Genomic DNA, 56456 nt, shown 5'->3' on the forward strand with positions numbered 1-56456 from the left:
GCCGGGCGCCCCCCCCCCCCGCCCCCGCCCCCCCCGGCGCGCCCGCAACCGCGCCGGTCGGGCGGGCGGGCGGCGGGCGGCCCGCGGCCGGACCGGGTGCGACGGTCCGGCCGGCCGGGTTGCGCATCCGCTGGCTGCTGGCCGGCATCGCCGCGGTGCTGGTGGCGCTGGTGGCCGGCGTCTCGCTCGGCCCGGTCAGCCTGCCACCGGGCAGCGTCGCCGCCGAACTGCTCAACCTGCTGCCCGGGGTACACCTGGACAGCGGGCTGACCGAGCGGGAGATCGCCATCGTCACCGAGCTGCGCCTGCCCCGGGTCGTGCTCGGCCTGCTCGTCGGCGGGCTGCTCGCCCTGGCCGGCGGCTGCTACCAGGGCGTCTTCCGCAACCCCCTCGCCGACCCGTACCTGCTGGGGGTGGCGGCCGGCGCCGGGCTCGCGGTGACCGCGGTCATCACGCTGGGCGCCGGCGCGGGCGGGGCGATCACCGGGATGCCGGTCACCATCCCGCTCGCCGCGTTCGTCGGGTCGCTCGGCGCGGTCGCCATGACGTACGGGCTCGGCGCGGCGGGCGGCCGGTCCCGGTCACCGGCCACGCTGATCCTGGCCGGGGTGGCGGTCTCGGCGTTCCTTTCCGCCGGGCAGACGTACCTGCTGCAACGGCACTCCGACAGCATCCAGCAGGTCTACTCCTGGCTGCTCGGCCGGCTCGCCACCGCCGGCTGGCACGACGTCCTGCTGGTCCTGCCCTACTTCGTGCTCACCGCCGTGGTGGTGCTGCTGCACCGGCGTGAGCTGGACGTGCTCTCCGTCGGCGACGACGAGGCCACCAGCCTCGGCCTGCACCCGCAGCGCTCCCGCTACCTGCTGATCGCCGCCGCCTCGCTGGGCACCGCCGCCGCGGTCTCCGCCTCCGGCCTGATCGGCTTCGTGGGCATCATCGTGCCGCACACCGTGCGGCTGCTCGCCGGGTCGAGCTACCGGGTGATCCTGCCGCTGTCGATGCTCTTCGGCGGGGCGTTCCTGGCGCTGACCGACGTGGTCGCCCGGACCGCCGCCGCCCCCGCCGAGATCCCGATCGGCGTGGTCACCGCCCTGCTCGGCGGGCCGTTCTTCGTGCTCGTCCTGCGCACCGCCCGCCGGGTGCTGACATGAGCGCGCCCGCGGTCGAGCTGCGCGGCCTCCGGGTCGAGCTGGGCGGCACGCCCATCCTGGCCGGCGTCGACCTCGCCGTCGCGGTGGGCGAGTGGGTCACCGTGATCGGCCCGAACGGCGCCGGCAAGTCGACCCTGCTGCGCGCCGTCGGCGGCCTGCTGCCCGCGCCGGGCGCGGTCTCCCTCTTCGGTACGCCGATCAACTCCCTCCGCCGCCGCGACCGGGCCCGGGTGGTGGCCACCGTGGCGCAGTCCCCGGTGGTGCCGGCCGGCATGTCGGTCCTCGACTACGTGCTGCTGGGCCGCACCCCGTACATCCCGGCGCTGGGTCGGGAGTCCGCCGCCGACCTGGCCGCCGTGCACGAGGTGCTGGACCGGCTCGACCTGGGCGCGTTCGGTCGGCGCGAGCTGGCCACCCTCTCCGGCGGCGAGCGGCAGCGCGTCTTCCTGGCCCGGGCGCTGGCCCAGGGCGCCACCCTGCTGCTGCTGGACGAGCCGACGAGCGCGCTGGACATCGGGCACCAGCAGGAGGTGCTGGAGCTGGTCGACCAGCTCCGCCGGGAGCACGACCTGACCGTGCTCGCCACCATGCACGACCTCTCCATCGCCGGCGAGTACGCCGACCGCCTGGTCCTGCTCGCCGAGGGCCGGGTCGCCGCCGCCGGCCCGCCGCAGGAGGTCCTCACCGAAGCCCTGCTGGCCCGCCACTACCGCGCCAACGTGCGCGTCATCCCCGGCGACCACGGTCCCCTGGTGGTCCCCGTCCGCCCCCGCTGACCGGGCTGCTCAGCGGAGGGCGGTGACGGAGAAGAGCGCGCCCTGGGGGTCGCGGAGCGCGGCGCTGCGGCCGGCCGGGTTGTCCCGGGGCGGGACGAGGATTGTGCCGCCCAGCTCGGCGGCCCGGGCCGCCGTGGCGTCCGCGTCCTCGACCGCGAAGTAGACCGTCCAGTAGGCCGGCAGGTCCTCGGGCAGCGGCTCCAACTGCGGCATCATGCCGGCGACGATCCGGGCGCCGCACCGCCAGCCCGTGTAGGTGACCGGGCCGGACGCCTGCTCCTCGGGATGCCAGCCGAAGACCAGCGCGTAGAAGTCCTTCGCCCGTTCGGGGTCGGGCGTGACCAGCTCGTTCCAGCACATCGCGCCGGGGGCGTTGAACAACTCCGCCCCGCGCATCGCCATCGGCTGCCAGACGCTGAACACCGCGCCGGCCGGGTCGGCGAGGACCGTCATCCGGCCCTGCTCGAAGACGTCGAACGGGGAGACCACCACCTGGCCCCCGGCCGCCTCCACCCGGGTGGCGACCAGGTCCGCGTCGTCGGTGGCCACGTACGTCGACCAGACCGGCACCTGGTCCGGTGCGGCGGGCGGCCCGGCCCCGGCGACGGCCCGGCCGTCCTTGAGGAACGTGGTGTAACCGCCCGCACCCGGCTCCGCGGACACCCGGCCGGTCCAGCCGAACAGCTCCGGGTAGAACCGCTTCGCGTCGTCCAGGCCGGGCGTGGCCAGGTCGGCCCAGCAGGGCGTGCCGGGCTCCACGCCGTCCACGCTGACCCCTCTCGCCGGGAGCGGCCCCGATGGCACGCCCTGCCGGCATCGTGGCACCGTCCCGCCGGCCACCGGGCCGGATTCGGACAAAAGGTCAGGTGAAGCGGCGTCCCTCGTCCCGCCGGTACGCCCACCCGGCGACCCCCGCGAGCACCACCACCCAGACGACCAGCATCACCAGGGCCCGGGGGTCGGGCCGCCAGTCGGTGACGGCCGCCCACATCAGCTCGACCGCGCCCCGGGTCGGCAGGTAGGGGGCGATCGCCTGGATGAAGCCGGGCGCGTCGTCCGGGCCGGAGAGCAGGCCGCCGCCGAAGGCCAGCGGGAAGAACACCACCTGGGCCACCACGATGGCCGCCTTGCTCGGCAGCGAGTAGCCGATGGCCATGCCCAGCAGGGTGAACGGCACCGAGATCACCGCCACGCCGGCGAGGCCGAGCAGGAACTGCGCCGGCGTCACCCGCGCCGCGGTGGCGACCGCGGCGATCACCACCACCGGGATCATCGAGAAGTAGGTCAGCACCAGCCCGGCCAGGATCCGCCCGGCCAGGCGCGGCCCGGGACCGGCCGGGAGGGTGCGCGTGTACGGGTTCCAGGGCTGGTCGCGGTCCTCGGCCACGCCGATGCCGTACTGGAAGATGTTGGCGCTCATCACCGCGAAGGTGACCATGGCGGCGGTGGCGTACGTGGCGCCGGCGGCGTCGTCACCGGCGAACGGCACCACGAAGAAGAGCATGGCGGCGGCCGGGAAGAAGGCGCTGCCGACCACCGCGACCGGGATCCGGATGGTCTCCAGGAGCTGGTAGCGGGCGTGGACCAGGGCGAGCGGCACGGAGATCTCCTAGGCGAGGGTGGGTGCGGGCCGGTCGTCGGCGGTCAGGGTGAGGAACGCCTCCTCCAGCGAGGTGGGCCGGACCTCCAGGTCGCGGAACGCCACGCCGGCGGTGACCAGGTCCCGGACGAGCTGGTCGGCGTCGGTGGTGAGCAGGTGGGTGCGTCCCTCGGCGTGCTCGGTGGCCACCACGCCGGGCAGTGACGGCAGGTCGTCGGCGACCAGGCTGACCCTGCGTACGCCGACGATGCCGCGGATCGCCGCCACCGAGTCGTCGGCGAGGACGCGGCCGTGGCCGATCACCACCACCCGCTCCGCCAGCGCCTCCACCTCCTCCAGGTAGTGGCTGCTCAGCAGGACCGTGCCGCCCTCGGCGTGGAAGGCCCGGACGGCCTCCCACAGGGTGCGCCGGGCCTCCACGTCCAGCCCGGTGGTGGGCTCGTCGAGGACCACGAGGCGGGGCCGGCCGACGAAGGCGAGCGCCACGGCCAGCCGGCGGCGCTGCCCGCCGGAAAGGCCGCCGGTCTGCCGGCGCACCTGGTCGGTGAGGCCGAACCGGTCGAGCAGCTCGGCCCGGGGCACCGGGTCGGGGAAGTGCGCGGAGACGAAGTCGACCACCTCGCCGACCCGCAGCGTGCCGGGCAGGCCGGTCTCCTGCGGGGTCACCCCGAGCTGCCGCCGGCTCGCCGGGTCACGCGGGTCGCCGCCGAGCAGCTCGACCCGGCCGGCGGTGGGGCGGCGCAGCCCGACCAGCAGGTTGAGCAGGGTGCTCTTGCCGGCGCCGTTCGGGCCGAGCAGGCCGACCAGCTCCCCGGCGCGGACGGTCAGGTCGACCCGGTCCAGTGCCAGCACCTCGCCGTAGCGGCGGCTGACCTGGTCGGCGCGGGCCAGGATCATCTTCAGGCTCCTCAGGGGGTTGCGGTCCCGGGCGGGCGTGCCCTGATCTGTGTACCGTGCCGGCGCGAATTCCACCGCCCCGCGCGGAGGGGTGCCGATCGCCTACTGTGGTAATCCCGTTGTCCGGCCACGCCGGGAGCGGGTGACCGCCGGCTGGACACTGGGGAGGGTCCGCGTGACGAGTCCGAGCAGGAACCTGGAGGTCCAGCCGGAAGCGCTGACCGCCTTCGCCGCCGCGTCCCGGGAACGGGCCGGCCGCTTCCGCGAGCTGCGCCGGGTCTTCCACGACGGGCACGTGCCCCGGCACTCCTTCGGCATCATGCCGGCGTCGTTCAGCCTCGCCGCCGCGTACGCCGAGCAGTTCGAGGCGTGCCTGCAGGGGCTGGAGGACGGCGCCGAGGTGATGGCCGACATCGCCGAGGGGATCAGCGACACGGCCGGCGCCTACACGGGGACCGACGTGGCGATCACCGACATGTTCACGCCGGGCGGCTGAGGGGGCCTGATGAGCACCGAGGCGTTGCAGCGCAACAAGACCTACTTCGAGCAGATCGTGTCGGGCACGCCCGACCCGTTCAAGCCGCTCTCCAACGCAGTGCTCTGGCCGTTCGAGCAGCTGCTGGAGCTGGTCGCCGGCGAGCCCGACGACCTCATGCAGGCGGCCCAGCTCGCCCTGAGCACCGGTGAGGCGGTACGCCAGATCGCGGGTGACCAGATCGCCGACCGGGCCCGGCTGCGCGGCGCCTGGGACGGCGACGCGGCGGAGAAGTTCCACGCCTCGATGGAATCGGTCGAGGAGGCGATCGAGGAGCTGGCCAAGGGGCTGGACGGCACCAAGGAGGTGCTGGTCGACGCCGCGAACGCGGCGGTCGACGCGTTCAACCTGCTGGTCGAGCTGATCCTGGAGTTCCTGCTCTGGTTCCTGACCGAGGTGATCATCGCCGCGGTGGCCGCCGTGCTCAGCGCGGGCGTGACGCTGGCCGCCACGGTCGTCCGGGTGCTCGCCCGGCTGGCCACCACTGTCGGCCGCATGGTCAAGATCGTGGCCCGGTTCGCGGAGATCCTCACGAAGCTGGTCGCCAAGCTGGAGCGGGTCGCCGAACTGCTCATGGAGTACCGCCGAGTGGTGCTGGAGCTGAAGAAGGCCAAGAAGGCGTACCGGCTCTGGAACAAGTCCGGTTACAGCCGGGAGGGGCTCTCGTTCATGGCGAAGCGGACGGCCATCCTCTTCCCCGGCAAGTTCGCGATCAACCAGGCCTCGCCGGTGAACGTGAACGGCATCGGCGGCGCCCTGCTCGACACGGGGGTCGGCCTGCACGACATCTCCGACGGGCACAAGGACCGCAACTACCTGGTGGACGGCACCTACTCGGAGGACCTGGGGCCGTACACCAAGGGCGTGCAGAACGTCTTCGACTCGATCGTGAACTGAGAGGCAGCCATGACCTTCCCAGCCCTGGACCGGATCGAGGCGCTGGCCCGCAACCTGGACGGGTGGCAGCGCGAACTCGGCGCGCGGATGGCCGAGCTGGAGCAGAGCAGCGCCGAGGGGGTGAGCGACTCCGGCCTGGTCACCGTCACGGCGGCCGCGGACGGCAGGATCCTCTCCACCGAGATCAACGCGCGGGCCATGCGCTTCGACTCCTACACCCTCGCCGAGGAGATCACCGCCGCGGCGAACCGGGCCCAGGAGGCCGCGGCCACCCGGGTTCGGGAGATCGTCGGCGAGGTGATGGGCGCCGCGCCGGCCGCCGAGCGCCCCAGCGACGACGGCCACGGCCACGACCGGTACTGAACCGATGGACCAGACCGCATACCGGGACCGGATCGGCCAGCTCGTCGAGCCGGGCGAGCGGGTGCTGGCGTACGCGGAGGCCGAGGCGGCGAACGGCGCGTCTCCACCTCCGCCAGCCGAGGCGGCGAAGCCGGAGGCGCCCGCCGGCCCCGTGAGCATCGGGGCCGTGCTGCTCAACGTGATCTCGCCGCTGGTCAGTTGGGCCTGGGGCGATCGGGTGGTGGACCGGGTGGTCTGGGGGATCGCGGGGCGCGGCGCCCCCGGTTCGGCGGCCTCCCGCCTGCGCCACGCGCTGCAACCGCCCGGTCCGGACCTGGCGGTGCGGGACACCCTGCTGGTGGCCACCGACCGGCGGCTGCTGGTCTGCGTGAGCGGGCCGAGAAAGTTGCTGTCCAGCCGGGCGGACGACGAGCGGTCCGTGGCGGAGACCGGGATCGCCTGGTCGGCTTCGCGGGCGGAGGTGGCGTCGGCCCGGGTGGGCTGGCACCGGCTGAACCCGAAGCGGCTGCGCCTCGACTTCGCCGACGGCTCCTGGCTCGCCTTCACCGTGCCGATCGCCGAGTCCGGCCGCCCCCTGCGGGACGTCGCCGCCGCCCTCGCCGGCTGAGCCCCCGGCGGCCGGGGCCGGTCAGCCGGCCAGCGGGGCGGGCAGCGGTTCGCGGTGCAGCACGGCCAGCCGGGAGACCGCCCGGGTCAGCACCACGTAGAGGCGGTGCAGGCCGCGCGGCTCGGCGGCCACGATCGCGGCCGGCTCGACGACCACCACGTGGTCGTACTCCAGGCCCTTGACCAGGGTCGCCGGGACGACGGTGACCCGCGCCGCGGCCTCCACGTCGTCGGCGGTCGCGGTCTCGACGCCCGCGTCGGCGAGGGCCGCGCGGAGCCGGTCCACCGTGTCGTCGGCGGCGATCACGCCGACCGAGCCGTCGTGCGCCAGCGCCGCCCGCACCTCGGCCACCGCCGCGGCAGTCAGATCCTCGACGGTACGCACGTCGAGCGTCCCGTCGCGGCGCAGCGACTGCGCCGGGGGCACATCGACGGCGAGCGCCGGCAGCAGCCGGTTGGCGAAGGCGACCACCGCGGCCGGCACCCGGAAGCCGATGCTCAGCGGCACCACCGCCGCGTCCGGCTTGCCCAGGTGGGCCAGGGACTCCCGCCAGTCGGTGGCCGCCCAGGGCGCGGTGCCCTGGGCCAGGTCGCCGAGGAGGGTGACGGAGCCGTGCTCGCTGCGCCGGGCGATGGCCCGGCACTGCATCGGGGAGAGGTCCTGCGCCTCGTCGACCACCACGTGCCCGAAGCCGGCGGGCCGTTCCAGCAGCCCGGCGGCCTCGTCGATGAGCACCGCGTCGGCGGCGGTCCACCGGGTCGCCTTCGGGGTGCGCCCGACCGGGCCCGACCGGAACAGTTCCTGCTCCTCGGCCGTGAGCAGGCCGTCGGCGGCGGCCGCGAGCGCGTCGGGGCCGGTCCGCAGCCGGTGCAGCAGCCCGTCGGGGGTGAGCGCCGGCCAGACCGCGTCGAGGAACTCGGTGACCGGCTTCGCCTTGCTCATCCGGCGCAACCAGGCGTCGCTGGGCGACTCCGCCCGGCGGGCCTCGGACTGGCGTTGCAGCAGCCCCACCACGCGGGCGCGCACCCGGTCCCGGCCGGTGGCGTACGGCAGGTCCTCGCGGCGGGTCTCCTCGACCAGCCGGTGCAGCGGGTCGAGGCCGATCCGCCAGCGGTACGAGCCGTCCGAGACCATGATCGGCTCGGTGGGCGTGCCGATGTGCGCGTAGACCGCGCGGCGCAGCACCTCGGCCATCCGGACGTCGTGCTTGAGGGTGGCCACGGCGGGATCGTCGACCGCGCGGACCGGCAGCCGGACGACCAGGTCCTCGACCGTGGCCTGCTCGACCTCGACCTCGCCGAGCGCCGGCAGCACCGCCGCGATGTAGGACAGGAACGCCCGGTTCGGTCCGACGATCAGCACACCCGACCGGCGCAGCCGCTCGCGGTGCAGATAGAGCAGGTACGCGGCGCGGTGCAGCCCGACCGCCGTCTTTCCGGTGCCCGGCGCGCCCTGGACGCAGATCGAGTCGGCGAGGTCGGCCCGGACCAGCTCGTCCTGCTCGGGCTGGATGGTGGCGACGATGTCGCGCATCGGGCCGACGCGGGGGCGCTCGATCTCGGCGGTGAGGATGCGGCTGGCGGTGCCCAGCTCCTCGCCGCGGTCGAGGCGCTCGTCCTCGAAGCTGGTCAGCACGCCGGAGCTGAACCCGAACCGGCGCCGGACCGCGACGCCCTGCGGGTCCCGGGCGCTGGCCCGGTAGAACGACCGGGAGACCGGTGCCCGCCAGTCCAGCACGAGCGGCTCGCCCAGCTCGTCGCTCACGTGCCGGCGCCCGACGTGGTAGTCGCGTCCGGCATGGTCCGGATCGCTGTCGCCGAAGTCGAGCCGGCCGAAGAAGAGCGGGGTGTTCGGGTCGTCGGCGAGTTCCTTCACCCGCCGGGCCATGTGCCGGCCGAGCTGCTCGGCGGTGTACGCGTCCCCGGCCACCTTGTCGCCGGTGGCGAAGAGGGACTCGGCGCGCTCGCGCATCTGCCGCAGCGCCGCGCGGGAGGTGTCCAGGTGGGCGCGCTCGGCGACGAGCTCGGCGTCGAGGGTCTGTTCTTGGGCGTGCAGGGTCATCCACGTACTCCTCGTCACGGGGAACAACGCTGCCGCTCGCGTTTCCGACCTCGGGTCGGCGCGGGACGTCCTGTGCGGTGCTACTCACCACGGCCGTCGGGCGGGACAGAGCAGCCTACTCCGGCCGGGTGAGTGGGCAACTGAATTTCCCGGTCACCGGCTTAGGCGGGATCATGGGTGGCATGACGGAGGCGCGGCCGGAGCAGCGCCGGGTGACGATCAGCGACCCGCAGGTGATGCGGGCCCTGGCCCACCCGGCCCGTATGGCGATCATGGAGCATCTCAGCACGGTGGAGGGCGGTGCGACCGCCACCGAGTGCGCCGAGATCGCCGGCTTGTCGCCGAGCGCGACCAGCTACCACCTGCGGGAGTTGGCGAAGTTCGGCCTGATCGAGGAGGCCCCGGGCCGGGGGGATGCCCGCGAGCGGGTCTGGCAGGCGTTCAGCCCGTCCTACTACATCGAGACCGGGCAGGACGCCGACTCCGAGGCCCGCGCCGCCGAGCTGGCCCTGGTTGACGCGCACCTGGCCCGGGACAGCCAGCGCGCCCGGGACTGGATCCGCCGCGCGCCCGACGAGCCCAGCGACTGGTATGAGGCGGCCTGGTTCAGTGACACCCTGCTGCTGCTCACGGCCGACGAGTTGGCCGCGCTGAACCAGGCGGTCCATGGGCTGCTGGACCCGTACCGGCGGCGGTTGCGGACCGACCCGCCGGAGGGGGCGCGGACGGTCGCCGTGCAGTACCGGGCGCTGCCCCTGGAGTGAATCGGGGGTTGAGCAAACAGGTGTGAAGGATTATCTTCGAAGTATGTCCTTCACATCTGGTCCGTCGCGCTGGTCCGACATCTGGCTCGTCACCGCGGCCCGAGGGGTCTCCACCTGCGGCGACTTCCTCGCCGCCAGCGCGCTGGCGCTGGCCCTCCAGTCCGCCGGCGCGGGCGGGCTCGCCGTCTCCGGGTTGATGCTCGCCGCCACCCTGCCCCTGGCGGTGCTCGCCCCGCTGACCGGCCGGCTTGCCGACCGGGTGGACAGTCGCCTGCTGCTGGTGGCCGCCGGGCTCGGCCAGGCCGCGATCTGCCTCGCGCTCGCGTACGCCGGGCACCCGGCCCTGATCGTCGCGCTGGTGGCGGCGCTCGCCGCCGGTCTCGCCGTCACCCAGCCGGTCCTCTCCGCGCTGGTGCCGGCCATGGTCCGGGCCGAGGACATGCCCCGGGCCAGCGCGCTCAACCAGACCGCCGGCACCCTCGGCGCGTTGGCCGGGCCGGCGCTCGCCGGGTTGCTGGTCGGTGGGTTCGGCGCCCGGCTGCCGCTGCTGCTCGACGCCGGCAGCTATCTCGCGTTGGTCGCGGCCGGGTTGCTGATCCGGACCCGCCGCGGTGGGAGGCGCCGACCGGCCCCGGTGACGATGCCCAGCACGGCCGGTGAGCTGCCGGCGGCCACCTGGCGGTTGCGCCGGGACCCGCTGCTGGTCGCGATGATCACGACCCTCGCCGGGGTGATCGGCGCGGTCGGGGCGATCAACGTGATCGAGGTCTTCTTCATCCGTGAGACGCTGGGCAGCTCCACCACCATGTACGGCCTGGTGACCGGTTCCTGGACGCTCGGCATCCTGGTCGGGGCGTGGCTGTTCGCCCGGCTGGCCCGGCGGTTGACCGACGACGGACGGATGCTGATCGGCTACCTCGCCCTGCTCGCCGGGTGCTGCCTGATGGTCCTGCTCTCCGCCGCCGTACCCGCCGCCCTCCTGCTGGTGCCCGTCTGGCTGCTCGGCGGGGTGGGCAACGGCGGCGCCAACGTCTTCGACAACGTGCTGCTGGCCCGGCGGGTGCCCGAAGCCGCGCGCGGCCGCGCGTACGCCGCGCTCGGTGCGTCCGTCCAGGGCGCCGCCATGGTCGGCTACGTGCTCGGCGGCCTGCTGCTGGAAGTGGCCGCCCCCCGGCCCCTGGTCGCCGCCTGCGGGGCGGCCGGGCTGCTGGTGATCGTGCTGGTCGCGCTGCCGGTCACCCGGGCCGTCCGGATCGAGCGCGCGGCGGCGGGCGCTCGTCCCGCGTCGGCGGTCGGCCCGGAAACGCCCGGGTCGGCGGTGGCCGGTGCGGAGCCGGCCGGGCCCGGCGGGCCGACGCCCGATGCGGAGTTGGCCACTTCCTCCTCCTCCCGCTGAGCCGCCTGTGACGGGCAGCGATACGGTCGGGTCATGGCCGACCGTATCGCCCGTCCCCGCGTGGGGCACATCCAGTTCCTCAACTGCCTGCCCATCTACTGGGGGCTGATGCGGTCCGGCGCGCTGATCGACGTCGACCTGCACAAGGACTCGCCGGACCGGTTGAACGCCGGGCTGGTCGCCGGTGACCTGGACATCGGCCCGATCTCGCAGGTGGAATACCTGCGGCACGCCGACGAGCTGCTGCTCCTGCCGGACCTGGCGGTCGGCAGCGACGGCCCGGTGCTCTCGGTCAACGTGGTCTCCACCCGGCCCCTCACCGAGCTGGACGGCGCCCGGGTGGCGCTCGGCTCCACCTCGCGCACCGGGGTGCTCCTGGCGCAGTTGCTGCTCGGCGAGCGCTACGGGGTGCGCCCCGAATATTTCCGCTGCCCGCCCGACCTGACCCAGATGCTGCTGGAGGCCGACGCCGGGGTGCTGATCGGCGACGTGGCGCTGCGAGCGCTCTACGAGGCGCCGCGCAAGGGCCTGGCGGTGACCGACCTCGGGCAGGCCTGGCGCGAGTGGACCGGGCTGCCCATGGTCTTCGCCGTCTGGGCGGTCCGCCGCGAGTTCGCCGCCGCGCACCCCGGGCTGGTCAAGGAGGTGCACGAGGCGTTCCTGCGCTCGCGTGACCTGTGCCTGGCCGAGCTGGACCAGGTGGCCGAGGCCGGGGCCCGCTGGGAGCCGTTCGACGCGGAGACCCTGGCGACGTACTTCCGTACCCTCGACTTCTCCCTTGGGGAGCGGCAGGTGGCCGGCCTGCGCGAGTTCGCCCGTCGCGCCGCGGCGATCGGCGAGGCGCCGCCGCTGCCCGCCGGGGGACCTGAGTTCTTCCAGGGCTGACCCGCCCACGACGGCGATGTGGCGGTGTCCCGGGATCGGGACACCGCCACATCGTGACGTGATCGAGCGGTCAGGTGGCGTCGCGCAGCAGTGCCTCGGTGATCCGTTCGCAGGCCTTCATGCCGTACTCCCACCCGCCGCCGGCGCTGAACGGGGTGCGGACCATCACGCCCATCGTCCAGGTGTCGCCGATGGCCAGGCAGTTGACGTGATATTCCTGCTCCTTCTGCCGGTCGATCCACCCGTTCTTGATGGCGATGGTCTTCTGTTCGGCGGACGGGAACGCCTTGCGGATGCCGAAGTCACCGGCGCCGCGAACCAGCCGCATCTCGTTGATCAGCCACTTCGTCCACTTCGGGCCGGCGGCCCGGCCATCGTCGATGCACAGCCCGAGCCGGGCGGTGTCCCGCGGGGACAGCAGTGTGCGGCTCCAGCCGCCGTCGCTGGCGACCTTGCTGTCGGTCAGGTCGCACATGCTGATCAGGCGCTTGATCGAGGCGGACCGGTCGACGCTGTTGTAGAACTGTTCGGCACGGGTGTTGTCGCTGTCCCGGATGATCTTCGTGGCGTCGGCCAGCTTCGCGTCACTCGGGGTCTGCCCGGCCTCGGCCGCGCGCCGCAGGTAGTCGGCGACGACCCACGACTTGATCAGCGACGCCGTGGTGTTGGTCTCGGCCATGTTCTTCGAGCCGATGATCTTGCCGGTGCGCTTGTCCAGCACGCTCCAGGCGTACCAGCCCTTGATGTTCAGGTCGTCGAGGTCCTGCGCCTCGAACGGCAGCGGCGTCAGCGAGGGGGATGGGGACGGCTCGGGACGCGCGTTGCGGTCGGGCGACGTGCCCGTGGACCGGCCGGCGCTGGTGGCGGCCGGGTGCGAGGCGGCCGTCGGGTGCAGCGGCGAGCCGGGTACCAGCCGGAGCGCGACGAGCATGAGGCCGACCAGGGTCACGGCGACCGCGCTGTAGAGCAGCGGCCGGCGGTCACTGCCCGGTCGGCGCCGGCTGCCCGCCATCAGAGCTTCCCGACCGGCTGCTGCGGCACCTTGAGGGCGGCGCCCGGCTGCGGGGTCACCAGCTGGGTGGCGACGCTGGCGCAGACCTTCGCGCCGTACGAGGGGGTCCTCGTGTCGCCGGCGCCGGGATAACGCATCATCACGGCCAGGGTCCAGTCGTCGGCCACCGCGAGGCAGTTGACGTGCCACTGACCGTCGGCCCAGAGCATGGTGAAGCCGTTCTTGATGCTGACCGGCCCCTGCGACGTGATCGACTCGGGCAGGCCGTCGACGATGCCCCAGTGACCGCCCTGGACGGCGGTGGACTTCTGGTCCTTGACGCTGCCGCGCACGTTGGCCATCTCGCTCAACACCCACTTCGTCCACTTCGGCCCGGCGGCGGTGCCGTCGCCGATGCAGTCGCCCATGCGCACCGCGTCGCGTGGCGACATCAGGGTGTACGCCCACTTGGCCCGGGTGGGTTCAATCTTCGTGTCGGTCAGCTTGCACATCTTGATCAGCCGTTCCAGCACCGGCCTGCGCCCGCCGGCGTTGTAGAGCGCCTCGGCCGAGATGTCGTTGCTGTCCCGGATGGCGGTCTCGGCCTGCTTCTTCCGCGTCGCGCTGGGCGCCTTGTCGCGGAGGTTACGCAGGTAGTCCGAGACGATCCACGCCTTGATCATCGACTCGGTGGAGTTGGTCGAGGCCATGTTCGGCGCACCGCTGATCTTGCCGGTCTTCCGGTCCATCAGCGCCCAGGAGAAGAACTTGCCCTTGAAGTTCACCGAGACCGGCCCGGCGGCCAGCGTCGGCTCCGGGGGTGCGGTCGGGGCGGGCGCGGGAACCTGCGCCACACCGCCGCCGATGCCGCCGAGACCGCTGATGCCGTCGCCGCCGGAGAGCTTGGCGTACGCGGCGGGGACCAGCATGCCGCCGCCGAGAAGGACCGCCACGATGGCGAGCACCATGGTCACGCGAGGTCGCATGAGTGGGTGAACTCCAGGTTGTCTGGCCGGGGGGACCGGCGCTTTCCGAATGTGGTTCGGCCTGATCGCCGGGGCCGGGGGAGATGGCCTGGAGCGTTGGCGATCGTCAGCAGCCGATCGGTGTGCCGGGCGAAGTCTACTTCCGGACAGGCCGGATGCCAGATCCCCGGGCCCGGCAACTCGCCGTGAAGGCGGGACATTGGACCGCTATGCCGCGCTTGTGAGGATTCATCTTCTCCGCGTGGCCGAGGTCACAAGGTTTGCGCAGGTCAGGGGTTGTCACGGGAAGCGGTCGTCCGGTGACGGAAGGTACGTCGGGAAACCTGTTACACCCTCTGGTGTCATCGGGCGCGAGCTGTAACACTGGCCTCATGTATGGCAACGACTTCGCCCCGCCCGAGGACGGCCCGGGCGGCGGCCTGCTCGGCGAGGTGGAGGCGGCGGAGGCCGCGCTGCGGGAGGCGGCGGCACGCGCCCGGCGCGGCGGACCGGCCCCGGACGAGGACTTCGCGGCGTACTTCGCGGACGTGATCGACGCCGACCAGAAGATCGAGCCGCGGGACTGGATGCCCGAGGCGTACCGGAAGACGCTCATCCGGCAGATCGCCCAGCACGCGCACTCCGAGATCATCGGCATGCAGCCGGAGGGGAACTGGATCAGCCGGGCCCCCTCGCTCAAGCGCAAGGCGATCCTGCTGGCCAAGGTGCAGGACGAGGCCGGCCACGGCCTCTACCTCTACGCCGCCGCGGAGACGCTCGGCGTCAGCCGCGACGAGCTGGTCGAGCTGCTGATCGACGGCCGGCAGAAGTACAGCTCGATCTTCAACTACCCGACCCTGACCTGGGCCGACGTGGGCGCGATCGGCTGGCTGGTGGACGGCGCGGCGATCGTCAACCAGGTGCCGCTGTGCCGCTGTTCCTACGGCCCCTACGCCCGCGCCATGATCCGGGTCTGCAAGGAGGAGTCGTTCCACCAGCGCCAGGGCTACGAGATCCTGCACACCCTGGCCCACGGCACCCCGGGGCAGAAGGCCATGGCCCAGGACGCGGTGGACCGCTGGTGGTACCCCTCACTGGCCATGTTCGGCCCGCCGGACGGAGACTCGACCCACAGCGCCCAGTCGATGGCCTGGAAGATCAAACGCTTCTCCAACGACGAGCTGCGCCAGCGCTTCGTCGACATGTGTGTGCAGCAGGCGGAGATCCTCGGTCTCACCATCCCCGACCCGGACCTGCGCTGGAACGAGCAGCGGCAGTCCTACGACTACACCCAGCCCGACTACGACGAGCTGATGCAGGTGATCAAGGGCAACGGGCCGTGCAACCGGGAGCGGATGGAGCACCGGCGCCGGGCCCACGCCGACGGCGCGTGGGTGCGGGAGGCCGCCGCGGCGTACGCGGCGAAGCAGCGGAACAAGGAGAAGGTGGCGGCATGACCGAGCAGACCCCGCTGTGGGAGGTCTTCGTGCGGGCACGGCGCGGGCTGTCGCACACCCACGTCGGCAGCCTGCACGCCCCCGACGCCGAGCTGGCCCTGCGCAACGCCCGCGACCTCTACACCCGGCGCCAGGAGGGCGTCTCGATCTGGGTGGTGCCGGCGAGCGCGATCACCGCGTCCAGCCCCGACGAGAAGGACGCCTTCTTCGACCCGGCGGCCGACAAGGTCTACCGCCACCCCACCTTCTACGAGGTGCCGGACGGGGTGGCCCACCTGTGAGCGAGTTGTTCGACTTCACCCTCGCCCTGGGCGACGACGCGCTGATCGCGGCGCAGCGGCTCGGCGAGTGGACCTCCCGTGCGCCCGAGATGGAGGAGGACATCGCGCTGGCCAACATCGCCCTCGACCAGCTCGGCGCGGCCCGCCTCCTGCTGACCTACGCGGGCGAGCTGGAGGGCGCCGGCCGGGACGAGGACGCGCTGGCCTACCTGCGCGGCGACCGGGAGTTCCGCAACTGCCTCCTGGTCGAGCTGCCCAACGGCGACTTCGCCGTGACCATGGCGAAGCTGTTCTTCCTGGCCGCCTACCAGCTCCCGCTCTACACGGCGCTGAGCGGGTGCGCCGACGAGCGGCTGGCCGCGATCGGGGCGAAGGCCCGCAAGGAGTCGGCGTACCACCTGGACCACGCCTCGCTCTGGGTGAAGCGGCTCGGCGACGGCACCGAGGAGTCGCACCGGCGCATGCAGGACGCGGTCGACCAGGTGTGGCCGTACACCCACGAGCTGTTCACCGCGGACCCGGCGGCGCCGGTCGACCCGGCCACCCTGCGGGCCGACTTCGACACCGTCGTGTCCGCGGTGTTCGACGAGGCGACGCTGACCCGACCCGCCGACGGCTGGGCGCCGGGTGGCGGCCGGGCCGGCGTCCACACCGAACACCTCTCCTACCTGCTGGCCGAGATGCAGGTGCTGCACCGCGCCCACCCCGGAGCCCGCTGGTGAGTGACCCCAGGGCGGCCGTGGCGGCGGTGGTGGACCCCGAGATCCGGGTCGTCACCATCGACGAGCTGGGCATCCTGCGGTCGGTCGACGAGGACGCGGCCACCGGCCGGGTGGTCGTCACCATCACCCCCACCTACACCGGCTGCCCGGCCATGGACGTCATCCGGTCGGACATCCGCCGTGCGCTCTCCGCCGCCGGGCACCCGGACGCCGAGGTCCGCACGGTGTACGCCCCGGCGTGGAGCACCGACTGGATCTCCGAGCGCGGCCGGGCCAAGCTGGCCGCCGCCGGCATCGCCCCACCCGCGCCGGCCGGTCGGGCCGGCGGGGTCGTCCCGCTGACCCTGGCCGTCCGCTGCCCGCGCTGCGGCTCACCGGAGACCGAGCAGGTCAGCCGGTTCGGCTCCACCGCGTGCAAGTCCCTGTGGCGCTGCCGTTCCTGCTCCGAACCCTTCGACCACCTGAAGGCGCTGTGACTGTCACGATCACCCGACCGGTCCGCCGCCGGCCGGTCTTCCACCCGCTGCCCGTCGCCGCCGTCGACCGGCTCACCGACGACGCCGTGGCGATCACCTTCGCCGTGCCCGAGGAGCTGCGGGAGACGTTCGCGTTCTCCGCCGGGCAGCACCTGACGGTCCGGCTTGCCGCCGGAGGCGGGCCCACCGGCCCCGCCGGTGAAGGCGGGGCCGATGAGGTGCGGCGGTCGTACTCGATCTGCTCGACCCCGGACGAGCTGGCCCGGCACGGCCGGCTGCGGATCGGGGTGCGGGAGGTGCCCGGCGGCGCCTTCTCGGCGTACGCCTGCGGCGCCCTGCGCGGCGGCGACACCGTCGAGGTGCTGCCCCCGCTCGGGCACTTCACCTCCGCGTTCGCCCCGGACCGGGTCCGCCACTACGGCGCGGTGGTCGCCGGCTCCGGCATCACCCCGGTGCTCTCGCTGGTCGCGACCGCGCTGTCCGTCGAGCCGGCCAGCACCTTCACCCTCGTGTACGGCAACCGCACGGCGAACACGGTGATGTTCGCCGAGGAGCTGGCCGACCTGAAGGACCGGTGGCCGACCCGGCTGCACCTCGTGCACGTGCTCTCCCGGGAGATGGGCGAGTCCGCGCTGCTCTCCGGGCGGATCGACGCCGACCGGCTGACCCGGCTGCTCGACACCGTCGTCCCCGGCGAGGTGATCGAGGAGTGGTTCCTCTGCGGCCCGTACGGGATGGTGGTGGACGCCAAGGCGGTGTTCGCCGACCGGGGCGTGGCCGATTCGGCGGTGCACGCCGAGCTGTTCCACGTCGACGCCCCGCCGGAGCCGGTCCGCCGCCCGAGCGACGAGCCCGGCACCGGCGCCGAGGTGACGATCGTGCTGGACGGACGCTCGTCGAGCTTCACCATGGGCCACGACGAGCGGGTGCTGGACGCCGCGCTCAAGGTCCGCGGCGAGCTGCCGTACGCCTGCAAGGGCGGGGTCTGCTCGACCTGCAAGGCCAAGGTGGTCTCCGGTGAGGTGACCATGGCCCGCAACTACGCGCTGGAGCCGGACGAGGTGGCCGCCGGCTACGTCCTCACCTGCCAGTCCAGCCCGGTCACCGACAAGCTCACGGTCGACTACGACGCCTGACGGCGCGCCGGGCGCCGGCTTCCGCCCGAAGCGGGGACCGGCACGCGGCGCGGGCCGTCAGCGATTGGCGCCGAGGCAGAGCAGGAGTTTCCGCGATCCGTCCTCCTGCGTGTAGGCCGCGACGGCGCCGGAGAACCGCTCGCACTGGGCGTCGTCGGTGGTGTCCTCGACCTTTCCGACAACGACGTAGGCGGCCGACTGGTCGCCGCAGTCGACGACGTTGACGAACGGGTCGGTGCTCAGGCCGGTGGCGCTGACGCAGGCACCGACGTCGGCGTAGGACGGGTCGGTGGAGATCGACCAGCCGACGGCGAGGGCGATGGCCACGGGTATGCCGAGACCGAACACCGCCGCCCGCCGGAACACCGGCTTGCCCGGCGTCGCGGGCGTGCCCGGAGCGCCCGGCGCCGGCTCGCCGAGGCGGCCCAGCCGAACCCGGGTGACGAGGTTCCCGATCAGGACCAGCGGCGTGATGATCATGGAAAGCGGCCCCCACCAGCCCTGCCAGAGCGTCTTCGCGCTCATGTCGCGGCAGACGGCGATGCCGCACGACCGGCAGAACGGGCCGCGTTGGGTGAGAGTGCGCATGAAGAGGAGGAAGCCCTGGTGCCCGTGGAGCGTCCCCTTGATGGCGGGAACCGAGCCGCAGCAGCGGCAGGTGAGGGCGGTGCCGGGCCAGGCCCCGGGCTGGGGCGCGGGCGGGACCTGCGGTGGATTGGCGAGAGGTGCGGTCACGACTCTTCCTTGATCGAAGTCTGAGAGCACCGCACGATAAGCCAAGATCAGCACATTCGTTGTCCCGCCGGTGCGACCCGTAGAACAAATCGTTCTACACTCGGAGCGTGGAGCAGATCGCGGTCCGGGAACTGAACCAGCACACGAGCCGGGTGCTGGCCCGGGTGCGTGCGGGCGAGACGGTCGAGGTGACCGATCGCGGGAAGCCGATCGCGCGTCTCGTCCCGGTGCTGGCCGGCGACGCGCTGGTCGGCCGCCTGGTTGCCGAGGGGCGGGCGACGGCGCCGACCACGGTCGGGCCGGTTCCGATGCCACCGGTGCTCGGGGATCCCGCGGTGGACGTCGCCGCGGTCCTGGCGGACGCGCGGGACGAGGAGCGCTGGTGATCTATCTCGACTCGGCGGCGGTCATCAAGATGCTCCGGCGCGAGGACGAGACGCCGGAGCTGATCGCCTGGCTCAACGACCACGCCGGAGCGCCGCTCGTCTCGTCGGCCCTGGTCGAGGTCGAGGTGCCGCGAGCGTTGCGCCGTGCCGCGCCGCAGGCGCTGGCCGGTGTTCCGTCGGTGCTGGGGCGGCTCTACCGGGTCGAGATCGACGCGGCGGTCCGGGCGGCGGCCGGTGCGTATGCCGAACCCCAGCTGCGCAGCCTGGACGCCATCCACCTCGCCACCGCGGAGACCCTGGCCCGCCAGGCCGGGGCCGACTTCGTCGCGTTCGTCACCTACGACCGGCGACTGTTGGAGGCCGCGAAGGCGGTCGGCCTCGCGGTGGCCAGCCCGGGGATGAACTGAGCCGGGCGGAGGGTCACACCGCCGAGCACCCCTGGCAGGGCCGGTGCTCCAGCGGCGTACCCTCGGGGACGTGACGGTGAGCCGGGAGATCGACGACATCCTGCAGCGCGGCGCGGACGGCGGGCGGATCACGCCCGAGGAGGCCCTGCTGCTCTACACCGAGGCGCCCTTGCACCCGCTGGGCGAGGCGGCCGACGCGGTGCGCCGGCGGCGCTACCCGGACAACATCGTCACCTACCTGATCGACCGCAACATCAACTACACGAACGTCTGCGTGACGGCGTGCAAGTTCTGCGCCTTCTACCGGGCCCCCAAGCACAAGGAGGGCTGGACCCACCCGACCGAGGAGATCCTGCGCCGCTGCGGCGAGGCGGTCGAGCTGGGCGCCACCCAGGTGATGCTCCAGGGCGGCCACCACCCGGACTACGGCGTGGAGTACTACGAGGAGCTGTTCTCCTCGGTCAAGCAGGCGTACCCGCAGCTCGCCATCCACTCGATCGGCCCGAGCGAGATCCTGCACATGGCCAAGGTCTCCGGGGTGAGCCTGGACGAGGCGATCGCCCGGATCAAGGCCGCCGGGCTGGACTCGATCGCGGGCGCCGGCGCCGAGATGCTGCCGGACCGGCCGCGCAAGGCCATCGCGCCGCTCAAGGAGTCGGGCGCGCGCTGGCTGGAGGTCATGGAGTTGGCGCACCGGCAGGGCCTTGAATCGACCGCGACCATGATGATGGGCACCGGCGAGACGCACGCCGAGCGGATCGAGCACCTCCGGATGATCCGCGACGTGCAGGACCGCACCGGCGGCTTCCGCGCGTTCATCCCGTGGACGTACCAGCCGGAGAACAACCACCTGAAGGGCCGCACCCAGGCGACCACGCTGGAGTACCTGCGGCTGGTCGCGGTGGCCCGGCTCTTCTTCGAGACGGTGCCGCACCTGCAGGCGTCGTGGCTGACCACCGGCAAGGACGTCGGCCAGCTCGCCCTGCACATGGGGGTGGACGACCTCGGCTCGATCATGCTGGAGGAGAACGTCATCTCCTCGGCCGGCGCCCGGCACCGCTCGAACCTGCACGAGCTGATCTCGATGATCCGCACCGCGGACCGCATCCCCGCCCAGCGGGACACGCTCTACAACCGCCTCGCGGTGCACCGGACCCCGGCGGACGATCCGAGCGACGACCGGGTGGTCTCGCACTTCTCCTCCATCGCCCTGCCGGGCGGCGGGGTCGGGAAGTCCCTCCCGCTGGTCGACGTCAACTGACCTCCACCGAACGGCCGGGCCGGCGGCCTCCCAGGTAACAGGACGGCGGCGACCAGCGCGACCTTGGTCCGCGCGGCGCTGCCGGCGGCTACGCTGCGGCTGACGGTCGTCCTCCATCGGCCCGCGAGGGTCGTTCACATAACGCACGGCAGCAGGGGCGGGATGGGTCACCATCCCGCCCCTGCTGTCTGTGTCTCCCCAGAGGACCGAGGAAATCGTGCACGGGTTCTGGCGCGTCGCGACGTCGCTCCGGTAGCGTCCGTTCGTTCCGCAACCATCGGCACGTCCCTTCACCCCGGGGGATCCATGACTTTCCTGCACCGATCGACGCTGGCCCGTGCCGGCGTCGTCACCCTTCTGGCCGCCGGCGGTCTCGGTGTCGTCGCCGGCCCCGCGCACGCCGCCGACCAGGCCGACCTCCAGCTCATCCCGCTCAGCTACCAGCTGGCCAAGGGCGTCGAGCAGGCAAAGGCCAAGCCGGTCAAGTTCCAGGTGGACAACACCACCGGCGCCGTCGACGCCAAGGACGTCCGGGTCACTGTGGAGACCAAGGGTCTCAAGCCCAAGAAGGTCGGCGTGGTGGTACCCGCCGGCTGCGAGGTCGCCGGCACCCGGTTCTCCTGCCTGCTCGGCGACCTGGCCGCCGGCACCACCGAGGACTTCGGCATCCCGCTCTTCTCCACCGGCGGCAAGGGCGCCGGCGGCAGGCTGGTGGTCACCATCAGCGCGGCCACCGCCGACCCCGATCTGAAGAACAACACCGTCAAGCACGACATCACCGTCACCGAGCCCGGCTACGACCTGACCACGTGGGTGCAGGACGTGTACGCGGACGTGCAGGTCGACGGCGACGAGGCCGGGGAGTCCGGCCTGAAGCCGGTCCGGCCCGGCGAGACGGCCCCGCTGGACTGGGCCGTCTACAACGACGGCAGCCGCCGCGCCACGGGCGTCGCGTACGGGATCGCGCTGCCGGCCGGCGTCACCTTCGCCGAGCTGCCCGAGGGCTGCGAGGAGCAGGAACTGGGTGGCCTGGCCACGGCGTACTGTGAGGACGGTGGCGCGGTGCTGGCGCCGGGCGAGTACTACACCGCCGGCGTCCGGGTGAAGGTCGGCGCGGACGTCACCGAGCCGGTGCTCCGCCCCGGCTTCGTGTACGCCTCCGGCCTCGACGCCGCCTCAGGTGAGCCGGAGGAGGAGCCCCGGGTGGCCAGCTCGACGCAGCGCCGCAGCTTCACCGAGACCGACGACGGCGACAACACGGCCCAGTTCGACGTCTTCGTCGACCTGAGCACGGAGCCCACGCCGACCCCGACCCCGACCGCCGAGCCGACCCCGACCGCGGAGCCGACCCCGAGCGGCGGCGCGACGGCGAGTCCCGCGCCGACCGCGGGTGGCGGCGCCGGTGGCGGCCTGCCGGTGACCGGTGTGCAGGTCGGGCTGATCGGTGGCGTCGGCGCGGCCATCCTGCTGGCCGGCGGGGCGCTGCTGATGCTCTCCCGCCGCCGGAAGGTGGTCCTGGTCACCCCGACCGACGAGCGGACCGAGGACTGACCGACCTGGACAGCGATGGGCGGGGTGGGCGACCACCCCGCCCTTTCGCGTACCCGGGAGGAGTCGGGCGCGGGTCGGCTGGCAGAGTGGAGGCGTGAGCCGTACCCCCCAGGGCCAGCGCGCCAGCCTGGACAAGCAGCCGCACGAGGTCGCCGCCATGTTCGACGGCGTGGCCGCCCGCTACGACCTGACCAACACCGTGCTCTCCTTCGGGCAGGACCGGTTCTGGCGGCGGGCCACCCGGGCGGCGTTGGGGCTGCGCCCCGGCGAGCGGGTGCTGGACGTGGGCGCCGGCACCGGCGTCTCGACCGAGGAACTGGCCCATTCCGGGGCGTACGCGGTGGGCGCGGACCTGTCGCTCGGCATGCTGCACGCCGGCAAGCGCACCCGGCCGGGGGTGCCGCTGCTGGCCGGGGACGCCCTGCGGCTGCCCTTCGCCGACGCCAGCTTCGACGCGGTCACCATCTCCTTCGCGCTGCGCAACGTCAACGACACCGACGCGGCGCTGCGTGAGCTGGCCCGGGTCACCCGGCCGGGCGGCCGGCTGGTGGTCTGCGAGTTCAGCACCCCGGTCAACCCGGCGTTCCGCACCGTCTACCTGTCGTACCTGATGCGGTCGTTGCCGGCGGTGGCGCGCACGGTGTCGAGCAACCCCGACGCCTACGTCTACCTCGCCGAGTCCATCCGGGCCTGGCCGGACCAGGCGGCGCTGGCCGCCCGGATCGGCGGGGCCGGCTGGGGCCGGGTGGCCTGGCGCAACCTGACCGGCGGCGTGGTGGCGCTGCACCGCGCGACGCGGGAGTGACGCCCGGGCGGTATCAAATCGCCCTTTTCGTGAATATCCGTTTTAGGTCTACTTTGTCCCGTAAGCTCGCCCCCATGACGGGACCAGACCGAGCGACGACCGACGACGACGCGGCGGAACTGATCGCCCAGCTCCGGGACCTGGCCGGCGCGGATCCCGCCGACGTCCGCCAGGTGGTCGCCGAGGTGCTGGCCGCACTCGACCGCGCGGCCGGCGGCGCGCTGCGCGATCACCTGCCGGAGGCGATCCGGCTCGACGCCGGCCTGGGACCCGCCACCGCCGCCCGCTCCTGACCGCCCGAGGGACTCCCGCCGGCCTGTTTCCGCGAGTTAGGCCCCCCTCAGCGCATACAGGTGTAACGCCGGTCATAGACTCCAACCCGATCGGCTTGTGAAGCATTTCACGAGCATGCGGGAGGAGGCGCGGATGGCCGCGGTGGAGAACGACGCCGACGTCATCGTCGTGGGCGCCGGTCCCGGAGGATCGGCGACGGCGTACCACCTGGCGCGGCACGGCGTACGCGTGCTGCTGCTGGAGAAGACCGAATTTCCCCGGGAGAAGGTCTGCGGCGACGGGCTCACGCCCCGGGCCGTGCGGCAGCTCATCCGGATGGGCGTGGACACCTCGCCCGAGGCCGGCTGGCTGCGCAACAAGGGCCTGCGGGTGATCGGCGGCGGGGTACGCCTCGAACTGGACTGGCCCGACCTGGCCAGCTTCCCCAACTACGGCCTGGTCCGGACCCGGCTCGACTTCGACGACCTGCTCGCGCAGCGGGCCGTCGCCGCCGGGGCGAAGCTGCGGACCAGCGTCAACGTGCTGACCCCGGTGCTCGACGCGGACGACCGCGTGATCGGGGTGCAGGCCGAGGTGGGCCCGGACAAGGAGCCGGCCACCTTCCACGCGCCGCTCGTGGTCGCCGCCGACGGCGTGTCCGGCCGCTTCCCCCTCGCCCTCGGGCTGGCCAAGCGGGAGGACCGGCCGATCGGCGTGGCGGTGCGCCGCTACTACCGCTCGGCGGCGAAGCACGACGACGACTACCTGGAGTCCTGGCTGGAGCTGCGGGCCAAGGGCAGCGACGCGCTGCTGCCCGGCTACGGCTGGATCTTCGGCCTCGGCGACGGCCGGGTGAACGTCGGCCTGGGCGTGCTCAACTCCTCCTCGGCCTTCGGCAAGACGAACTACCGGCGGCTGCTCACCGACTGGCTCGCCAACACCCCCGAGGACTGGGGGATGACCGACGAGACCAACGCGGAGGGGCCGATCCTCGGCGCCGCGCTGCCCATGGGCTTCAACCGGGTCCCGCACTACACCCGCGGGGTCCTGCTCGTCGGGGACTCCGGCGGCATGGTCAACCCGTTCAACGGCGAGGGCATCGCGTACGCCATGGAGTCCGGCGAACTGGCCGCCGAGGTGGCGGTGCAGGCGCTGGCCCGTCCGGCCGGCGCGGAGCGGGAGCGGGCGCTGCTGGCGTACCCGCAGGAGCTGAAGGCCCGCTTCGGCGGCTACTACCGGCTCGGCGGGATCTTCGTGAAGCTCATCGGCCGGCCCGAGGTCATGCGGATGGCCACGAAGCACGGCATGCCGCACCCGATGCTCATGCGCTTCGTGCTCAAGCTGCTGGCCAACCTCACCGACCCCCGGGGCGGGGACGCCATGGACCGGGTCATCAACGCCATGACGAGGGTGGCACCCGCCGTGTAGACCACCGGTCCCGAACCCCCGGGACCGACAAAGATCGACCCCCGCCGTCGAGGTCGTGAGGGACGTGAATAGTGTGATTTTCGCTAACCACCGAGGTCAGGGAAGGACGAGCAGGAGATAACGATGACGCTCTCTCCTTACGCACCGATCATCGGGCTGTTCGCCCTCGCCGCGGGGTTCGCGCTGTTCTCCGTGGCCGCCGCCCGATTCGCCGGTCCCCGGCGTCTGAACAAGGCCAAGCTCGAGGCGTACGAGTGCGGCATCGAACCGAGCCCGCAGCCGGTCGGCGGCGGCCGGTTCCCGATCAAGTTCTACCTGACGGCGATGCTCTTCATCGTCTTCGACATCGAGATCATCTTCCTCTACCCCTGGGCCGTCTCCTTCGACGCCCTGCCGATCTTCGGCTTCGTGGAGATGGTCATGTTCATCGTCGCGGTCTTCGTCGCCTACGCCTACGTCTGGCGGCGCGGCGGCCTGGACTGGGACTGAGGGAGGTACGTCAGATGGGCATCGAGGAGAAGCTCCCGGCCGGCGTCCTGCTCACCTCCGTGGAGAAGCTGGTCAACTGGTCGCGGAAGTCGTCCGTCTGGGGCGCCACCTTCGGCCTGGCCTGCTGTGCCATCGAGATGATGGCCGCCGGTGGTCCGCACTACGACATGGGCCGCTGGGGCATGGAGGTCTTCCGGGCCTCGCCGCGGCAGGCGGACCTCATGATCGTGGCCGGCCGGGTGAGCCAGAAGATGGCCCCGGTGCTGCGCCAGATCTACGACCAGATGGCCGAGCCCCGCTGGGTCATCTCGATGGGTGTCTGCGCCAGCAGCGGCGGCATGTTCAACAACTACGCCATCGTGCAGGGCGTCGACCACATCGTGCCGGTCGACATGTACCTCCCGGGCTGCCCGCCCCGGCCGGAGATGCTCATCGACGCGGTGCTCAAGCTCCGCGAGAAGATCATGTACGAGCCGCTGGGTGCGAACGGCCGCAAGATGCTGGAGGCCCGCAAGGAGCGCGGTGACATGCCCGTCGTGCCCTACGGCTCGATGCCGTCGTCGTACCGCAACGACAAGGCCCGGCGCGCCGAGTGGACCCAGGCGGTCCGCGAGGGGCGCGAGGAGCAGCTGCGGATCGAGAACTGGATGAAGGCGCAGAACCACCTCCAGCCGCAGGGGGGCCCGAAGTGACCGCACCGAACGACAAGAACAACGACGGCGGGGTCCCGGTGCCGACCACCCCCGTCGGGGCCAGCAGCACCGCCCCGGCGGAGTACCCGCCGGCCAGCCCGGCCGGGCGCGGCATGTTCGGCAACCAGGGCACCGGCGACGTCTCCGGCTTCGGCGGCCTGGTCCGCCAGCGCAAGCCCATCGAGGAGGCGGCCCGGCCGTACGGGGGCTACTTCGACGAGGTGCGCGACGCGCTGGAGGAGGCGTACCCCGAGTTCGGCGACGCGATCGAGAAGGTCGTGGTCGACCGGGGCGAGCTGACCCTGCACGTCCGCCCGGAGCGGATCGCCGAGGTCTGCCAGGTGATGCGCGACGACCTGGCGCTCCGCTTCGAACTCTGCTCCTCGGTGTCCGGTGTGGACTACCTGGGCACGGACGGGCGCCGGCTGCACGTGGTCTACCAGCTCACCTCGATGACCTACCGGCGGCGGGTCCGGCTGGAGGCCGCGGTCTCCGTCGAGGACCCGCACCTGCCGAGCGTCACCGCCGTCTACCCGACCGCCGACTGGCAGGAGCGGGAGACGTACGACATGTTCGGCATCGTCTTCGACGGACACCCCGCCCTGACCCGGATCCTCATGCCGGACGACTGGGAGGGGCACCCGCAGCGCAAGGACTACCCGCTGGGCGGCGTCCCGGTGGAGTACAAGGGCGCGGAGATCCCCCCGCCGGACCGGAGGAGGTCCTACCAGTGACGACGTCGAACTACGCGACCGAGCGCGAGACCACCGAGGGCAAGGTCTTCACCGTCACCGGTGGGGACTGGGACCAGGTCGTCTCCGGCACCGACCCGATCAACGACGAGCGGATCGTCGTCAACATGGGTCCGCAGCACCCGTCCACGCACGGCGTGCTCCGGCTGATCCTGGAGCTGGAGGGCGAGACGGTCCGCGAGGCCCGCTCGGTCATCGGCTACCTGCACACCGGCATCGAGAAGAACCTCGAATACCGGAACTGGGTCCAGGGCTCGACCTTCGTGACGCGGATGGACTACCTCTCCCCGCTGTTCAACGAGACGGCGTACGCGCTCGCGGTGGAGAAGCTGCTCGGCATCACCGACGACATCACCGAGCGGGCCACCACCATCCGGGTGCTCATGATGGAGCTCAACCGGATCTCGTCGCACCTGGTCTGGCTGGCCACCACCGGCATGGAGCTCGGTGCGATCAACATGATGTTGTACGGCTTCCGCGAGCGGGAGTACATCCTCGACATCTTCGAGACCATCACCGGCCTGCGCATGAACCACGCGTACGTGCGGCCGGGCGGCGTGGCCCAGGACGTGCCGGACGAGGCGATCGTCAAGATCCGCGACTTCCTGAAGCTGATGCCGAAGAAGCTCAAGGAGTACGAGGACCTCCTCTCCGGGCAGCCGATCTGGATCGAGCGCACCAAGAACGTGGCCGTGCTCGACGTGACCGGCTGCCTCGCGCTCGGCGTCACCGGCCCGGTGCTCCGCTCCGCCGGCCTTGCCTGGGACCTGCGCAAGACCATGCCGTACTGCGGCTACGAGACGTACGAGTTCGACGTACCGACCCACACCGACGGTGACGTCTGGGGCCGCTACCTGGTCCGGCTCGCCGAGATCCGCGAGTCGCTGAAGCTCGTCGAGCAGGCCCTCGACCGGCTCAAGCCGGGGCCCGTGATGGTCGCCGACCGCAAGATCGCCTGGCCGGCGCAGCTGGCCATCGGCGTCGACGGCATGGGCAACTCGCTGGAGCACGTCGCCAAGATCATGGGTCAGTCGATGGAGTCGCTGATCCACCACTTCAAGCTCGTCACCGAGGGCTTCCGGGTCCCGCCGGGCCAGGTGTACGTCGGCATCGAGTCGCCCCGCGGTGAGCTGGGCGTGCACGCGGTGTCCGACGGCGGCACCCGGCCCTACCGGGTGCACTACCGGGAGCCGAGCTTCGTGAACCTCCAGGCCCTCCCGGCGATGGCCGAGGGCGGCCTGATCGCCGACGTGATCGCCGGTGGCGCCTCGCTGGACCCCGTGATGGGTGGTTGTGACCGATGACGACTTTCACTGAAGAGACCCGGGAGCGGGCGCGCGAGATCATCGCCCGCTACCCGGCGGACCGGTCCCGCTCGGCGCTGCTGCCGCTGCTGCACCTGGTCCAGTCCGAGGAGGGTTACGTCTCCCCGGCCGGGGTCGAGTTCTGCGCCGAGGTGCTCGGCCTGAACAAGGCCCAGGTCGGCGCGGTCGCCACCTTCTACACGATGTACAAGCGCAAGCCGACCGGTGACTACCTGGTCAGCGTCTGCACGAACACGATGTGCAACGTGCTCGGCGGCCAGGAGGTCTACGACACCCTCGCCGAGCACCTGGGCGTCGGGCACGACGAGACCACCGCCGACGGCAGGATCACGCTGGAGCACGCCGAGTGCCTGGCGGCGTGCGACTACGGCCCGGTCATGACGGTCAACTACGACTTCTTCGACAACGTCGACCCGCAGGGCGCGCTCGGCGTGGTGGAGGAGCTGCGGGCCGGCGGCCGGCCCATGCCGACCCGGGGCGCCCGGCTCTGCACCCTCAAGGAGATGGCCGTCCAGCTCGCCGGTTTCGCCGACGAGCGGGACGGCGCGGTGGGCGACGGCGGGCCGGGCGAGCCGACCCTGCGCGGCCTGCGCCTGGCCGAGCAGCACGGCATCTCGGTGCCGGGCTTCGACCCGAACACCCCGATCCGCAGCAAGGCCGAGGCCGACAAGGCCGCCGCCGAGGCGAAGGCCCGGGCCGAGGCCGCGAAGCCGGCCCCGGCGGCCGAGCCGGCGAAGCCCGCGGCGGCGACCGGCAGCACCGCACCGGACGTGAAGGCGCCGGACGACAAGTCGCCGCAGGTGCGTACGGCCGAGACCCGGCAGCCCGACGCGCGCACCGCCGTGCCGGACGCCCCGGGCACCAAGGTCCCGACGGACGGTACGCCGCCGGCGCCGCGCGACGCGCAGGCGGCGGAGTCCGCCGGTGCGGCCGCGAACCCGCCGGCCGGTGACGGCAAGCCCGCCGGCGACGAGGCCGGGGCGCAGCAGCGCAACCTCAAGGAAGCGGAGGCCGGGGCGGGCGCCAACGGCGCGGGCCCGGCGGTCGCGAGCGAAACGGGGGTCCAGAAGTGACCGCTCCTCGGCCGGAGACGCTGGCCAAGCTGACGCCGGTGCTCACCAAGCGCTGGCTGTCGCCGGACGCCTGGCGGCTCGGCACCTACGAGAAGCTGGACGGTTACGCCGCCCTGCGCAAGGCGCTCAAGGCGCACCCGGACGACCTGATCCAGCTCATCAAGGACTCCGGGCTGCGCGGTCGCGGCGGCGCGGGCTTCCCGACCGGTCTCAAGTGGGGATTCATCCCGCAGGGCGACGGCAAGCCGCACTACCTCGTGGTGAACGCCGACGAGGGCGAGCCGGGCACCTGCAAGGACCTGCCGCTGATGACCCACGACCCGCACTCGCTGGTCGAGGGCGTCATCATCGCCTCGTACGCGATCCGCGCCAACCGGGCTTACATCTACATCCGGGGTGAGGCCGTGCACGCCGCCCGCCGGCTGCGCAACGCCGTGCAGGAGGCGTACGCCAAGGGCTACCTCGGCCGGAACATCCAGGGCAGCGGCTTCGACCTCGACCTGGTGGTGCACTCCGGCGCCGGGGCGTACATCTGCGGCGAGGAGACCGCGCTGCTGGACTCGCTGGAGGGTTTCCGGGGCCAGCCCCGGCTGCGCCCGCCGTTCCCGGCGACCCACGGCCTGTACGCCAGCCCGACCGTGGTGAACAACGTCGGCACCATCGCCAGCGTGCCGTACATCGTGCTGGGCGGCGCCGACTGGTGGAAGACCATGGGCACGGAGAAGTCGTCCGGCCCGATGATCTACTCACTCTCCGGCCGGATCGCCAACCCGGGCCAGTTCGAGTGCTCGATGGGCATCACGCTGCGCGAGCTGATCGAGCTGGCCGGCGGCATGCAGCCCGGGCACAACCTGAAGTTCTGGACCCCGGGCGGCTCGTCGACGCCGCTGCTCACCGCCGAGCACCTGGACGTGCCGCTGGACTTCGAGGGGGTGGCGGCGGCCGGCTCGATCCTGGGCACCACGGCCACGCAGATCTTCTCCGACCAGGACTGCCCGGTGTACGCGACCTACCGGTGGCTGGAGTTCTACCACCACGAGTCGTGCGGCAAGTGCACCCCGTGCCGCGAGGGCAACTACTGGATGGTCCGGGTCTACCGGCGGATCCTCGCCGGGCAGGGCACCCACGAGGACCTGGACACCCTGCTCGACACCTGCGACAACATCCTCGGCCGCTCGTTCTGCGGTCTGGGTGACGGTGCGACCAGTTCGGTGACCTCGTCGCTGAAGTACTTCAAGCAGGACTACCTCGACTACATCGAGGGACGTACCGCGCCGAAGCTCTCCGAGAAGCAGCTGGTGGGAGCCCACTGATGACCGACGTAGCCAAGCAGACCGAGACCGTCACCCTGACCATCGACGGCGTCCAGGTCACCGCGCCCAAGGGGGCGCTGCTGATCCGGGTCGCCGAGCAGTTGGGCACCGAGATCCCGCGGTTCTGCGACCACCCGCTGCTGGCCCCGGCCGGCGCCTGCCGGCAGTGCCTGGTGGAAGTGGAGGGCCAGCGCAAGCCGGTCGCCTCCTGCACCCAGACCGTGGCCGACGGCATGGTGGTCCGGACCCAGCTCACCTCGCCGGTCGCCAAGAAGGCCCAGGAGGGGGTGATGGAGCTGCTGCTCCTCAACCACCCCCTGGACTGCCCGATGTGCGACAAGGGCGGCGAGTGCCCGCTGCAGAACCAGGCCATGTCCACCGGCCGCACGGACTCCCGGTTCCACGAGCACAAGCGGGAGTACCCGAAGCCGCTGCCGATCAGCACCCAGGTGCTGCTCGACCGCGAGCGCTGCGTGCTGTGCCAGCGCTGCACCCGGTTCTCCGAGGAGATCGCCGGCGACAAGTTCATCGACCTGATGGGCCGGTCGTCCGCCGAGGAGATCAACATCTACCGGGACGACGCCTACGGCGAGGAGGGCGACGAAGGCGACGTCCCCTTCAACTCCTACTTCTCCGGCAACACCGTGCAGATCTGCCCGGTGGGTGCGCTGACCGGAGCGCAGTACCGGTTCCGGGCCCGCCCGTTCGACCTGGTCTCCACGCCCAGCGCCTGCGAGCACTGCGCGGCCGGCTGCGCCCAGCGCACCGACTGGCGGCGCGGCAAGGTGCAGCGCCGGCTGGCCGGCGACGACCCGGCCGTGAACGAGGAGTGGAACTGCGACAAGGGCCGCTGGGGCTTCCAGTACGCCCGCGCGTTCGACCGGCTCACCACCCCGCTGGTGCGGGACGGGAAGACCGGGGAGCTGCGTGAGGCGTCCTGGAGCGAGGCGCTGACCCGCGCCGCCGAGGGGCTGCGCGCCGCCCGGGACGGCGGGCAGGGCACGGCGGTGCTGACCGGCGGCCGGCTCACCGTGGAGGACGCCTACGCGTACGCGAAGTTCGCCCGGGTCGCGCTGCACACCAACGACATCGACTTCCGGGCCCGCCCGGTCTCCCGCGAGGAGGCCGACTTCCTGGCCAGCAGCGTCGCCGGGGTCACCGACGTGACCTACGCGGACGTGGAGAACGCGCCCGCCGTGGTGCTGGTCGGCCTGGAGCCGGAGGAGGAGTGCCCGATCCTCTTCCTGCGGCTGCGCAAGGCGTACCTGAAGAAGAAGCTCACCGTGTACGCGCTCGCGCCGTTCGCGACCCGCGGCCTGGAGAAGCTCGGGGCCAAGCTGGCCCGGGTGGTGCCGGGCGAGGAGGCCAGCGTGCTGGCCGAGCACGCCACGGTGGCCGAGGCCCTGAGCCAGCCGGGCGCCGTCCTGATCGTCGGCGAGCGGCTGGGCGCGGTGCCCGGCGGCCTCTCCGCCGCGGCGGACGTGGCCCGGCGCACCGGGGCCAAGCTGGCCTGGGTGCCGCGGCGCGCGGGTGACCGCGGCGCGGTCGACGCGGGCTGTCTGCCCAACCTGCTCCCCGGTGGCCGCGTGGTCACCGAGCCGGCCGCCCGCGCTGAGCTGGGCGAGGCGTGGGACATCCCGGCCGGGGTGATCCCGAGCCAGGCCGGCCGCGACACCGACGGCATCCTCACGGCCACGGCCAACGGTCAGGTCGGCGCCCTCGTGGTGGCCGGCGTCGACCCGGCCGACCTGGCCGACCCGCGCCTGGCCGAGCAGGCCCTGGACGCGGTGCCGTTCCTGGTCAGCCTGGAGTTGCGGATGAGCGCCGTGTCCCGCCGGGCCGACGTGGTCCTCCCGGTCGCCCCGGTGGTCGAGAAGGCCGGCAGCTTCCTGGACTGGGAGGGCCGGCTGCGCACCTTCGAGCGGGTGCTGGACACCGGCGCGATGACCGACGGCCGGGTGCTCGACGCGATCGCCGCGCAGCTGGACGTGCGGCTCGGCACCGGCGACGTGCAGAGCGTCCGCCGGGAGCTGGGCGGGCTGCCGTCGACCCGGGTGGACCGGCCGTCCGCCCCGTCGGTCGAGCCGACCGCCGTGCCGCAGCCCGGCGCCGGCGAGGCCGTCCTGGCGACCTGGCACCAGCTCCTCGACCTGGGCAGCCTCACCGACGGCGACGAGCACCTCGCCGGCACCGCCCGCCCGCCGGTGGTCCGGCTGGGCAAGGGCACCGCCGAAGCGCTCGGCGTCGCGGACGGCGACCCGGTGACCGTCGGCACCGACCGCGGCGCGGTCACCCTGCCGACCGCGATCACCGAGATGCCGGACGGCGTCGTCTGGCTGCCGACCAACTCACCCGGCTCGACGGTCCGGCGCAGCCTCGGCGCGACGTCCGGCGAGGTCGTGAAGGTCTCCGCCGCGGCGGTCGCCGCCGACGCGGCCGGCCGGCCGGGTCCGCTCCTCAACACCGGGAGTGTCCAGTGAACCTCTACCTCGCGGCGCAGGACCCGACGCTGGCGGACTTCGGCAAGGACCCGTGGTGGCTGGTCCTCATCAAGATCGTCTTTGCGTTCGTCTTCGGCCTGCTGGCCACCCTGCTCGGCGTCTGGTTCGAGCGTCGGGTGGTCGGCCGCATGGCCGTCCGGCCCGGCCCGAACCAGGTCGGACCGTTCGGTCTGCTGCAGACCCTCGCGGACGGCCTGAAGATGGCGTTCAAGGAGGACATCCTCCCGCGCGCCGCCGACAAGGTGGTCTTCTTCTTCGCGCCGACCGTCTCGGTGATCTGCGCGGTCACCGCGTTGTCGGTGGTGCCGTTCGGCCCGAAGGTGAGCATCTTCGGCCACTGGACGCCGCTGCAGGTCACCGACGTGTCGGTGGCGGTGCTGGTGATCCTGGCCTGCTCCTCGATGGGCATCTACGGCATCGTGCTCGGCGGCTGGGCCTCCGGCTCGACGTATCCGCTGCTCGGCGGTCTGCGGTCCAGCGCCCAGATGATCTCGTACGAGGTCGCCATGGGCCTGAGCATCGTGGCGGTGTTCATGACCGCCGGCACGATGTCGACCAGCGGGATCGTCGCCGCGCAGGGGGACGCCACCCAGCTCACCATCGCCGGCCAGCAGATCCCGGCCCCGGGCTGGTACGCGATCCTGCTGCTGCCCAGCTTCGTCATCTTCTTCATCGCCATGGTCGGCGAGACCAACCGGGCGCCGTTCGACCTGCCCGAGGCGGAGTCGGAGCTGGTCGCGGGCTTCATGACCGAGTACAGCTCGCTCAAGTTCGCGCTCTTCATGCTCTCCGAGTACGTCTCGATGGTGACCATGTCCGCGGTCACCACCACGCTGTTCCTCGGCGGCTGGCGGGCCCCCTGGCCGATCACCCTCTGGGCGGGCGCCAACTCGGGTTGGTGGCCGATGCTCTGGTTCTTCGGCAAGGTCATCGCCCTGGTCTTCGTCTTCGTCTGGCTGCGGGGCACCCTGCCCCGGCTCCGCTACGACCAGTTCATGCGCTTCGGCTGGAAGGTCCTGCTGCCGATCAACCTGGTCTGGATCCTGGTGCTGAGCGGCCTCCGCTCGATCGAGGACTGGCAGACCACGGACCGGCTGGTCGCCACCGGCATCGGCGCGGGCGTGCTCCTGCTGGCCACGCTCTTCTGGCCGAGCCGGAAGAAGGCGCCGAAGCCGCCACTGCAGGAGCAGGTGAACAGCCGTCCACACGGCAGCTTCCCGCTGCCGCCGATGGATCTTCAGGTTCCGCCGAGCCCGCGTACCAAGCGCGTGGTCGCCGAGCGGGAGCCGGCCAACGTCGTCGCCGGCTCGGAGTCAGGGGAGGTGTGACGTGGGCGCGATCACCGGAACGTTCAAGGGCTTCGGGGTCACCTTCTCGCACATGTTCAAGAAGGTCGTCACCACCGACTACCCGTTCAAGCCGCCGGTCTCGGCGCCGCGCTACCACGGGCGGCACATCCTCAACCGGCACCCGGACGGGCTGGAGAAGTGCATCGGCTGCGAGCTGTGCGCGTGGGCCTGCCCGGCGGACGCGATCTACGTTGAGGGTGGCGACAACACCGAGGAGCAGCGCTTCTCCCCGGGTGAGCGGTACGCCAGCGTCTACCAGATCAACTACGCCCGGTGCATCTTCTGCGGGCTCTGCATCGAGGCCTGCCCGACCCGCTCGCTCACCATGAGCAACGAGTACGAGCTGGCCCGGGACAACCGGCAGGACCTGATCTTCACGAAGGAGCAGCTGCTCGCGCCGCTGCTGCCGGGCATGGAGCAGCCGCCGCACCCGATGCGGCTGGGCGACAGCGAGAAGGACTACTACGTCGGCGGGCTGACCAACCCGGGCACCTCGGCCGGCGCCGAGCACTCGCCGATGGGCCCGGGCCGGTACCAGGTGGAGGAGCACCCCGGTGTGACCTTCCCCGGCGCCGAGCAGGCCGCGCAGCGGGCCGAGGCGGGCAAGGGAGCAGGGGCATGACCACGCAGACGGTGCTCGCCGCGGCGGGCCAGGTGTCCGGGGGTGAGCAGGTCACCTTCTGGATCCTCGCCCCGCTGGCCCTGATCGGGGCCATCGGCATGGTCTGGGCGCGCAACGCCGTGCACTCGGCCCTCTGGCTGGTGCTGACCATGCTCTGCCTGGGCGTGTTCTACGTTCTGCAGGCCGGGCCGTTCATCGGCATGGTGCAGATCATCGTCTACACCGGCGCGATCATGATGCTGTTCCTGTTCGTGCTGATGCTGGTGGGCCGGGACGCCTCCGACTCGCTCATCGAGACGCTGCGCGGCCAGCGCGTCGCCGCGGTCGTGCTCGGGCTCGGCTTCGCCGGCCTGGTCGGCTCCGGGCTCTACCGGGCGCTGGAGGGCGTGCAGGCCGTCGGCCTGGACCGGGCGAACGCCGAGGGCAACGTGCAGGGCATCGCCCGGCTGCTCTTCACCAAGTACGTCTTCGCCTTCGAGCTGACCTCCGCGCTGCTCATCACGGCCGCGGTGGGCGCGATGGTGCTGGCGCACGTGGAGCGGCGCAAGGAGGACCGGATGGACCAGGTCGCCACCATGAAGGCGCGGTTCCGCCCCGGCAACTACCCCGGCCCGAAGCCCGGCCCGGGTGTCTTCGCCACGTCGTCCTCGGTGGCCACCCCGGCCCGCCTGCCCGACGGCCGGCTGACCGACCGCAGCATCCCGGAGATCATGCCGGTGCGGGAGCTCACCGCCGAGGAGACCTCGTTGAAGGGGACGGAGAAGTGACCCCGGACTACTACCTGATTCTCGCGGCGGTGCTGTTCACCATCGGCGCCGTCGGCGTCCTGATCCGGCGCAACGCGATCGTGCTGTTCATGTGCGTCGAGCTGATGCTCAACGCGGCCAACCTGACGCTGGTCACGTTCAGCCGCATCAACGGCGACCTGAACGGCCAGATCATGGCGTTCTTCGTGATGGTGGTGGCCGCGGCCGAGGTCGTGGTCGGGCTCGCCATCATCATGTCGATCTTCCGGACCCGGCGCTCGGCGAGCGTCGACGACGCCAACCTGCTGAAGTACTGAGGGGCTCGTGGTGGAAGAGATTCTGACGTACGCCCAGGCCGAACCGGCCGGAACCGTCGCCTTCGCGACGGCAGATGGGCTTCTAAGCAGTGTCTGGCTGCTGGTGGCCATCCCGCTGGTGAGCGCGGCGATCCTGCTGCTGCTCGGCAAGCGGGCGGACCGCTGGGGTCACTGGCTGGGCGTGGCGGCCATCGGCGCCGCGTTCGTGCTCGGCCTGACCTACTTCTTCCAGCTCCGTGGCCTGGAGAACAAGCAGGTCGAGCAGAGCCTCTGGCAGTTCATCACGGTCGGCGACCTCAAGGTGGACTTCGGTCTGCTCTTCGACCCGCTGGCCGCGGTCTTCGTACTGCTGATCACCGGGGTGGGTTTCCTCATCCACCTCTACGCGGTCGAGTACATGGCGCACGACGAGGGCCGGCGACGGTTCTTCGGGTACTTCAACCTGTTCGTCGCCGCGATGCTGCTGCTGGTGCTCGGCAACAACTACGTGATGCTCTACTTCGGCTGGGAGGGCGTCGGTCTGGCGTCGTACCTGCTGATCTCCTTCTGGTACGGCCGGCCGAGCGCGGCCACCGCCGGCAAGAAGGCGTTCCTCATGAACCGGGTCGGCGACGCCGGCCTGGCCATCGGCATCTTCGTCATGTTCGCCATGCTCGGCACCACCCAGTACGACGAGGTCTTCAACGGCGTCGGCGCGCTGAGCGGCACCACCGTGCTGGTGCTCGGCCTGCTGCTCCTGCTCGGCGCGACGGGCAAGTCCGGCCAGTTCCCGCTCCAGGCGTGGCTGCCGGACGCCATGGAGGGCCCGACCCCGGTCTCCGCGCTCATCCACGCGGCGACCATGGTCACCGCGGGCGTCTACCTGATCGCCCGCTCCAACCCGATCTTCTCGGCCGACCACACCCTCCAGCTCGTGGTGGTCAGCGTCGGCGCGGTCACCCTGCTGATGGGCTGCATCATCGGCGCCGCCAAGGACGACATCAAGCGGGTCCTGGCCTGGTCCACGGTGAGCCAGATCGGCTACATGTTCCTCGGCGTCGGCCTGGGCGGCGCGGCGTACGCGCTGGCCATCGTGCACCTGCTGGCGCACGGCTTCTTCAAGGCCAACATGTTCCTCGGCGCCGGCTCCGTCATGCACGGCATGAACGACCAGGTGGACATCCGGCGCTTCGGCAACCTGTCGAAGTACATGAAGGTCACCTGGCTGACCTTCATGATGGGCTGGCTGGCCATCATCGGCATGTTCCCGTTCTCCGGCTTCTTCTCCAAGGAGCCGATCATCGTGGCCGCGTTCGAGCGGGAGGGCTGGACGGCCTGGCTCTTCGGCCTGGCCGCGCTGCTCGGCGCCGGGCTCACCGCGTTCTACATGACCCGGCTGTTCGTGCTCACCTTCCACGGCCCGAAGCGGTGGACCGAGGACATCGAGCACCCGCACGAGTCGCCGAAGCTGATGACCATCCCGCTGATCCTGCTGGCGATCGGCTCGGTCGGGGCGGGCTTCCTGCTCGCCACGTCGGTGCCCGACTGGCTGGAGGCGACCGCGGGCCTGGGCGGCCAGGAGGAGGGCCACGCGGCCGTCCTCGCGCACTGGCTGATCACCACGCTCTCCCTGCTGGTGACCGTGCTCGGCGCCGGGCTGGCCTGGTTCCTGTTCCGCAACGGCACGGCCACCGAGCCGCAGCCGGCCGGCGTGCTGGTCACCGCCGCCCGCAAGAACCTCTACACGGACACCGTCAACGAGGCGGTCTTCGAGAAGCCGGGCATCTTCCTCACCCGGGCGCTGGTCTTCCTCGACAACCGGGGCATCGACGGGCTGGTCAACGGCCTCGCCGCCGCGGTGGGCGGTGGCTCGGGCCGGCTCCGGCGGCTGCAGACCGGTTTCGTGCGGTCGTACGCGACCTCGATCCTGACCGGCGCGCTGCTCGTGGTGGCGGCCTTCCTGGCGGTGCAGGCGGGGTGGCTGGCGTGATCGACCTCAACGCGGCCGCCCCCGCCGGCGGGCCACGCAGTCACGACGGAGGTAAGGCCGAATAATGTCCAACTTCCCGTTCCTCTCGGTGCTGACCGTGGCACCGCTGGTCGGCGCCCTGATCGTGGCCCTGCTGCCGCGGCGCAACCCGGACCTGGCCAAGCTGGTGGCGTTCGGCTGGTCGCTGCTGGTGCTGGTGCTGTCGGTGGTCATGTGGATCGCCTTCCAGGCCGACGGTGACCGGTTCCAGTTCCGCGAGTCGTACGCGTGGATCCCGAACTGGGGCGTCAACTTCACCTTCGAGGTGGACGGCATCGCGCTGGTCATGCTGATGCTCATCGCGATCCTGGTGCCGCTGGTTATCCTGGCGTCGTGGCACGACGCCGAGTCGTCCCGGCGCTCGGTGCCGGTCTACTTCGCGCTGCTGCTCGTCCTCGAGTGCACGATGATCGGCGTCTTCGCCGCCGCCGACGTCTTCCTGTTCTACGTGTTCTTCGAGGTCATGCTGGTGCCGATGTACTTCCTCATCGGCAGCTACGGCGGCCACCAGCGGCAGTACGCGGCGGTCAAGTTCTTCCTCTACTCCCTGGTCGGCGGCCTGTTCATGCTGGCCGCGGTGATCGGCCTCTGGGTGGTCGGCGGGAAGACCTTCGACTGGCAGGCGCTCAGCCAGGCCGAGTTCGCCACCGATACGGCCCGCTGGCTGTTCCTCGGCTTCTTCATCGCGTTCGCGATCAAGGCGCCGTTCTTCCCGTTCCACACCTGGCTGCCGGACGCCGGTGGCGCGGCCCCGGCCGGCGCGGCCGCACTGCTCGTCGGCGTGCTGGACAAGGTCGGCACCTTCGGGATCCTGCGGTACTGCCTGCCGCTCTTCCCCGAGGCGTCGAGGTGGTTCGCCCCGTGGGCGCTGGCGCTCGGCGTGATCGGCATCATCTACGCCGCGCTGCTGGCCGTCGGGCAGAACGACCTCAAGCGGCTGGTGTCGTACACCTCGATCGCGCACTTCGGGTTCATCGGGGTCGGCATCTTCGCCTTCACCACCCAGGCCGGCACCGGCGCGGTGCTCTACATGCTCAACCACGGCCTGGCCACCGGCCTGCTCTTCCTCGTGGTCGGCATGCTGATCGCCCGCCGGGGCTCGGCCCTGATCAGCGACTTCGGCGGCGCGGGCAAGCTCGTCCCGGTGCTCGCCGGGGTGTTCTTCTTCGCCGGTCTCGCCTCGCTGGCGCTGCCCGGCACGGCGCCGTTCGTCTCCGAGTTCCTGGTGCTGATCGGCACGTTCACCACGAACAAGCCGGTCGCGGTGATCGCCACGCTCGGCATCATCCTGGCCGCGGCCTACGTGCTGTGGATGATCCAGCGCACCACCCAGGGCACCCTCAACCCGGCCCTCACCGAGGTCGACGGCATGCGCCGGGACCTCAGCCTGCGCGAGAAGGTCGTGGTCGCCCCGCTGATCGCGCTGATCGTGCTGCTCGGCTTCTATCCCAAGCCGGTCACCGATGTCATCAACCCGGCCGTCCAGGCGACCATGCAGGACGTCGGCAAGACCGATCCCGCCCCTGAGATCGGCAGCGTCCAGGAGGCTGCGAAGTGAGTGAACTGAAGCTGCCGTCGATCGACTACGCGGCGCTCGCGCCCATCCTCATCATGCTGGGCGCCGCCCTGGTCGGCGTCCTGGTCGAGGCGTTCGTGCCGCGCCGCCTGCGCAACGCGGTGCAGCTCACGCTCGCCCTGCTGGCGGTGCTCGCCGCCCTGACCATGGTGATCCTGAATGCCGACGACCGGCTGATCACCGCCGGCCAGGCCATCGCCGTGGACGGGCCGACGCTCTTCCTTCAGGGCGCCATCCTGATCCTGGCCGCCATGGCGCTGCTGCTCGTCGGCGAGCGCACGGTGGAGCGCGGCGGGGCCTTTGTGGCCCAGGCCGCGGTCACCGCCGAGTCCGAGGACGACCGGCGGCAGGCCGACGGGATGGGTGGCGCCACCGAGGTGTACCCGCTGGTCACCTTCGCGATCGGCGGCATGCTGATCTTCGTGGCGGCGAACGACCTGCTGACCATGTTCATCGCGCTCGAGGTCTTCTCGCTGCCGCTCTACCTGCTCTGCGCGCTGGCCCGCCGCCGGCGGCTGCTCAGCCAGGAGGCCGCGCTGAAGTACTTCATGCTCGGCGCGTACGCCTCGGCGTTCTTCCTCTTCGGTGTGGCCCTGATCTACGGCTTCACCGCCGGGATCCCGAACCGTGGTGCCGGCGTCGACTTCGCCACCGTGCACGCCGCGGTGGGCGAGTCCTCGTCCAGCCCGGTGCTGCTCTTCGCCGGCATGGCGCTGCTCGCCATCGGCCTGCTCTTCAAGGCCGCGGCCGCCCCCTTCCACGTCTGGACGCCGGACGTCTACCAGGGCGCCCCGACCCCGGTGACCGGCTTCATGGCCGCCTGCACCAAGGTCGCCGCGTTCGGTGCCCTGCTGCGGGTCTTCCACGTCGCCTTCGCCGGCGCCGCCTGGGACTTCACCCCGGTGCTCGGCGCGGTGGCCGTGCTGACCATGCTGGTCGGCGCGGTGCTGGCGGTCACCCAGACGGACATCAAGCGGCTGCTGGCGTACTCGTCGATCGCGAACGCCGGCTACCTGCTGGTGGGCGTGCTGGCGCCCAGCAAGGACGGGCTCTCCGGCACGATGTTCTACCTGGTCGCGTACGGCTTCTCGGTGCTCGCCGCGTTCGCCGTCGTGACCCTGGTCCGGGACGCCGACGGGGAGGCCACCCACCTGTCCCGCTGGGCCGGGCTGGGTCGCCGGTCGCCGTTCTTCGCGGCCATCTTCACGTTCATCCTGCTGGCCTTCGCCGGTATCCCGCTCACCAGCGGGTTCACCAGCAAGTTCGCCGTCTTCGCCCCGGCGCTGGACGCGAACCAGGCCTGGCTGGTGATCGCCGGCGTGCTGACCAGCATGGTGCTGGCCTTCCCGTACCTGCGGGTCGTGGTGATGATGTGGCTCTCCGAGCCGGGCGAGGCCACCCCGACGGTCACCGTGCCGGGCGCGCTCACCTCGGCCGCCCTGGTCATCGGCGTGCTCGCCACGCTGGTCCTGGGTGTGGCCCCGGCACCCCTGCTCGACCTGGCCAACGGTGCCGCCGAATTCGTGCGATGACCCAGGTTCACCCCCGGGGGCCGGTACGCCGTGGCGTACCGGCCCCCGGTCCGTATCCCCCTCGCTGGGCAGGTCGAACGGGTGTGGCATGGTTGATGGCGTGGTGATTCCGGCTGGCGAGCGTTCAGGTGCCACCGGGCCGGGCGGTCGTCCGGGCCCGGAGGGCACGGGTCAGTTCGGCGCGCTCGGGCTGCACCTCGCCGATCCGCGCGTCGAGGCTTCCGTGCTGGGCCTCCTGGATCGGGTCGAGGTCGACCTGCGGGCCAGCGTGGCCAGCGCCGACCCGCTCGTCACCGAGGCCAGCCGGCACCTGGTCGAGGCCGGTGGCAAGCGGTTCCGCCCGCTGCTCGTGGCGCTCGGCGCCCAGTTCGGCGATCCGGACGCCGCGCAGGTCGTCCCCGCCGCCGTGGTGATGGAGCTCACCCACCTGGCGACGCTCTACCACGACGACGTCATGGACGAGGCGGCCGTGCGCCGGGGCGCCCCGAGCGCCAACTCCCGCTGGACCAACTCGGTGGCCATCCTGGTCGGCGACTATCTCTTCGCCCGGGCCGCGGACATCGCGGCCGACCTGGGCCCGGAGGCCGTACGCCTGCAGGCGCGCACCTTCGCCCGGCTGGTGCACGGGCAGATCGCCGAGACGGTCGGCCCGCGCGGCACCGATCCGGTCGCGCACTACCTGCACGTCATCGCCGAGAAGACCGGCTCGCTGATCGCCACCTCGGCCCGCTTCGGCGGCATGTTCAGCGGGGCGTCCGCCGAGCACGTCGAGGCGCTGGCCGGCTACGGCGAGGTCATCGGGGTGGCCTTCCAGCTCTCCGACGACCTGCTGGACATCGCCAGCGAGTCGATGCAGTCGGGCAAGACGCCCGGCACCGACCTGCGCGAGGGCGTGCCGACCCTGCCGGTGCTCTACGCGCTCGCCTCCGACGACTCCGACGCGGCCAGTGTCCGGCTGCGGGAGATCCTGGCCACCGGGCCGCTGGTCGACGACGCGCTGCACGCCGAGGCCCTCGGCCTGCTCCGGGAGTCCCCGGCGCTCAAGCGCGCCCGCGAGACGGTCCGCAGCTACGCGGAGGACGCCCGCGCCCGCCTCGCGCCGCTCCCCGAGGGCCCGGCCCGCCGCGCCCTCGAATCCCTCTGCGACTACATCGCCGACCGCACCAGCTGACCCGCCGGCCTCCCGGCCGCGCGCCGCACCGTCCCTCCACGGCCTTGATCATGAAGTTATTGCCATCGGCCACGGCGTGTCGTGGCAATAACTTCATGATCAACGCGACGGGGACGGGGAGCGGGACAGGAGGCGGGCGCCCGCCAGCATGAACGCGGCGGCCAGGAGCATGGCGGCCGCCGCGGTGCCCCACATCGCCGGGTAGCCGGCCACGTCGGCGATCGTGCCGAGGCCGAGCGGCCCGAGGCAGCCGCCCGCGTACACCCCGGTCTGGGTGATCGAGGTGGCGGCGGCCGGTGCCTGCGGGTGGAGCCGGACCACCGCGAAGTTCATCAGCCCGGGCCAGGCCCAGCCGAGGCCGAAGCCGAGCACCACGCCGGCGACCAGCGGCACCGGGCCGGCCACCGCGAGCAGGACCAGCCCCACGGCGCCCACCACCAGCATCCCGGCGATCAGCGCGACGTGCCCGGTCTCCCGGCGGTCGGCCAGCCAGCCGGCGCCCACCCGGGCCGCCACGCAGACCGCGCTGCCCAGGGTGAGGGTGAGCCCGGCCAGCGCCGGGGACAGCCCCCGGCCGGCCGCCGAGTCGACCACGAAGGTGCCCAGGGCGTTCGCCGCGGCGGCCGCCAGGGTGGCCGCCACGCCGACCACCACGAGCGCCGTCGTGGCCCGGCCCGCCCGGCCGGCGGCGGGCCGGACCCGGTCCCGCTCGACCGGGGGTACGGCCGGCAGCGCGGCGAGCGCCGCGAGGGCGGCCACCACGAACGCCCAGCGCCAGCCGGCGGTCAGCGCGACGGTCGGCACCGCCGCGCCGGCCAGCAGGGTGGAGACCGGGATGGCGGCCTGCTTCACCCCGAAGGAGAGCCCCTGCCGGTGGGCGGGCACGTGGCGGGCCAGCGCGGCGTTGCTGGCCAGCTGGCCGAGGGCGTTGGCGGCGGCGCTGAGCGCGAGCAGCGCGACCAGCACCGGGTACGACCGGGCCAGCCCCGCCACGGCCAGCAGCGAGCCGGCGGAGAGCAGGATGCCGGCGCGGGCCACCACGTCCGGCCCGTACCGCTCGACCAGCGCTCCGGAGGGCACCGAGGCGAGCGCGCTGACGCCGAAGTAGACCGAGACGGCCAGGCCGAGCCGGGCGGGGGTGAGGTCGAGGTCGTCGCCCATCTGCACGGCGAGCCCACCGACCAGGAAGACGGGCAGGACGCACGCGATCGTGGTGGCGATCGCTCCCGCGTTGACCCGGACGGTACGCCGGGGCGCGGGCGGAGCGGGGTGCAGCGCTGTTTCGGTCATGGTCCGGCAAACCTACGCCGGTCACGTTTCGGCAGCTGATCGTGTCTGTCGGTGCACTGTCTGTGCCCGGTGATCTGGCATCCTCGATCCGAACAGGCATTTCGCACTCGGCCTGTTTTTCATATGGTGTAAGTCCCCGGCGGCGGAGGTGGTTGTGCGTGACCCCTTGGCGGAACCTTCGGACCTGATCCGAAGTGTCTCCCGCGCGCTACGAGTGCTCGAGTCGGTCGGCCGTGCGCCGAAAGGGCTCACCGTCAAGCAGATCGCCCGCCGCTGCGAGCTGACCGTCGCCACCACCTACCACCTGGTGCGCACGCTGGCGTACGAGGGTTACGTGATCCGCCGGGAGGACGGCACGTACATCGTCGGGCTGGAGGTCGCCGACCGCTACCGCGAGCTGGTCACCGCGTTCCGCGGGCCGCCGCCGGTCGGGGAGGCGCTGCGGCGGGCCGCCGCGGACACCGGCTGGAGCCACTACCTGGGCCGGTTCGTCGGCGGCCAGGTGGCGGTCACTGCGGTGTCCGAGGGGCCGCGCTCGCCGTACCTGGAGGACCTGGTGCCGGGCTTCGACGAAGGGGCCCACGCCACGGCGCTCGGCAAGAGCCTCCTGGCCACCCTCACCGCCGAGCAGCGGTTCCGCTACCTGCGCGAATACGGCATGCGCCCGTTCACCGGCGCCACCCTCACCACCACGGAGGCGTTCGAGGCCGACCTGGCGGCCGGCGACCGGCGCGGCATGCAGTTGGAGCTGGGGCAGTTCCGGCAGGGGGTGGCGTGCGCGGCGGTGCTGGTCACCCCCGACAAGGACATCGAGCGCCGCGTCGTGCTGGCCTGCGCGCTGCCGGCCAGCGAGATGATGACCTCCGCCCGGGTGGTCCGGGCCAAGCTGCTCACCGTCGCCCGCGCGGTCGCCGACGGCATCGCCGCGGACGCCTGACCCGGCGCGCCGTGACCTGCGGCTGAACCGTTCGGCGTCACGGCACGTATCAAGTGGCGAACGCATCGCCGGTCTCCCCGCCGCCGGAAGCGAGGTACCGCCATCAGCGACCACGACGCCCAACTGCTGCGCGCGCTGCACGACGAGCATGCCGACGCGCTCTTCGCGCACGCCCTCCGGCTGGTCAACGGCGATCGGTCGCGCGCCGAGGACCTGGTGCAGGAGACGCTGCTCCGGGCCTGGCGGCACCCCGAGTCGCTGGACCCGCGGCGCGGCTCCGTCCGCGCCTGGCTCTTCACCACCGCCCGGAACCTGGCCATCGACGCCTGGCGGCGGCGGTCCACCCGGGTCGGCGAGGTCTACACCGACGAGCTGCCCGAACCTGCCGAGACGGTCGACGAGACGGAGCGCGCGGTGGAGGCGTGGACCGTGGCCGAGGCGCTGAACCGGCTCAGCACGACCCATCGAGAGGTGCTCGTCGAGTGCTTCTACCAGGGCCGGTCGGTGGCGGAGGCGGCCGCCCGGCTCGGGGTGCCGCCGGGCACGGTGAAGTCGCGGACCCACTACGCGCTGCGCTCACTACGGTTGGTGCTGGCCGAGATGGGGGTGACCGGATGACCCGCTGCGAGTTCGAGCACGACGACGGCGCGTACGTCCTGGGCGCCCTCGCCCCCGCCGACCGGGCCGCCTACGAGCGGCACCTGGGCGGTTGCGCGCCCTGCCGTGAGGCGGTGGCCGAGATCGCGGTGCTGCCCGGCCTCCTGGGCCGGCTCGACCCGGCGGGGCTGGAGCAGTTCCTGCCGTCCGCCACCGAGACCTCCCGGGTGCCCGCGCTGCTCGACGCCGCTCGGGACCGCCGGCGCCGCGAGCGGTCCCGGTCCCGGCGCCGGTACGCGCTGACCGCGCTCGCCGCGGCCGTGCTCGCGGTGCTGGCCGGCGTCGGGGTGTCCCTGGTCCGTCAGCCGGCCGTACCGCCGCCCACGGCGTTGCCCACGACCACCGCGGCGCCGGTGACCATGACGGCCATGCAGCCGGTCGCCGGCGCGGTGCCGCTGCACGCCGAGGTCGGCCTGACCGACAAGAGGTGGGGCACCGAGGTCACCATGCGCTGCGGGTACGACCAGCGCGCCGGTCACCGGGAGGCGTACACCTTCCGGCTGGTGGCGCACGGCCCGGACGGTGCGACGGAGCAGGTCGGCACGTGGCTGGCCGCCCCCGGCGACAACGTCCGCGTGGTCGGGGCCACCCACTTCACCCACGGGGAGCTGGTGCGGCTCGAACTGGTCCGCGCCGACGGCACCCCGGTCCTCGCCTTCGACGCCCGCTGAGGCGCGGTCAGCGGGCCTCGGCGGGCACCAGGGTGGCGGCCCGTGCCCGCGCGCGGGTCCGGCGGGCGTGGCGGAGGGCGTCCGCGGTGAACACCACGAGGGCGACCCAGACCAGGCCGAACCCGGCCAGCCGGGCCGGCGGCATCGGCTCGTGGAAGACCAGCACGCCGCAGCCGAGCTGGAGGATCGGGCCGACGTACTGGAGCATGCCGAGGGTGGAGAGTGGCAGCCGGTTCGCCGCGCCCGCGAAGAGCAGCAGGGGGATGGCGGTGGCCGCACCGGCCAGCACCAGCAGCGCGGTGTGTCCCGCCGAGACGTGTCCGAAGGTGGCCGCGCCGCTCCGGGTCAGCCAACCCAGGTAGGCCAGCGCCGGAAGCGCCAGCACCGCCGACTCGACGAAGAGCCCTTCCGCGGCGGGGAGGCCGAGGCGCTTCTTGACCAGCCCGTACCCGGCGAAGCTGAAGGCCAGCACGAGGGCCAGCCAGGGCAGCCGGCCGTAGTCGACGGTCAGCACCGCGACGGCCGCCCCGCCGATGCCGAGCGCCACCCACTGCGCCGGGCGCAGCCGCTCGCGCAGCAGGAAGACCCCGATCAGCACGATGACCAGCGGGTTGATGAAGTAGCCGAGGGCGGTTTCCACCACCCGGTCGGAGTTCACCCCGTAGATGTAGGTGCCCCAGTTGACCGCGATGAGCGCGGCGGCGGCCGCGATGGCGGCCAGCGTCCGGGGCCGCCGGGCCAGCGCGCGCAGGAAGGCGATGTTGCGCATGGCGGCCAGCAGCAGCGCCACGAAGACCACCGACCAGACGATCCGGTGCGCGAGGATCTCCACCGGGCCGGCCGGGCGGAGCAGCTTCAGGTAGATCGGGAAGAAACCCCAGATCAGGTACGCGCCGAAGCCGTAGAGGTAGCCGAGACGGGTCTGGTTCACGCCTCTACCGTAAGTGGTGAACCGGCACTTTGCTCCTTTCCGGTGAGCTGGGTCACCCGCTGGTCGTACTGCATCCAGCGGTCCGGCTCGACCGGGCTGAAGCCGACCTTCGCGTAGACCCCGTGCGCGTCGGCGGTCGCCAGCACGATCCGGCGTACGCCCCACTCGGCCAGGTGGTCGCGGGCCGCTCCGGCCAGCCAGGTGCCCAGCCCCCGGCCGCGCTCGGCCCGGTCGACGTAGACGTCGCAGAGCCAGGCGAACGTCGCCTGGTCGGTGACCACGCGGGCCACCGCCACCTGCCGCCCGTCCCCGGGCCGGTAGACGCCGAAGCCGATCGAGCCGGCGAAGGCCCGCCTGACCGTGTCCCGGTCCCGCCCCAGCGCCCAGTACGCGTCGGTGGCGAGCCAGTGGTGCACCCGGTCCAGGTCGAGCCGGTCCGGATCGGTGGTGAGCAGGTAGCCGTCGGGGCGGGTCAGGGTGAACACCCCTCCGACCCTAGTTGCGGCCGCACCGGGCCTCGCCAGCCAATTCCCGCCCACTGGCCTGGGCCGGCGGGCGGGAATCGGCGGGTGATGCGGGCTCAGTCGCGGTCGAGGACGGCGCCGAGGATCCAGGTGACGATGCCGACGAAGAGCGCGCCCAGCACCGCGGCGGGCCAGAAGCCGTCCACGTGGAACGGCAGCCCGGCCTCACCGGCGATCCAGCTGGTGAGCAGGAACAGCAGGCCGTTGACCACCAGCGCGATCAGGCCGAGGGTCAGCAGGTAGAACCCGCAGCCGACGGTCTTGATGATCGGCTGCAGCACCGCGTTGACGACCCCGAAGATCACCGCGACGAGCACCAGCGTGGTCACCGTCTCGGTGGCCGAATCCGAGTCCAGCGTGATGCCCGGGATGAGCAGCGTGGCCAACCAGAACGCCACGGCCGTCGTGCCCAGCCGGATCAGGAGACCCTTCAGAAAATCCATGGCCGGGATCGTGCCACGCCGCGTCGACTCGCGGAACCCGTGCCGGCTCAGCGGCGGGCCGGGCGACCGACCAGTTGCGACTCGATCGGCGTCGGCGAGAGCAACGCCCACCGCAGCGCCCGCCGGTTCACCACTGCCACCATGTCGTCCCGGATCCGGGTCAGCCACTCCGCCGAGCCGCCCAGGCCGAGCGCCGCGCCGGCCAGCGCCGCCTCACCGGGGTCGAGCGGTTGCAGGATCGCCAGGTCGGCGCGGGCCAACGCGGCCGTGTCGGCCGGGGTCAGCTCGTCGCGGACCACGAGAACGGACTGCCACGCCGCCGCGGGGCCGGCCTCCGGTGGCACCGGGCCGGCGTCGACCACCAACAGCAGGGGACGCAGCGGGGAGCCGGGCGGGCCGCCGACCGGCCGCCCCGGCGGGACCAGCGGCACCGCGCCGCCCGGCCCGCCGACCCCGCGGACGAACGGCTCCCAGAGCCGGGGCCGCGCCGTCTGCACCGCCACCCGCGCGCCGAGCGCCAGCGCCCGCAGGGTCAGCAGCTGGGCGGCGCCCACCCCACCCACCAGCAGCAGGCGGGTCGTCGTGGGACGGAACAGGCGTACGGTCACCGCGCCGCCGTGCCGGTTGGCGCCCACCATCAACCCGGACTCGCCGAGGGCGAACTCCAGGGCGGCCAGCTCGGGCCCGAGCGGGGGCGCGTCCGGCCGGGCCGCCGCCAGCGGCAGGGTGGCGGCCAGCCCGCTCAGGTGCTCGCCGTCCAGCCGGCGCAGCTCGGCACCGACATCCCCGGCGAGCCGCCGGAGCGCCCGCTCGGCCACCGACAGCTCCGCGGTGGTGTGGGCGGCCAGGCGTACGGTCAGCTCGCCCGGCGTGGACGCCGGGTCGGCACCGATCCGCGGACCGACGCAGAGCGAGACGGTGGTGGCGGTCGCCGGCAGCGCCAGCAGCCGCGGCACCAGCCGCCGTGCGGCGTCGGTGCGCGGATCCGGCCAGCGGCGCAGCCGCCAGGTGGTCTGCGGGAGCCCGCCCACGGTCACGGCGGCCCAGCTCTCCCGGACCGGAGCCCCGGCGTCGTGGTGGGCCAGTTCGGCCACCACGCGCAGCGCTGCGGGGCCGCCGAGGGGGCGACCGGTGAGCGGCCCGAGCCGGCGCACGATCCGCCGGACCGTGCCGGACAGCGCCCGGCGCAGCTCGTCGTCGGACCAACCGTCGGCCCGGAGCACCCGGACGGCCAGCACCACCCGGGCCCGGGCCGCCAGCCGCCCGTCGGTGAGCTGCCGGTACGAGGTGCCGGCCGTGCCCGCCCCGGCGGCGGGGGCCGGCGCGGGCGACGCGGAGAACAGCAGCTGGATCTGCACCGGGGGGCTCTCCGGTCCCACCGGGGGCAGCAGGCCGAGCGGCGGCGGCAGCTCCCGCGGGCCGTCGCCGAGCAGGTCGTCCGGGTCGCCGATCTCCAGCAGCGCGGTCATCCCGGCGGCGTCCTCCAGCACCGCCGCCGGACCGCCGGCCAGCTCGGCCGCGTGCACCGCCGTGCCGGGGCGGGCCAGCTCCAGCAGCGCCGCCGGCCCGCAGGCGGCCGGGAGGGCGCGCCGCCGGGTCAGGTAGGCCACGCCGACGGCGAGCCACTCGAAGAGCCAGCGCCCCCGGAGCCGGACCCAGGCGGCGGGCAGCAGCATCGCCGCCAGCAGCAGGGCGGCCGCGGTCACCAGGACGCCCCGGCCCACGGCCGCGACCAGCGCGGCCACCGCCACCTGCGCCGTCACCACCTGCCCGGCCCGGACCGACGGCGCCGGCCGCCGGATCCGGTGTGGAGAGTCGGCGGACGCCGGTCGTGCGGTGGTGGTCGCGGTCACCGCACCTCCTCCGCGCGTTCGCCGGGTGACGCCGCCGTGGCTCATCGTAGAGCTTCGCTGTCCACAGGGGAGCCCGAGGGGTAGCAGAACCGGAGTCGGACGGCTACCGTCAGCGACGAGTTCCGTCGAGCGCGCCCGCCGTCCCCTTCCCCCCCCTTCTCCGGTGGCGCGCTCCGGCGAGTCCACGGTGGTCGCTCCGGCGGCCAGCCACGACCGAGGAGACGAGGTGACGTCCGGGGTGTCCCAGACTCAGGCACAAGCCGCGGTGATGCAGCAGACCGCCGCGAAGTTCGAGCAGGTCGACCAGTCGTTGCAAACCATGCTCAGCGGCCTCATGGCCGAACTGGAGGTGCTGCAGCAGGCCTGGCGGGGCGCCGGCGGGCGCTCCTTCGAGCAGGTCAAGCAGCAGTGGGCGCAGGACCAGACGGCCCTGCAGCGGGCGCTGCGGGAGACCGCGACGGCCATCCGCACCGCCGGCCGGCACTACGACGTGTCCGACACCGAGGCCGCCGGCCGGGTGGCCGGCACCAACCGCGGCATCCAGCTGCCCCTCTGATGCACGGGAAGGACCGATCGATGGACCATGGTGTGCTGGTCGTCAACTTCGCCGCTCTGCAACAGGCCGGCGCCGACATCCAGAGGGCGCTGACCACGCTCGAGAGCCAGCTCGGGCAGCTCGAACGCGACGCCGCCCCGCTGGTGTCGAGCTGGTCCGGCGAGGCGCGCGAGGCGTACGAGCAGCGGCAGGCCCGCTGGCGGGCCGCCTCACAGGACCTCCAGGCCATGCTGCGCGACATCAAGCTGGCCGTGGAGGACTCCGCGACCGACTACCTCGACACCGAGAAGCGCAACGTCAACCTGTTCCAGTGACCGCCGCGCGAGGGCGGCACGGGCTCCTCCGCCCGTGCCGCCCCGTCGCTGCCCTCTGGCCGGGCGGTGGTGCGGGTCAAGCCGGCCCGGCCGGGTGCCAGCGGCGGCGCGCCCCGCGGGGCAGCACCACGGCGAGCAGCACCACGGCCACGGCCGCGGCGCCGGTCGCGGCACCCACCAGCAGCGCCCGGTGCCGGGCCGACGTGCGGCGGGCCTGCCGGGCCAGCTCCGCCTCGTCCCGGCCGCCGGCCGGCAGGGCGGCCCCGCCCCGAGGGCGAGCGGCGGCGACGACCGGCGACTCGGTGACCGCCCGGTACGGGTTCAGCACCCCGGAGCCGTAGCCGTCGCCCCGTCCCGGGGCCGGATCGGCGCCCGCCACGATCCGCCGGGCGATCTCCGCCGCGCCCAGCTCGGGGTGATACTGCCGCAGCAGCGCCGCGGTGCCGGCCACGAAGGGCGCCGCGTAGCTCGTCCCCTCCGCCCGGCGGTGGCCCTGCCCGGGCGCCGCCATCAGCACGTCGCTGCCCGGGGCGACCAGGTCGACGTACGGGCCGGTCTGGGAGAAGGCGGCGCGGGTGCCGTCCGCCCCGACCGCACCCACCCCGAGCACGCCGTCGTACGCGGCCGGGTACGGCCGGGGGTCCCCGCTGTCGTGCAGGTTGCCGGCGGCGGCCACCACCACGACGTCCCGCCGCACCGCGTAGGCGACGGCGGCGCGGACGGCGGGGTTGTCCGCGTACAGCACGACGGAGAGGTTGACCACGTCGGCGTCGTGGTCCACCGCCCAGCGGATGGCCCGGGCGAAGTCGGCCGCGCCGACCGTACGCCCCGACTCCCGCCCGTCGACCACCTGCTGTTCGCTGACGCGTACGGGCAGGATGCGGGCGCCCGGGGCGAGCCCGCGGAAGGCCACGCCCGGCCGGGGCGCGGCGGCGACGAGGCTCGCCACGCCGGTGCCGTGCCCGGCGCAGTCGCGGGTGCCGTCACCGCCCGGATCGAGGAAGTCGGCGCCGTCGAGGACCCGGCCGGTGAGCTGCGGGTGCGAGCGGTCCACCCCCGAGTCGACCACCGCGACCACCACCCCGGCGCCGGTGGCGAGCGGGGCGAGCCGGTCCGGCGCGTACCGTTGCTGGGGCCATGGCTGCTCCGCCACGGGGCGGGCCGGCGCGGGCGGTGCGGCGCAGGCCGAGGGCGCGCGGGCCGAGGCCGGGGCGACCGGCAACCCGGCGACGACGAGGGCCGCCAGGACGGCCAGGGCCGGGCGCGCGGTGGGCCGGGACATCGACGGCCTCCGTATCGTGTCGACTCCGGAACGGGATGTTAGCGCCTCGCCGAGGACCCGGCCGACCGTCGACAACCAGGCATTTGTGATCTTGTTACCACCTTGTAGGTTGTAGGCGATGCCTGTGGCCTGTTCGCGGAAGGAGAGGTGGCCGTGACCGGATGGGAACCGGCCACCGAGGCCGAGGTGGCGATGCGCGATGCGCTGCGCGCGCAGGACCAGCAGCTCTACTTCCGCATCCTGACCCGGCTCGATCTGCTCCTGCCGGTCGCCGCGGAGACGCTCGCCGGGCCGGGCCCGGGGGGCTGGGGCACCTGGACCACCGGTGGCCGCACGCACGTGCTGGCCTTCACGTCCGCCACCGCGCTGCGCGCCTGCCTGGGCGAGAACGCCGGCGCCACCCGCCGCGTCCCGTACGCCGGCCTGGCCGGCGACTGGCCCAACCCCGAGTGGTGGCTCGCGGTCAACCCCGGTCTGCCGATCGAGGGCTACCTGCCGGCCTGGTTCGTCGCGCAACTCGCCCGGGGTGACATCCGGCTGCCGGGCCGGACCATGGGCGCCCGGACCCGCCTGGAGCGGGTGGAGAGCGCCGCCCGGGCCGCCCGGGGTGGCCCGGCCGCCCCCGGCCGGGACGTCCCGCCGTCGCCGGTGCCCGGAGGGCGAGTCCCGCCCGACCCGGTCCGGGCTGGACGCGGCCCGGCCGGCGCCGAGCCGTCGACCGTCCCGATCCCGACCGTCCCCGCCCCGAGCACCCGGGCCGCCGTGCCCGACCCGGCCACCCCACCGCCGGCCCTCCGCCCGGACCCGCCGGTCCCGCCGCCGGCCCTCCGCCCCGACCCGGCGAACGGCCGGCTGACTCGCCCGCTCGGTCGCCGTGCCCCCGACGACGCGCGACCCGCCGACGCCGCCGGCGCCGATCCGGGCCTGGACAACCTCGCCGGCTGGCTCACCGACCTGCGCCGGCGCCCCGACGAGTCGGATCCGTTCGCCGGCGCCGGCCGATCCGGACCGGCCAACGGCCGGCCGGCCGAGCCCGCGCCGCCGCCCGCCCGGTCCTTCTTCGACCCCACCTCGGGCCGCTCACCCCGGCGGCCGTCGCCGCTCGACACGCCGCACCGCGGCGGGGACCGGGCGGTGCCGCCCTCCCGGTTCGCCGGCGGCGGCCAGCCGTTCCCGCGCCGCCGGCCGTTGAACGAGCCGGTGCCGCAGGACCCGACGCAGGCGTTCCGGGTGGACTCCGCCGAACCACCGGCGGATCGGCCGGCGGCGCGGGAACGGCCGTTCCGCCCCGCCGCGCCGCCCGCCGAGACCACCCAGGCGCTGCCCCGCCGGCACGCGGGCGCGGGTGACGACCCGGGCCCGGACGAGCGCACCCAGCCGATCCCCGGCACGGGCCACCCCGCCGAGGCCGAGGAGATCCCGCCGTCCATCGCCGAGCCGGTGCCCGGCCCGCCCGCGCCGCGTCGGGGCTTCACCCCGATCGTCATCGAGGGCACCGTCATCGAGTCCCGCGATCTGACCGAGCCGGTTCCGCCCCCCACCGCCGGTGCGTCGCCCGAGCCGTACGGGGTGCCCACGGCCCCCGCCGCCGCGTCCGCGATGGCGGCGGCCACGGCCGACGGCGGTTCGGCCGCGCCGTGGGCCGGTCCCACCGACCCCACCCTGTCGCTGACGGTCGACCCGCCCACCGCACCCGCCCCCGTCGCCGCCGAGCCCACCGATCCGGGGGAACGGCCCTTCGGAACGCCGGGCGAGCCGACCATGTTCGGCCCGTCGGCCCCGGCGGACGACCCGCGCGCGGCACTGTTCACCCCCGCGAGCCCCGACGAGGGTGCCGGCTCGCCGCCGGATGAGCGGACCGCACCGCCGGTGGAGCCCCCGACCGTCCCGGCGGGGTGGCCGGCGGACGAGACGACGACGTCGCTGTTCGCGCCGGCCGCGCCGGCGCCCGAGCCGACCACCACGCTGTTCGCCCCGGCCTCCCCGGCGCCCGAGCCGACCACGTCGCTGTTCGCCCCGGCCCCACCGCCGGCCGAGCCGGCCACCACGCTGTTCGAGCCGACCGCGCCGGCCGCCACCGCGGACGAGCCGACCACGTCGGCGTTCGCACCGACCGCTGCCGACGAGCCGACCACGTCGGTGTTCGCGCCAGCTCCTGCGGACGAGCCGGCCACGTCGGTGTTCGCGCCGACCGTTGCCGACGAGCCGGCGACGTCGGTGTTCGCTCCGGCCGCCGCGGACGAGCCGACCACGTCGGTGTTCGCGCCGTCCGCAGCCGACGAGCCGACCACGTCCGTGTTCGCGCCGGCTCCTGCGGACGCGCCGGCCACGTCGGTGTTCGCGCCGACCGCCGCTGCCGGGTCGCCGGAGGAGCCGGTGGCCGGCGCCATCCCGTCCCCGGCGGGCGTCGCCGGCAGCACCGCCGAGGCCGACTTCGTGCCGGCGAACGAGGTGGAGGAGGAGCTGCTGGCCGCGGCCGGCAGCGGCAGCACCGACGGCTTCCTCACCACCCTGCTGCTGGCCCGGGTGCTGCTGCCGGTCGCCCCCGAATCGGCGGCGGGCAGCCGTCCGGGGGACGCCGGCTTCGTCTGGCGTACGGAGCAGATCGACGGCGGGACCTACGTGGTCGTGCACACCTCGCCCGAGCGCCTGGCGGACCGGGCCGTCGGGCCGGTCGAGACGGTACGCGTCAAGTTCGTCCAGCTCATCCGCCGCTGGCCGGACGTGAGCTGGTCGTTCGCCGTGAACCCGGGCACACCGGTCGGGGCGACGTACCCGGGCGAGCAGGTTCTCGCGCTCGCCAACTGGGCCGCCGAGGTGGGGCTGGGCGACGACCCCGAGACCGAGCCGGAGCCGCCCGCCGCCGCACCGAAGTCGTCGACCGAACCCCGGCCCGTCCCGCCGGCGGTGGACCCGACCCGCCCGGTGGTCATGCAGAAGGCGATCGCCCCGAGCCAGCTCGCCTACTACCTGGAGCGCGGCTACGACCGGGTCTCCGGCTTCGTGCACCGGGCCAGCGAGCTGGCCCACCTCGGCACCCCGGCGGAGCTGTACGACGCGCTCGGCCTCGGCCACCCCGGCTCGCCGTTCTCCCGGGACGCCGAGGAGATCTACGTGCTGCGCTGGCCGGCCTACCGACCGAGCCTCTACCGCATCCCGTACGGCGGGCAGAACGAGGCCGCGATGCGGGCCATGGAGGGCTGGGTGATCGAGCGGCCGCCGTTCCGCGGCAACGGCTTCGCGCCCGGGGAGAGCAGCGACGTGGTCGCCGAGTTCAAGGTGGACAGCGCCCGGCTGCCGCACGGCGCCGAGCTGTGGCGGATCGGCGCGGACCGCAGCGAGCGGGTGGTCGCCGTGCTGGACAGCGACGAGCTGCTGTGGCGCCGGGCGGGTGACGCGTGACCCGCGACGGCTACGTGGCCCGCTGGCGGGGCCGGGAGTACCAGGCCAGCCCCGACGGCGGCGACGTCCGCCTGTACCAGCCGGAACCGGGCGAGGGCTTCACCGAGGTGCGCCCCGGCCGGCACGTCCGGGTGGTGCCGGTGGCCGAGATCGAGGACCTGGCGTACGTGCGGACCACCTGCACCTGGCAGGGGCAGCCGTTCATCGTGCTCGCCGAGCACGACGGCTGGCTGCGGGTGGAGTACACGGGCGGCCGCTGGCCGGTGGCCCAGGGGATGCGGCTGGAGGCCTTCGACTTCGGCGTCTACCAGGGCTGGGCGCCCGCCGGCGAGGTGACCGACCTGCGCGAGCAGCGGGTCTGAGTCAGGACTTCGTCCAGCGCAGGATCTCGCCGAGCACCAGGTCCCGGGCCTCCACGTGCGGGAAGTGGCCCACGCCGTCGAGCAGCCGCCACTCGTAGGGGGCGGTGACGTAGCGGCCGGAGCCCTGGGCGGTGCGGGGCAGCGAGGCCCGGTCCAGCGCGCCGTGCAGCTGCAGGGTCGGGGTGACCAGCGGCTTCTGCATCAGCCGGACGAACCGGTAGCCGTGCAGCCGCAGCACCGACCGGAACGCCCAGCGGTAGCCCTCCATGGCGCAGAACGCCGCCTGCGGGATCTGCATGGCCACCCGGCAGCACCGGGCGTACGCGTCGAAGTCGGGGCCGTTCACCCAGCGCGGCCCGCCCCAGCGGCGCAGCATCGCCTCCACTTCGGCGGCGTCGTCGCGGGTCAGCACGTGCTCGTAGCGGGGGAGCTGGAACTTCAGCGTGGGGGTGGACGCGGTGAACTGGCCGCGCGGGTCGGCGAAGATAGCGGCCCGCAGCCGGAGGGGGTGCGGCGCGCCGAGCACCACGAGCCGCCGGACCAGGGTGGGGTGGAACGAGGCGGCCGTCCAGGCGATGAGGCCGCCGGCGCCGCTGCCGACCAGGGTGGCGGACCGTTCGCCGAGGGCCCGGATCAGGCCCGCCACGTCGGCGGCGAGGGTGTAACCGTCGTACCCCCGGGGTGGCTTGTCGCTCGCGCCGTAACCGCGCAGGTCGACCGCGACCGCGCGGAAGCCGGCGTCGGCGACGGCCGGCAGCATCTCGTGCCAGGCGTACCAGTATTCGGGGAAGCCGTGCAGGAAGAGCACCATGGGGCCGGTGCCGGCCTCGACGACGTGGAAGCGGCTGCCGTTGGCGCCGACGAACCGGTGGGTCCACGGCCCCTCGGGGAGCACGCAGGCCTCGTCGACGGGTCCGCCACGCTGGTCGGTCATGGGGCACAGCCTAGGGCCGGCACCGCGC

The 56456-nt window shown here is 73.1% G+C and carries 57 protein-coding genes; 43 read left to right on the top strand and 14 right to left on the bottom strand.

All coding sequences use genetic code 11. The features are described 5' to 3' along the window. The first annotated feature begins 119 nt into the window (after positions 1–119). Both ABZ452_RS07765 and ABZ452_RS07770 read left to right on the top strand, forming a co-directional pair. Complete coding sequence (locus tag ABZ452_RS07765) at positions 120–1151, top strand: iron ABC transporter permease (RefSeq protein WP_357940094.1); 1032 nt, start codon at positions 120–122, stop codon at positions 1149–1151. Next, the gene (locus ABZ452_RS07770; protein ID WP_357940096.1) at positions 1148–1927 is read left to right on the top strand and encodes an ABC transporter ATP-binding protein; all 780 of its coding nucleotides are present in this window, start codon (positions 1148–1150) and stop codon (positions 1925–1927) included. The genes ABZ452_RS07765 and ABZ452_RS07770 overlap by 4 nt, the downstream gene beginning before the upstream one ends. A gap of 9 nt (positions 1928–1936) precedes the next feature. Here ABZ452_RS07770 and ABZ452_RS07775 read toward each other — a convergent pair whose 3' ends face one another. From ABZ452_RS07775 to ABZ452_RS07785, 3 genes are all read right to left on the bottom strand, one after another. Continuing rightward, positions 1937–2695 carry a VOC family protein gene (locus tag ABZ452_RS07775; protein WP_357940098.1) on the bottom strand — a complete coding sequence of 253 codons (759 nt, stop codon included), beginning with the start codon at positions 2693–2695 and terminating at the stop codon, positions 1937–1939. Positions 2696–2789: 94 nt separating this feature from the next. Further along, positions 2790–3527, bottom strand: a complete 738-nt coding sequence (locus tag ABZ452_RS07780) for an ABC transporter permease (protein WP_357940100.1) — start codon at positions 3525–3527, stop codon at positions 2790–2792. Between the two features lie 9 nt (positions 3528–3536). Continuing rightward, positions 3537–4424, bottom strand: a complete 888-nt coding sequence (locus ABZ452_RS07785) for an ABC transporter ATP-binding protein (RefSeq protein WP_357940102.1) — start codon at positions 4422–4424, stop codon at positions 3537–3539. A gap of 175 nt (positions 4425–4599) precedes the next feature. On the opposite strand from ABZ452_RS07785, the gene ABZ452_RS07790 reads away from it, so the two are divergent. Genes ABZ452_RS07790 through ABZ452_RS07805 form a run of 4 tightly spaced genes read left to right on the top strand, consistent with a single transcriptional unit; the run spans position 4600 to position 6826 of the window. Continuing rightward, positions 4600–4920 carry a type VII secretion target gene (locus ABZ452_RS07790; RefSeq protein WP_357940104.1) on the top strand — a complete coding sequence of 107 codons (321 nt, stop codon included), beginning with the start codon at positions 4600–4602 and terminating at the stop codon, positions 4918–4920. 9 nt (positions 4921–4929) lie between these two features. Further along, a complete protein-coding gene (locus tag ABZ452_RS07795; protein ID WP_357940106.1) occupies positions 4930–5856 on the top strand; it encodes a WXG100 family type VII secretion target in 927 nt (308 codons plus the stop codon). A gap of 9 nt (positions 5857–5865) precedes the next feature. Then, positions 5866–6219 (top strand): YbaB/EbfC family nucleoid-associated protein, encoded by a 354-nt coding sequence (locus ABZ452_RS07800; RefSeq protein WP_357940108.1) that lies wholly within the window; start codon positions 5866–5868, stop codon positions 6217–6219. A 4-nt stretch (positions 6220–6223) separates the two neighbouring features. Beyond that, a complete protein-coding gene (locus tag ABZ452_RS07805; protein ID WP_357940110.1) occupies positions 6224–6826 on the top strand; it encodes a hypothetical protein in 603 nt (200 codons plus the stop codon). A 21-nt stretch (positions 6827–6847) separates the two neighbouring features. On the opposite strand, the gene ABZ452_RS07810 is transcribed toward ABZ452_RS07805, so the two are convergent. Then, on the bottom strand, positions 6848–8887 hold the full coding sequence (locus ABZ452_RS07810) for an AAA family ATPase (protein ID WP_357940112.1): 2040 nt from the start codon (positions 8885–8887) through the stop codon (positions 6848–6850). Between the two features lie 182 nt (positions 8888–9069). On the opposite strand from ABZ452_RS07810, the gene ABZ452_RS07815 reads away from it, so the two are divergent. From ABZ452_RS07815 to ABZ452_RS07825, 3 genes are read left to right on the top strand one after another with little or no spacing between them, the layout of a single operon-like run. Then, positions 9070–9651, top strand: coding sequence for a winged helix-turn-helix domain-containing protein (locus ABZ452_RS07815; protein ID WP_357940114.1), 582 nt, complete (start codon positions 9070–9072; stop codon positions 9649–9651). Between the two features lie 43 nt (positions 9652–9694). After that, positions 9695–11047: an MFS transporter gene (locus ABZ452_RS07820; RefSeq protein WP_357940116.1), complete on the top strand. Its 1353-nt coding sequence runs from the start codon at positions 9695–9697 to the stop codon at positions 11045–11047. 33 nt (positions 11048–11080) lie between these two features. Then, positions 11081–11932, top strand: coding sequence for a menaquinone biosynthesis protein (locus ABZ452_RS07825; protein WP_357940118.1), 852 nt, complete (start codon positions 11081–11083; stop codon positions 11930–11932). 70 nt (positions 11933–12002) lie between these two features. Here ABZ452_RS07825 and ABZ452_RS07830 read toward each other — a convergent pair whose 3' ends face one another. Together ABZ452_RS07830 and ABZ452_RS07835 are read right to left on the bottom strand one after the other, a co-directional pair. Then, positions 12003–12944: a hypothetical protein gene (locus ABZ452_RS07830; protein WP_357940120.1), complete on the bottom strand. Its 942-nt coding sequence runs from the start codon at positions 12942–12944 to the stop codon at positions 12003–12005. Continuing rightward, positions 12944–13909, bottom strand: a complete 966-nt coding sequence (locus tag ABZ452_RS07835) for a hypothetical protein (RefSeq protein ID WP_357940122.1) — start codon at positions 13907–13909, stop codon at positions 12944–12946. The genes ABZ452_RS07830 and ABZ452_RS07835 overlap by 1 nt, the downstream gene beginning before the upstream one ends. A gap of 371 nt (positions 13910–14280) precedes the next feature. Here ABZ452_RS07835 and paaA point away from each other — a divergent pair, with 371 nt between their 5' ends. From paaA to paaE, 5 genes are read left to right on the top strand one after another with little or no spacing between them, the layout of a single operon-like run. Further along, positions 14281–15345: a 1,2-phenylacetyl-CoA epoxidase subunit PaaA gene (gene paaA / locus ABZ452_RS07840; RefSeq protein WP_357940124.1), complete on the top strand. Its 1065-nt coding sequence runs from the start codon at positions 14281–14283 to the stop codon at positions 15343–15345. Further along, positions 15342–15626, top strand: coding sequence for a 1,2-phenylacetyl-CoA epoxidase subunit PaaB (gene paaB / locus ABZ452_RS07845; RefSeq protein ID WP_357940126.1), 285 nt, complete (start codon positions 15342–15344; stop codon positions 15624–15626). Before paaA ends, paaB begins: the two co-directional genes overlap by 4 nt. After that, positions 15623–16348 (top strand): 1,2-phenylacetyl-CoA epoxidase subunit PaaC, encoded by a 726-nt coding sequence (gene paaC / locus ABZ452_RS07850; protein WP_357940128.1) that lies wholly within the window; start codon positions 15623–15625, stop codon positions 16346–16348. Before paaB ends, paaC begins: the two co-directional genes overlap by 4 nt. Further along, the gene (gene paaD, locus ABZ452_RS07855) at positions 16345–16824 is read left to right on the top strand and encodes a 1,2-phenylacetyl-CoA epoxidase subunit PaaD (RefSeq protein WP_357940130.1); all 480 of its coding nucleotides are present in this window, start codon (positions 16345–16347) and stop codon (positions 16822–16824) included. Before paaC ends, paaD begins: the two co-directional genes overlap by 4 nt. Continuing rightward, entirely contained in the window at positions 16821–17960 is a 1140-nt protein-coding gene (paaE, locus tag ABZ452_RS07860; protein ID WP_357940133.1) for a 1,2-phenylacetyl-CoA epoxidase subunit PaaE, read from the top strand. Before paaD ends, paaE begins: the two co-directional genes overlap by 4 nt. A gap of 57 nt (positions 17961–18017) precedes the next feature. On the opposite strand, the gene ABZ452_RS07865 is transcribed toward paaE, so the two are convergent. Next, positions 18018–18695 (bottom strand): hypothetical protein, encoded by a 678-nt coding sequence (locus ABZ452_RS07865; protein ID WP_357940135.1) that lies wholly within the window; start codon positions 18693–18695, stop codon positions 18018–18020. Between the two features lie 107 nt (positions 18696–18802). Between ABZ452_RS07865 and ABZ452_RS07870 the strand changes: the two genes are divergently transcribed. The 22 genes from ABZ452_RS07870 to ABZ452_RS07975 all read left to right on the top strand — a co-directional run bounded on the left by ABZ452_RS07870 (position 18803) and on the right by ABZ452_RS07975 (position 42272). Further along, positions 18803–19081 carry a type II toxin-antitoxin system prevent-host-death family antitoxin gene (locus ABZ452_RS07870; RefSeq protein WP_357940137.1) on the top strand — a complete coding sequence of 93 codons (279 nt, stop codon included), beginning with the start codon at positions 18803–18805 and terminating at the stop codon, positions 19079–19081. Continuing rightward, complete coding sequence (locus tag ABZ452_RS07875) at positions 19078–19488, top strand: type II toxin-antitoxin system VapC family toxin (protein WP_357940139.1); 411 nt, start codon at positions 19078–19080, stop codon at positions 19486–19488. The genes ABZ452_RS07870 and ABZ452_RS07875 overlap by 4 nt, the downstream gene beginning before the upstream one ends. 70 nt (positions 19489–19558) lie before the next feature. Further along, positions 19559–20749, top strand: a complete 1191-nt coding sequence (gene mqnC, locus ABZ452_RS07880; RefSeq protein ID WP_357940141.1) for a cyclic dehypoxanthinyl futalosine synthase — start codon at positions 19559–19561, stop codon at positions 20747–20749. A gap of 306 nt (positions 20750–21055) precedes the next feature. Beyond that, a complete protein-coding gene (locus ABZ452_RS07885) occupies positions 21056–22300 on the top strand; it encodes a cell wall anchor protein (RefSeq protein ID WP_357940143.1) in 1245 nt (414 codons plus the stop codon). A gap of 94 nt (positions 22301–22394) precedes the next feature. After that, positions 22395–23105: a demethylmenaquinone methyltransferase gene (locus ABZ452_RS07890; protein WP_357940145.1), complete on the top strand. Its 711-nt coding sequence runs from the start codon at positions 22395–22397 to the stop codon at positions 23103–23105. Positions 23106–23179: 74 nt separating this feature from the next. Continuing rightward, the gene (locus ABZ452_RS07895; protein WP_151461326.1) at positions 23180–23398 is read left to right on the top strand and encodes a hypothetical protein; all 219 of its coding nucleotides are present in this window, start codon (positions 23180–23182) and stop codon (positions 23396–23398) included. A gap of 133 nt (positions 23399–23531) precedes the next feature. Continuing rightward, positions 23532–24806, top strand: a complete 1275-nt coding sequence (locus ABZ452_RS07900; RefSeq protein ID WP_357941028.1) for a geranylgeranyl reductase family protein — start codon at positions 23532–23534, stop codon at positions 24804–24806. Between the two features lie 123 nt (positions 24807–24929). Next, entirely contained in the window at positions 24930–25295 is a 366-nt protein-coding gene (locus tag ABZ452_RS07905; protein ID WP_089154551.1) for an NADH-quinone oxidoreductase subunit A, read from the top strand. Positions 25296–25309: 14 nt separating this feature from the next. Continuing rightward, entirely contained in the window at positions 25310–25987 is a 678-nt protein-coding gene (locus ABZ452_RS07910; protein WP_357940148.1) for an NADH-quinone oxidoreductase subunit B family protein, read from the top strand. Beyond that, the gene (locus tag ABZ452_RS07915; RefSeq protein WP_357940150.1) at positions 25984–26721 is read left to right on the top strand and encodes an NADH-quinone oxidoreductase subunit C; all 738 of its coding nucleotides are present in this window, start codon (positions 25984–25986) and stop codon (positions 26719–26721) included. The genes ABZ452_RS07910 and ABZ452_RS07915 overlap by 4 nt, the downstream gene beginning before the upstream one ends. Beyond that, on the top strand, positions 26718–28043 hold the full coding sequence (locus ABZ452_RS07920) for an NADH-quinone oxidoreductase subunit D (protein WP_357940152.1): 1326 nt from the start codon (positions 26718–26720) through the stop codon (positions 28041–28043). Before ABZ452_RS07915 ends, ABZ452_RS07920 begins: the two co-directional genes overlap by 4 nt. Next, entirely contained in the window at positions 28040–29137 is a 1098-nt protein-coding gene (nuoE, locus tag ABZ452_RS07925) for an NADH-quinone oxidoreductase subunit NuoE (protein ID WP_357940154.1), read from the top strand. Before ABZ452_RS07920 ends, nuoE begins: the two co-directional genes overlap by 4 nt. Then, entirely contained in the window at positions 29134–30450 is a 1317-nt protein-coding gene (nuoF, locus tag ABZ452_RS07930) for an NADH-quinone oxidoreductase subunit NuoF (RefSeq protein ID WP_357940156.1), read from the top strand. The genes nuoE and nuoF overlap by 4 nt, the downstream gene beginning before the upstream one ends. Further along, positions 30450–32930: an NADH-quinone oxidoreductase subunit G gene (locus ABZ452_RS07935; RefSeq protein WP_357940158.1), complete on the top strand. Its 2481-nt coding sequence runs from the start codon at positions 30450–30452 to the stop codon at positions 32928–32930. Before nuoF ends, ABZ452_RS07935 begins: the two co-directional genes overlap by 1 nt. Further along, positions 32927–34279 (top strand): NADH-quinone oxidoreductase subunit NuoH, encoded by a 1353-nt coding sequence (gene nuoH / locus ABZ452_RS07940; RefSeq protein WP_357940160.1) that lies wholly within the window; start codon positions 32927–32929, stop codon positions 34277–34279. The genes ABZ452_RS07935 and nuoH overlap by 4 nt, the downstream gene beginning before the upstream one ends. Before the next feature lies 1 nt (position 34280). Then, entirely contained in the window at positions 34281–34922 is a 642-nt protein-coding gene (nuoI, locus tag ABZ452_RS07945; RefSeq protein WP_091261226.1) for an NADH-quinone oxidoreductase subunit NuoI, read from the top strand. Further along, positions 34919–35689, top strand: coding sequence for an NADH-quinone oxidoreductase subunit J (locus ABZ452_RS07950; RefSeq protein WP_357940162.1), 771 nt, complete (start codon positions 34919–34921; stop codon positions 35687–35689). The genes nuoI and ABZ452_RS07950 overlap by 4 nt, the downstream gene beginning before the upstream one ends. After that, a complete protein-coding gene (nuoK, locus tag ABZ452_RS07955) occupies positions 35686–35985 on the top strand; it encodes an NADH-quinone oxidoreductase subunit NuoK (RefSeq protein WP_073834091.1) in 300 nt (99 codons plus the stop codon). Before ABZ452_RS07950 ends, nuoK begins: the two co-directional genes overlap by 4 nt. Positions 35986–35992: 7 nt before the next feature. Next, positions 35993–37954, top strand: a complete 1962-nt coding sequence (gene nuoL, locus ABZ452_RS07960) for an NADH-quinone oxidoreductase subunit L (protein ID WP_357940164.1) — start codon at positions 35993–35995, stop codon at positions 37952–37954. 64 nt (positions 37955–38018) lie between these two features. Beyond that, positions 38019–39551, top strand: coding sequence for an NADH-quinone oxidoreductase subunit M (locus ABZ452_RS07965; RefSeq protein ID WP_357940166.1), 1533 nt, complete (start codon positions 38019–38021; stop codon positions 39549–39551). Continuing rightward, entirely contained in the window at positions 39548–41101 is a 1554-nt protein-coding gene (nuoN, locus tag ABZ452_RS07970; protein ID WP_357940168.1) for an NADH-quinone oxidoreductase subunit NuoN, read from the top strand. The genes ABZ452_RS07965 and nuoN overlap by 4 nt, the downstream gene beginning before the upstream one ends. An 88-nt stretch (positions 41102–41189) precedes the next feature. Next, positions 41190–42272 carry a polyprenyl synthetase family protein gene (locus tag ABZ452_RS07975; protein WP_357940170.1) on the top strand — a complete coding sequence of 361 codons (1083 nt, stop codon included), beginning with the start codon at positions 41190–41192 and terminating at the stop codon, positions 42270–42272. 99 nt (positions 42273–42371) lie between these two features. Here the strand turns inward: ABZ452_RS07975 and ABZ452_RS07980 are convergent, their stop codons facing one another. Further along, a complete protein-coding gene (locus tag ABZ452_RS07980) occupies positions 42372–43562 on the bottom strand; it encodes an MFS transporter (RefSeq protein WP_357940172.1) in 1191 nt (396 codons plus the stop codon). Positions 43563–43716: 154 nt separating this feature from the next. Here ABZ452_RS07980 and ABZ452_RS07985 point away from each other — a divergent pair, with 154 nt between their 5' ends. The 3 genes from ABZ452_RS07985 to ABZ452_RS07995 all read left to right on the top strand — a co-directional run bounded on the left by ABZ452_RS07985 (position 43717) and on the right by ABZ452_RS07995 (position 45827). Further along, positions 43717–44499 (top strand): IclR family transcriptional regulator C-terminal domain-containing protein, encoded by a 783-nt coding sequence (locus ABZ452_RS07985; RefSeq protein ID WP_357940174.1) that lies wholly within the window; start codon positions 43717–43719, stop codon positions 44497–44499. Positions 44500–44601: 102 nt separating this feature from the next. Then, on the top strand, positions 44602–45117 hold the full coding sequence (locus ABZ452_RS07990) for a sigma-70 family RNA polymerase sigma factor (protein ID WP_151461344.1): 516 nt from the start codon (positions 44602–44604) through the stop codon (positions 45115–45117). Continuing rightward, positions 45114–45827 (top strand): zf-HC2 domain-containing protein, encoded by a 714-nt coding sequence (locus ABZ452_RS07995; protein ID WP_357940176.1) that lies wholly within the window; start codon positions 45114–45116, stop codon positions 45825–45827. Before ABZ452_RS07990 ends, ABZ452_RS07995 begins: the two co-directional genes overlap by 4 nt. A 7-nt stretch (positions 45828–45834) precedes the next feature. Here ABZ452_RS07995 and rarD read toward each other — a convergent pair whose 3' ends face one another. The 4 genes from rarD to eccE all read right to left on the bottom strand — a co-directional run bounded on the left by rarD (position 45835) and on the right by eccE (position 49578). After that, positions 45835–46758 carry an EamA family transporter RarD gene (gene rarD / locus ABZ452_RS08000; protein WP_357940178.1) on the bottom strand — a complete coding sequence of 308 codons (924 nt, stop codon included), beginning with the start codon at positions 46756–46758 and terminating at the stop codon, positions 45835–45837. Next, the gene (locus ABZ452_RS08005; protein ID WP_357940180.1) at positions 46755–47243 is read right to left on the bottom strand and encodes a GNAT family N-acetyltransferase; all 489 of its coding nucleotides are present in this window, start codon (positions 47241–47243) and stop codon (positions 46755–46757) included. Before ABZ452_RS08005 ends, rarD begins: the two co-directional genes overlap by 4 nt. 95 nt (positions 47244–47338) lie before the next feature. Then, positions 47339–47725 carry a phage holin family protein gene (locus ABZ452_RS08010; RefSeq protein ID WP_151461348.1) on the bottom strand — a complete coding sequence of 129 codons (387 nt, stop codon included), beginning with the start codon at positions 47723–47725 and terminating at the stop codon, positions 47339–47341. Between the two features lie 47 nt (positions 47726–47772). Next, the gene (gene eccE, locus ABZ452_RS08015; RefSeq protein WP_357940182.1) at positions 47773–49578 is read right to left on the bottom strand and encodes a type VII secretion protein EccE; all 1806 of its coding nucleotides are present in this window, start codon (positions 49576–49578) and stop codon (positions 47773–47775) included. A 238-nt stretch (positions 49579–49816) separates the two neighbouring features. Between eccE and ABZ452_RS08020 the strand changes: the two genes are divergently transcribed. Together ABZ452_RS08020 and ABZ452_RS08025 are read left to right on the top strand one after the other, a co-directional pair. After that, complete coding sequence (locus ABZ452_RS08020; protein ID WP_357940184.1) at positions 49817–50134, top strand: WXG100 family type VII secretion target; 318 nt, start codon at positions 49817–49819, stop codon at positions 50132–50134. Between the two features lie 20 nt (positions 50135–50154). Continuing rightward, a complete protein-coding gene (locus ABZ452_RS08025) occupies positions 50155–50448 on the top strand; it encodes a WXG100 family type VII secretion target (RefSeq protein WP_357940186.1) in 294 nt (97 codons plus the stop codon). 76 nt (positions 50449–50524) lie between these two features. Here the strand turns inward: ABZ452_RS08025 and mycP are convergent, their stop codons facing one another. Then, a complete protein-coding gene (gene mycP, locus ABZ452_RS08030) occupies positions 50525–51730 on the bottom strand; it encodes a type VII secretion-associated serine protease mycosin (protein ID WP_357940188.1) in 1206 nt (401 codons plus the stop codon). Between the two features lie 153 nt (positions 51731–51883). Between mycP and ABZ452_RS08035 the strand changes: the two genes are divergently transcribed. Then, the gene (locus ABZ452_RS08035; protein ID WP_357940190.1) at positions 51884–55132 is read left to right on the top strand and encodes a hypothetical protein; all 3249 of its coding nucleotides are present in this window, start codon (positions 51884–51886) and stop codon (positions 55130–55132) included. Then, positions 55129–55494 (top strand): hypothetical protein, encoded by a 366-nt coding sequence (locus tag ABZ452_RS08040; protein WP_357940192.1) that lies wholly within the window; start codon positions 55129–55131, stop codon positions 55492–55494. Before ABZ452_RS08035 ends, ABZ452_RS08040 begins: the two co-directional genes overlap by 4 nt. 1 nt (position 55495) lies before the next feature. Here ABZ452_RS08040 and ABZ452_RS08045 read toward each other — a convergent pair whose 3' ends face one another. Then, positions 55496–56428, bottom strand: coding sequence for an alpha/beta hydrolase (locus tag ABZ452_RS08045; RefSeq protein ID WP_357940194.1), 933 nt, complete (start codon positions 56426–56428; stop codon positions 55496–55498). Positions 56429–56456 lie beyond the last annotated feature (28 nt).

This window comes from Micromonospora sp. NPDC005707 (genome assembly GCF_040631005.1).
GTDB lineage: Bacteria > Actinomycetota > Actinomycetes > Mycobacteriales > Micromonosporaceae > Micromonospora.

Coding starts and splice junctions, on each gene's coding strand:
- ABZ452_RS07770 (WP_357940096.1), top strand. CDS start 1,148: ATGAGCGCGCCCGCGGTCGAGCTGCGCGGCCTCCGGGTCGAGCTGGGC.
- ABZ452_RS07785 (WP_357940102.1), bottom strand. CDS start 4,424: ATGATCCTGGCCCGCGCCGACCAGGTCAGCCGCCGCTACGGCGAGGTG.
- ABZ452_RS07795 (WP_357940106.1), top strand. CDS start 4,930: ATGAGCACCGAGGCGTTGCAGCGCAACAAGACCTACTTCGAGCAGATC.
- ABZ452_RS07800 (WP_357940108.1), top strand. CDS start 5,866: ATGACCTTCCCAGCCCTGGACCGGATCGAGGCGCTGGCCCGCAACCTG.
- ABZ452_RS07805 (WP_357940110.1), top strand. CDS start 6,224: ATGGACCAGACCGCATACCGGGACCGGATCGGCCAGCTCGTCGAGCCG.
- ABZ452_RS07810 (WP_357940112.1), bottom strand. CDS start 8,887: ATGACCCTGCACGCCCAAGAACAGACCCTCGACGCCGAGCTCGTCGCC.
- ABZ452_RS07815 (WP_357940114.1), top strand. CDS start 9,070: ATGACGGAGGCGCGGCCGGAGCAGCGCCGGGTGACGATCAGCGACCCG.
- ABZ452_RS07820 (WP_357940116.1), top strand. CDS start 9,695: ATGTCCTTCACATCTGGTCCGTCGCGCTGGTCCGACATCTGGCTCGTC.
- ABZ452_RS07825 (WP_357940118.1), top strand. CDS start 11,081: ATGGCCGACCGTATCGCCCGTCCCCGCGTGGGGCACATCCAGTTCCTC.
- ABZ452_RS07830 (WP_357940120.1), bottom strand. CDS start 12,944: ATGGCGGGCAGCCGGCGCCGACCGGGCAGTGACCGCCGGCCGCTGCTC.
- ABZ452_RS07835 (WP_357940122.1), bottom strand. CDS start 13,909: ATGCGACCTCGCGTGACCATGGTGCTCGCCATCGTGGCGGTCCTTCTC.
- paaA (WP_357940124.1), top strand. CDS start 14,281: ATGTATGGCAACGACTTCGCCCCGCCCGAGGACGGCCCGGGCGGCGGC.
- paaB (WP_357940126.1), top strand. CDS start 15,342: ATGACCGAGCAGACCCCGCTGTGGGAGGTCTTCGTGCGGGCACGGCGC.
- ABZ452_RS07885 (WP_357940143.1), top strand. CDS start 21,056: ATGACTTTCCTGCACCGATCGACGCTGGCCCGTGCCGGCGTCGTCACC.
- ABZ452_RS07895 (WP_151461326.1), top strand. CDS start 23,180: ATGACGGGACCAGACCGAGCGACGACCGACGACGACGCGGCGGAACTG.
- ABZ452_RS07900 (WP_357941028.1), top strand. CDS start 23,532: ATGGCCGCGGTGGAGAACGACGCCGACGTCATCGTCGTGGGCGCCGGT.
- ABZ452_RS07905 (WP_089154551.1), top strand. CDS start 24,930: ATGACGCTCTCTCCTTACGCACCGATCATCGGGCTGTTCGCCCTCGCC.
- ABZ452_RS07910 (WP_357940148.1), top strand. CDS start 25,310: ATGGGCATCGAGGAGAAGCTCCCGGCCGGCGTCCTGCTCACCTCCGTG.
- nuoE (WP_357940154.1), top strand. CDS start 28,040: ATGACGACTTTCACTGAAGAGACCCGGGAGCGGGCGCGCGAGATCATC.
- ABZ452_RS07935 (WP_357940158.1), top strand. CDS start 30,450: ATGACCGACGTAGCCAAGCAGACCGAGACCGTCACCCTGACCATCGAC.
- ABZ452_RS07950 (WP_357940162.1), top strand. CDS start 34,919: ATGACCACGCAGACGGTGCTCGCCGCGGCGGGCCAGGTGTCCGGGGGT.
- ABZ452_RS07965 (WP_357940166.1), top strand. CDS start 38,019: ATGTCCAACTTCCCGTTCCTCTCGGTGCTGACCGTGGCACCGCTGGTC.
- ABZ452_RS07975 (WP_357940170.1), top strand. CDS start 41,190: ATGGTTGATGGCGTGGTGATTCCGGCTGGCGAGCGTTCAGGTGCCACC.
- ABZ452_RS07980 (WP_357940172.1), bottom strand. CDS start 43,562: ATGACCGAAACAGCGCTGCACCCCGCTCCGCCCGCGCCCCGGCGTACC.
- ABZ452_RS07995 (WP_357940176.1), top strand. CDS start 45,114: ATGACCCGCTGCGAGTTCGAGCACGACGACGGCGCGTACGTCCTGGGC.
- ABZ452_RS08010 (WP_151461348.1), bottom strand. CDS start 47,725: ATGGATTTTCTGAAGGGTCTCCTGATCCGGCTGGGCACGACGGCCGTG.
- ABZ452_RS08025 (WP_357940186.1), top strand. CDS start 50,155: ATGGACCATGGTGTGCTGGTCGTCAACTTCGCCGCTCTGCAACAGGCC.
- mycP (WP_357940188.1), bottom strand. CDS start 51,730: ATGTCCCGGCCCACCGCGCGCCCGGCCCTGGCCGTCCTGGCGGCCCTC.
- ABZ452_RS08045 (WP_357940194.1), bottom strand. CDS start 56,428: ATGACCGACCAGCGTGGCGGACCCGTCGACGAGGCCTGCGTGCTCCCC.